The following is a 55,256-nucleotide window of genomic DNA, read 5'->3' on the forward strand; positions in this document are numbered from 1 at the left end:
GTGGTGGAGGTAGCGTTGTGAGCGCTCTTTGAATGCAGCATACTCAAAAGACGCAAGCCATCCGTACCGTTTCAGGCGAGGACCAGGAGAGATGATGAAGCAACAAGCAACGGGTGCCGATGCGTTCGCGCCCTTCCAGCAGGCTCTTTCAGAGGGATGGAGCAAGGCGCTGGAATCGTTCCAGCAGTCCGCCGCGCAAGGGGCTTCGGCCTTCAACGTCGGCGGCACGCCGCTATGGGAGCTGCCGCAGGGCATGAAGATGCCCGAGCTGCCGCGTTTCTCCATCGATCCCGAAAAACTCCAGTCCATCCAGCAGCAATACCTCGCCGAGGCCACCGAACTCTGGCGCCAGGGCTTCGGTGCCAAGCCCGAGGGCGACAAGCGCTTCGCGGGCGACGCCTGGGGCCGCAATCCGCTGTCGGCCTTCTCGGCGGCCGTGTACCTGCTCAACGGCCGCACCATGCTGAGCATGGCCGAGGCCATCGATGCCGACCAGAAGACCAAGGCGCGGCTGCGCTTCGCGGTCGAGCAATGGATGGCCGCCTCGGCGCCCAGCAATTCGCTCGCCTTCAACGCCGAGGCGCAGAAGAAGGCCATCGATACCCAGGGCGAGAGCATCGCCAAGGGCATCCAGAATCTGCTGAACGACGTCAAGCAGGGCCACCTCAGCATGACCGACGAGAGCGCCTTCGAGGTGGGGCGCAACGTGGCCACCACCGAAGGCGCCGTGGTGTTCGAGAACGAGTTCTTCCAGCTGCTCGAATACAAGCCCCTCACGCCCAAGGTGTACGAGCGGCCCTTCCTGCTGGTGCCGCCTTGCATCAACAAGTTCTACATCCTCGACCTGCAGCCCGAGAACTCGCTGATCCGCTATGCGAACGAACAGGGCCACCGCGTGTTCGTGGTGAGCTGGCGCAATCCCGACGAGTCGATGGGCAAGGCCACCTGGGACGACTACATCGAGAACGCCGCCATCAAGGCGATCCACACGGTGCAGGAGATCAGCGCGAGCAAGCAGATCAATGCGCTGGGGTTCTGCGTGGGCGGCACCATCCTGAGCACCGCGCTGGCCGTGCTCGCGGCGCGCGGCGAGAAGCCGGCCGCCTCGGTCACGCTGCTCACCACCTTCCTCGACTTCAGCGACACCGGCATCCTCGACATCTTCGTGGACGAGCAGATGGTGCAGTACCGCGAGATGCAGCTGGGCAACGGCGGCCTGCTGCCCGGTGGCGACCTGGCCTCGACCTTCAGCTTCCTGCGGCCCAACGACCTGGTGTGGAACTACGTCGTCGGCAACTACCTCAAGGGCGAAACCCCGCCGCCTTTCGACCTGCTGTACTGGAACAGCGACGCCACCAACCTGCCGGGGCCGTTCTATGCCTGGTACCTGCGCAACACGTACCACGAGAACAAGCTGGCCAAGCCCGGCGCGCTCACGGTGTGCGGCGAGAAGGTCGACCTGGGCCGCATCGACATCCCGGCCTACATCTACGGCTCGCGCGAGGACCATATCGTGCCCATCGGCGGCGCGTATGCCTCCACGCAGCTGCTGCCGGGCAGGAAGCGCTTCGTGATGGGGGCGTCTGGCCACATCGCGGGAGTGATCAACCCGCCCGCCAAGAAGAAGCGCAGCCACTGGATCCGCGAGGACGGCAAGTTCCCCAAGACGCAGGCCGAATGGCTGGCCGGTGCGCAGGAGCACCCGGGGAGCTGGTGGACCGACTGGGCACAATGGCTCAAGGGGCACGCGGGCAAACAGGTTCCCGCGCCCAAGGCGTACGGCAACGGCAAGGCCTACAAGGCCATCGAGCCGGCACCCGGACGCTACGTCAAGGCCAAGGCCTGACGGAGTTCGGCACGGCAAGGCCGTAGCAGCAGAGTTTCAAATCACTTCAACGGAGAACCTCATGGAAGACATCGTCATCGTTTCGGCAGCCCGCACGGCAGTCGGCAAGTTCGGCGGCTCGCTCGCCGGCATTCCGGCCACCGAGCTCGGCGCAGCCGTCATCAAGGAAGTGATTGCGCGCGCCAACCTCGCGGCCGACCAGATCGGCGAGGCCATCATGGGCCAGGTGCTGGCGGCCGGCGCGGGCCAGAACCCCGCGCGCCAGGCGTGGCTGAAGAGCGGCGGCGCCAAGGAAACGCCGGCTCTCACCATCAACGCCGTGTGCGGCTCGGGCCTGAAGGCCGTGATGCTCGCGGCGCAGGCCGTGGCCACGGGCGACAGCGAGATCGTCATTGCAGGCGGCCAGGAGAACATGAGCGCCGCGCCGCACGTGCTGCCCAACTCGCGCAACGGCCAGCGCATGGGTGACTGGAAGATGGTCGACACCATGATCGTCGACGGCCTGTGGGACGTCTACAACCAGTACCACATGGGCATCACCGCCGAGAACGTGGCCAAGAAGTACGGCATCGACCGCTCGGCTCAAGATGAGCTGGCGCTGGGCAGCCAGACCAAGGCCGCCGCCGCGCAGGACGCCGGCAAGTTCAAGGACGAGATCGTCGGCGTGAGCATTCCGCAGAAGAAGGGCGACCCGGTCGTCTTCGACACCGACGAGTTCATCAACCGCAAGACCAGCGCCGAAGGCCTGGCCGGCCTGCGTCCCGCCTTCGACAAGGCCGGCGGCGTGACGGCGGGCAACGCCTCGGGCCTGAACGACGGCGCGGCAGCCGTGATGGTCATGACGGCCAAGAAGGCCGCGGCCCTGGGCCTGAAGCCGCTGGGCCGCATCGCCAGCTACGCCACCGCCGGCCTCGACCCCGCCATCATGGGCATGGGCCCCGTGCCCGCTTCGACCAAGGCGCTGCAGCGCGCCGGCTGGAAGGCCGCCGACCTCGACCTGCTCGAGATCAACGAAGCCTTCGCTGCCCAGGCCTGTGCCGTGAACAAGGAAATGGGCTGGGACATCAACAAGGTGAACGTCAACGGCGGCGCCATCGCCATCGGCCACCCCATCGGCGCATCGGGCTGCCGCATCCTGGTGACGCTGCTGCACGAAATGCAGCGCCGCAACGCCAAGAAGGGCATCGCCTCGCTGTGCATCGGAGGGGGCATGGGCGTGGCGCTGACGATCGAGCGCTGATCGACAGCCTTTGATCCTGACAGCGACGCCCGGTGCGCCGTTGTCATGGGCTCAGCGCGCCATCGCCATCGACGGCCGCTGCGCCATAGCCGCACGCCAGCGCAGCAGCTCGGGGTGCTGCTCCCCGGGCTTGACGCGCACCACGCGGGCGAAGTCCACCGCCACCACGGCGGTGATGTCGGCAATGCTGAAGCGGTCGGTGGCGATGAAATCGCGGCCGGCCAGCCGTTCGTTCAACGTTTCGAAGAAGTGTTGAATCCGCGCGAGCCCGCGTTGGGCGAGTTCGGGAATCTGCGCGTAGTTCACCGGGCCGGGCAATGCGCGGTCGGCCATGGCGGGCGAGCTGTTGCGCAGCGTCTCGGCGATGGCGAGCAATCCTTCGAACTCGATGCGCCAGTTCCAGCTGGCGATCTCGGCTTTCTCCCGTGGGGTGATGCCCATCAGCGGCGGCTGCGGGTATCGGGCTTCCAACCAGGCCGCAATGGCGGCGTTGTCGGTCAGCAGCAGGCCGTCTTCGTCGTCGGTGCGCAGGGCAGGCACGGTGCACTGCGGATTGATCGCGCGGTAGGCCTCGCCCATCTGCTCACCACGGACAAGATCGACCTGCACGGTCTCGTGCGCAATGCCCTTCTCGGCAAGCAGGATGCGCGCGCGCCGCGGGCTGGGGGCGGTGGCGCAGTCGTAGAGAATGATCATCGTCGGTTCAACTCCAGGAACTCATCGCATGAATGGCACGACAGCCTACACGCCGCCCACCGTCTGGTCATGGAACAAGGAAAGCGGCGGCCGCTTCGCGAACATCAATCGCCCCATCGCGGGCGCGACGCACGAGAAGGAGCTGCCCGTCGGCAAGCATCCGCTGCAACTCTATTCGCTCGCCACGCCCAACGGCGTGAAAGTGACGGTGATGCTCGAGGAACTGCTGGCGCTGGGCCATGCGGGCGCCGAGTACGACGCCTGGCTGATCCGCATCAATGACGGCGACCAGTTCGGCAGCGGCTTCGTGGCGGTGAACCCGAATTCGAAGATTCCCGCGCTCATGGACCGCAGCGGCGACAAGCCGATCCGCGTGTTCGAGTCGGGCGCGATCCTGCTGTACCTGGCCGAGAAGTTCGGCAACGCCTTCCTTCCGACCGAGCGGGCGGCGCGGGCCGAGTGCCTGTCGTGGCTCTTCTGGCAGATGGGCAGCGCGCCGTACCTGGGCGGCGGCTTCGGGCATTTCTATGCCTACGCGCCCACGAAGATCGAATACGCCATCGACCGCTTCGCGATGGAGACCAAGCGCCAGCTCGACGTGCTCGACCGCCGCCTGGCCGAGATCCGCTATCTCGCGGGCGACGAATACACCATCGCCGACATGGCCGTCTGGCCCTGGTACGGCACGCTGGCCAAGGGGCAGCTCTACGAGGCGGGCGAGTTCCTGCAGGTGAGCGAATACAAAAATGTGCTGCGCTGGACCGACGAGATCGCCCAGCGACCGGCGGTGCAGCGCGGCCGCATGGTCAACCGCACCTGGGGCCAGCCGACGAGCCAGCTGCACGAGCGGCACGACGCCACCGACTTCGACACCCGCACGCAGGACAAGCTGCAGGCGCCTACCTGAGCGAGGAGCACAGACGATGAGCGACAAGATCCTGGTGTTCTACGGCTCCTACCGCTCCGACCGCATGGGCGTGCGCCTGGCCGACTTCATCGTCGCCGGCCTGCGCGAGCGCGGCGACGACGCGGAGCTGATCGACGCGAAGGCGGTCGACCTGCCCATGCTCGACCGCATGTACAAGGAATACCCGAAGGGCAGCGCTCCCGCTGCGATGGAGGCGCTGGCCGAGAAGATCCGCACGGCTGACGCCTTCATCTTCGTCACCGGCGAATACAACTGGGGCCCGCAACCGGGCCTGAAGAACCTCACGGACCATTTCCTGGAAGAGTGGTTCTGGCGCCCCGCGGCCATCGCGAGCTATTCGGCGGGGCGCTTCTCCGGCGTGCGCTCGGGCACGGTGTGGCATTCGATCCTTTCGGAGATGGGCATGGTCGTGGTGTCGAGCACCCTCGCCGTAGGGCCGATCTCGCAGACGCTGGACGCAGCCGGCAAGCCGACGGGGCCTGCCGGCGAATCGCTGCAGCGCTCGTTCGGCCGGTTTGCGGACGACCTCGCGTGGTGGACCGAGGCGGCACGCGCGCAGCGGGCACGCAAGGCGCCGCCTTACTGATCGCCGGCAGGGCTCGCGGCGAGTCCGAAGGGCATCTTGTTCACCGCCCAAATTTTGGGCAGATTAACTAATCCCTTTGTAAAACAACAACTTACGTTGCTTTTACAACGCTCCTCATCAGTTATCCCCAAAGTTGTGCACTGAAAGTGGGGAAGAAGCCGGCTTTTCCACATTCCGGCTGCAAGTGGCTGATCCGATAGCGTTTTTCGTTCACGGAAAACCGTGAAAAACAGGAGTCGGAGGTGCTTCGAGGGCTTGGCGACGCGGTTTTGGCGACCAAGGTTGTTCACCGCCCAAAATTTGAGCAAACTAAGGAATACCCTTGTAAAACAACAACTTGCATTCGTTTTACAAGGCTCCTCATGAGTTACCCCCAAAGTTGCCCACAGAAAATGGGGACGGGAGCGAGTTGTTCAGCAATCGCGCGCAAGTTGCTGTTTTTTCGATGCCGTCGTCAGCTTTCAGGCGCTGCCTGCTGTTCTGCGTAATGCTGGCATAGCGTGTCGACCAGCGCCTGCGCGTAGATCGGCAGAGCCGCGCGGTCGCGTACCAGCAGGTAGCGCTCCCGCACGCACCAGGCGTCGTCGAGGTCGATCAGCGCGAGCTGCATGCTTTCCTGGTTGCGCCGGGCGGCCGACTCGGGCACGACGCCGATGCCCACGCCGTTGCCGATCATCCGGCACATGGCGTCGAAGCTGCCGAGCTGGATGCGCAGCTTCTGCCGCTTGCCCAGGTTGTCGGTGATCTGCGAGAGGAAAGTCTGCAGCGTGCTGCCTTGCTGCATGCCGATGGCGTCTTCATCGAGCGTCTCGGCGAAGGAGATCTTCTTGCGCCTGGCGAAGCGGTGCTTGCGCGAGGTGGCGAGCACCAGCCGGTCGGTGCTGAAGTGGATGGCTTCCAGCCCCAACGTGTCGACGCGGCCCGCGACGATGCCGATGTCGGCGCGGCCGTCGAGCACGCCGCGAGGGATCTGAGCATTCGGTTTTTCCTGAAGGTCGACGTTGATGCGCGGGTTGCGCGCCAGAAAGCCCGGCAGGATCTCGGGCAGGAAGTCCGTCACCGCCGTGGTGTTGGCGAACACGCGCAGGTGGCCGCGCAGGCCGCCGCCGTATTCGAGCAAGTCGGCGCGAAGCTGCTCCGTCTGGTGCAGCACGAGGCGGGCGTGATGCAAAAAGGCTTCCCCTGGCGGCAGCAGCCGCACGCAGCGGGCCTCGCGCTGCAGCAGCTGCAGGCCGGCCTGGGTTTCCAGCGCCTTGATGCGCGCGCTGGCCGCCGCCAGCGACAGGTGCTGGCGCTCGGCCGCTCGCGTCAGGTTGCCGAGCTCGGCCGTGGCGACGAAGAGCCGGAGGTCGGTGAGGTCGAAAAGCATGCAGTGATGGTAGGCGCCGGCATGCCACCAGCCTTCGGCATTGCAGAAGGCTGGGTTCCGAAATCGCAGATTGCGCGCGAGGGTGGGGCGGCCGACGATGCGGGCCATGGAGACGACAAGACACACGAAATTCCGCGCATGGGCGCTGCTGTCGCTGGCAGCCGCGTTCGTGCTTCCGGCGGGCCCCGCGCTCGCGCAAAGCTATCCCTCGCGCCCCGTCACGCTGGTCGTGCCGCAGGCCGCCGGCGGCACCAACGACATCGTCGGCCGCCTCGTGGGCCAGAAGCTCGGCGAGGTGATGAACAACGCCAGCGTGGTGGTCGACAACCGCCCCGGCGCGGGCGGCAACATCGGCACACAGCTGGTGGCCAAGGGTCCGAAGGACGGCTACACGCTGCTCATGACCATCAGCAGCAGCCAGGCCATCAACCCGGCGCTGTACAAGAACCCGGGCTTTGACCCAGAGAAAGACTTCAAGCCCGTGGGCCTCGTCGGCGCGGTGCCCAACGTGCTGCTGGTCAACCCCTCGTTTCCGGCGAAGAACCTCGCCGAGTTCCTGAAGCTCGCGCGGGCGAAGGGCGCCAACTACCAGTACGCCTCGGCCGGCAACGGCACGCTCAACCACCTGCTGGGCGAAATGCTCAACAGCATGGCAGGCATCTCGATGCAGCACGTGCCGTACAAGGGCGTGGCGCCGGCGCTCAACGACGTGCTGGGCGGGCAGCTGCCCATTGTGTTCGCGAGCCTGCCTTCGGCGCTGCCGCATATCAAGGCCGGCAAGCTGCGCGCGCTGGCCGTGAGCGGCGAAAAACGCTCGCCCGTGCTGCCCGACGTGCCCACCATCGCCGAGGCCGTGCCCGGCTACAACGGCACGCTGTGGATCGGCCTGTTCGCCCCCGCGGGCGTGCCGGCCGACGTGCTCGCCACGCTGCAGGACGCCACGCGCAAGGCGCTGGCCTCCAAGGACCTGCGCGACAAGCTCGACCAGCAGGGCGTGGAGATCGCCGCGCCGACCACCCCCGAACAGTTCTCGGCGCTGCTGCACGACGACCTCGCCAAGTGGGCGCGGATCGTCAAGGCCTCCGGTGCCGCGGTCGACTGAACGACGCAGGAATCGACGAAGGAATCCATGAGCAACGACACACAGACTTCATCTCCCGCGATCGACAGCGAGGCGCTGGCGAAGCTGCAGGCCTGGCAGGGCCGCAGCGAAACGCTGGCCGACGACATCACCGCCGCGCCAGTGCGCGCGCTCTCCGCCACGCTCGATCGCGACGACCCGCTGCCGCAGGCCGGCACGCGCCTGCCCGAGCTGTGGCACTGGCTCTACTTCCTGCCGCACCACCGCCAGTCCGAGATCGGCGAGGACGGCCACGCGAAGCGCGGCGGCTTCCTTCCGCCCGTGCCGCTGCCGCGCCGCATGTGGGCGGGTGGGCGGCTCGCATGGGAGGCGGGCAATCCGCTGCAGGTGGGCGACAAGGTGGAGCGCACTTCGCGCATCGTCTCAGTCACGCACAAGGCAGGCCGCACCGGCGAGCTGGTGTTCGTGCTGGTGCGCCACGAGGTGCGCAACGAACGCGGCCTCGCGCTCACCGAGGAGCACGACATCGTCTACCGCGCCGCCGCCCAGCCCGGCGAGGCGGGCCCGCCGCCCACGCCCGCGCCGAAGGACGCCGCCTTCAGCCGCGACCTCGTGCCCGACGACGTGCTGCTCTTCCGCTACTCCGCGCTGACCTTCAACGGCCACCGCATCCACTACGACCGCCGCTACGTCACGCAGGTCGAGGGCTATCCGGGCCTGATCGTGCATGGCCCGCTGATCGCGACGCTGCTGGTCGACCTGCTGCGCCGCAACGTGCCGGGCGCACAGCTCGCGCGCTTCGAGTTCCGCGCCGTGCGCCCGACCTTCGACATCGCGCCGTTCCGCGTGCACGGCAAACCCGAGGCCGACGCAAAGACATTCAGCCTGTGGGGCGAGGACGCCGACGGCTGGCTCACGATGCAGGCCACGGCCGTGCTGGCCTGAGCGGAGGAACGAACACATGACAAGACCCCTGGACGGCATCACCGTCATCTCGCTCGAGCACGCGATCGCCGCGCCGTTCTGCACCCGCCAGCTCGCCGACCTCGGCGCACGCGTCATCAAGGTGGAGCGCCCCGGGGCGGGCGACTTCGCCCGCGCCTACGACGCCCGCGTGGGCGGCGAGGCCTCGCACTTCGTGTGGGTCAACCGCTCGAAGGAAAGCCTCACGCTCGACCTCAAGCAGCCCGCTGCGCTCGCGGTGCTGCAGGAGCTGCTGGCCGACGCCGATGTGCTGGTGCAGAACCTCGCGCCCGGCGCGGCCGCGCGCATGGGGCTGGGCGCCCAGGCGCTGCAGGAAAAGCACCCGAGGCTCATCGTCTGCGACATCTCTGGCTACGGCGAGGACGGCCCGTACCGCGACAAGAAGGCCTACGACCTGCTGATCCAGAGCGAGGCCGGCTTTCTTTCGGTGACGGGCACGCCCGACGAGCCCTGCAAGTCGGGCAATTCCATCGCCGACATTGCGGCCGGCATGTATGCCTACACCGGCATCCTCGCGGCGCTCCTCCAGCGCGGCAAGACGGGCAAGGGCTCGCACATCGACGTGTCGATGCTCGAGTCGCTGGCCGAGTGGATGGGCTACCCGATGTACTACGCCTACGACGGGGCACCGCCGCCGCCGCGCAGCGCCGCCTCGCACGCGACCATCTACCCCTACGGCCCGTTCCCCGCCGGCGACGGCGGCACCGTGATGCTGGGCCTGCAGAACGAGCGCGAATGGCGAGTCTTCTGCGAGAAGGTGCTGCTGCAGGCCGGGCTTGCCGCCGACCCCCGTTTCGACAGCAACGCGCGCCGCAACGAGAACCGCGAGGCGCTGCGCTCGATCATCGTGGAGACCTTCGGCGCGCTGAGCACGGCGCAGGTGCTGGAGCGGCTCGACACCGCGCAGATCGCCAACGCCCGCATGAACGACATGGCCGGTCTCTGGGCCCATCCGCAGCTGCAGGCGCGCGAGCGCTGGCGGCAGGTGGGCTCGCCCGCCGGAGACATTCCGGCCCTGCTGCCGGCGGGGCGCCAGAGCGCGTTCGACTACCGCATGGACCCGATCCCTGCGGTCGGCGAGCACACCGACGCCATCCTGCGCAGCCTCGGGCGCGGCGAGGCGGACATCGCCGCGCTGCGCGAGGCGGGGGCGGTGTGAGCGCGCCGCCGCTTTCGCTGGCGCGCGCCTTTCTCTTCGTACCCGCTGACCGGCCGGAGCGCCATGCGCGCGCATTGGCCTGCGGGGCGGGCGGCGTGATCGTCGACCTCGAAGATGCCGTCGCGCCCGAGCGCAAGGTGCAGGCGCGCGAGCAGCTGGCAGCCTCGTTCGCCGCGTTGCCCGCCGCAGACCGGCGACGCCTGCTGGTGCGCATCAACGCCGCCGGCACGCCGTGGCATGACGACGATTGCGCGCAGGTCGCGGCGCTCGCTGCGCAGGGCCTGATCGCCGGCATCGTGCTGCCGAAGGCGGAACGCGCGGCCGACCTCTCTCGGCTGGCCACGGCGGCAGGCCCCTCGGCCGTGCTGGTGCCGCTGGTCGAAACAGCCGCCGGCCTCGCCGCCGCCGACGAACTCGCCGCCGCCCCGCAGGTGCTGCGCCTGGCCTTTGGCAACCTCGATTTCCAGGCCGACCTGGGCTTGGCCTGCGATGCCGACGAGGCCGAGCTGGTGCCGGTACGCCTCGCGCTGCTGCTGGCATCGCGCCGCGCCGGCCTTGCCGCGCCCATCGATGGCGTGACGCCCGACTGGCGTGACGCGGCCCGGCTGGCAGCGGACACCGCGCGCGCCCGGCGCGGCGGCTTCGGCGCCAGGCTGTGCATCCATCCCGACCAGGTCGCGCCGGTGCATGCGGGGCTCGGCCCCACGGCGCAGGAACTGGCGTGGGCCCGTCGCGTGGTCGAGGCCATACGCGCGGCCGGCGGCGGCGTGGTCAGCCTCGACGGGCGCATGGTCGACGCGCCGGTGGTGCGGCTGGCCGAACGCCTGCTCGCGCTCGAAGAACAGCAACCCTGAGACACCCCTGAGCAAACAACCCATAAAGGAGACAAGCAAGTGACGAGAGCAACGAAGAAAGACTGGAAATTCAGGACCCTGATCGCCGCCTCGGCGGGCGCATGCCTGCTGGCCTTCCAGGCGCCGGCATCGGCGCAGGCCGCATGGCCCGACAAGCCGGTGACGATGGTCGTGCCGTACTCGGCCGGCGGCCCCACAGACGTGGTGGCGCGGATGCTGGCCATTCCCATGGGCAAGTCGCTGGGCCAGCCGGTGATCGTCGAGAACACCGTGGGCGCGGGCGGCACCATCGCGCCCACGCGGGTGGCCAAGGCGGCGCCCAACGGCTACACCATCCTCATCCACCACATGGGCATGGCCACCGCGCCCGCGCTCTACAAGAAGCTCAACTACGACCCGCTGAAGGACTTCGAGTACGTAGGCCAGGTGCTGGACGTGCCGATGACGCTGCTGTCGCGCAAGGACTTTCCGGCCAACAACTACCAGGAGCTGCTGGCCTACGTGAAGGCCAACAAGGACAAGGTCACGCTGGCCAACGCGGGTGTGGGCGCGGTGTCGCAGCTGTGCGGGCTGCTTTTCATGAACCAGATCGGCGTGCAGCTCACGACCGTGCCCTACAAGGGTGCGGGCCCGGCGCTCAACGACCTGATGGGCGGGCAGGTCGACCTGCTGTGCGACCAGACCACGCAGACCGGGCCGGTCATCAAGGACGGCAACCGCGTGAAGGTGTTCGGCGTGACCACGCCGCAGCGGCTGTCGAGCATGCCGAACATCCCGACGCTGGACGAGCAGGGTCTCAAGGGCTTCGACGTGCGGGTGTGGCACGGCATCTATGCGCCCAAGGGCACGCCGCAGCCGGTGATCGAGAAGCTCAACGTCGCCCTGCGCGCGGCGCTGCAGGACGACATGGTGAAGCACCGCCTGGCCGAGCTCAGCTCCGAGATCGTGCCGGTGGAGAAGCAGACGCCCGAGAGCCTGCGCACGCACCTCGCGGCGGAGGTGGGCAAGTGGGGCAAGGTGATCCGTGCCGCGGGCGTGCAGGCGGACTGATCTTTTTCAGTCGATGGACTGCGCGCGCAGCGTCTCGTCGAACAGGGCGAGCAGGTGCCGCGCGAACAGGTCCATGTTCGCGGGCCGGTCGGAATTGCCGGTTTCGATGGTGCGGCTCACGGTGACCGGGCCGGCGAGCGCCAGGCACACGCGGCCCGGTACATCGCCGTAGGGGCTGGGCGACGGCCCGGCCGCTCCGCTCTCGGCGATGCCCCAGGTCGAGTGGTGGGTGTCTCGTACCCGGCCGGCGATGAGCCGGGCGTAGGGTTCGGTCTCGCCGCGCATGCCGGTCATGTCTTCGGCGGTCAGGCCCAGCAGCGCGCGGCCGGCGCGTCTCGAATAGACGACCGCGCCGCCCTTGAAGTAGGCCGAGGCGCCCGCGATGGCGAGCAGGGCTGCCGAAACCAGTCCGCCGGCCGAGGACTCGACCACCGCCACCGTCTGGCCCCGCGCGCGCAGCGCTTCGCCGACGCGTGCAGCGAGCACGGGCAAGGATTCGGGCAGGGAGGGCGCGGTCATTTGGCCTGGAAGCGCGGACCGGGCCGCTTCACGTAGGCCGGCGCGCGCTCGTGGCTCGCGGTGTTTCCGTAGACGGTGTCCGCGGGGTAGTACTCGGCCTGCAGCTGCACCCTGGCGGCGGCTTCCTCGCCCGCGCTGTGGGCGATGTAGGCCAGCATCAGGTCGGTACCGGCCGATACCCCGGCCGATGTCCAGACGTTGCCGTCCTGCACGAAGCGCTGCTCCACCACCTTCACGTCGCCCAGCGCGCGAAGGCGGTCGAGCGACCCCCAGTGCGTGGTGGCGGTCTTGCCCGAGAGCAGACCGGCCGCGTGCAGCACGAAGGCGCCGGTGCATACCGACATCAGCGTGGTGCATCCGGGCGCCTGGTCGGCGAGGAAGCGGGTCATGGCGGGGTTGTCGACCTCGCGGCGCGTGCCCATGCCGCCGGGCACGAGAAGGCAGTCGAGCTGGGGGCAGTCGGCGAAGGAAACGTGGGGGTTGATCGAGAGGCCCTTGGCGCAGACCACCGGCTCGCGCTTCTCGGCCACGATCAGGCAGTGCTCGGGACCGCCGGCCAGCTTGCTCCACATGGTGAGCATTTCCCAGGGGCCGACGAAGTCGAGTTCCTCGACGTCGGGGAAGACGATGATCCCGAAATTCATACTTTGGAACTCCTTGGGTTTATGGCTCGCGCGGACACGCGCAGATGCGAGGATAGAGGGTGAGCACGAAGGCCGCCTCATGACAATCTTCGTGACAGCTGGTTGCAAGCTTGGCTCAGTGTTTTCCTGAGAGGGCCCATGGCTTGAAACTCGCTAGAGTGAAGGTGGCCGTTCAGGCTTTTGCCATTACACAAAGGAAATCTCATGAGCAAGAAAGTTGCATATGTCACCGGGGGCATGGGTGGCATCGGAACAGCCATCTGCCAGCGTCTCTACAAGGACGGGTTCACCGTGGTCGCAGGTTGCGGCCCCACGCGCGACTACGCCAAGTGGCTGGCCGAACAGAAAGCCGCAGGCTTCGAGTTCCATGCGTCGGTCGGCAATGTGGGCGACTGGCAATCCACCGTCGAAGCCTTCTCCGCCGCCAAGGCCGCGCATGGCCCCATCGACGTGCTGGTCAACAACGCCGGCATCACGCGGGACCGCATGTTCCTCAAGATGACGCCCGAGGACTGGAGCGCGGTGATCGAGACCAACCTCAACAGCATGTTCAACGTCACCAAGCAGGTGGTGGGCGACATGGTGGAAAAGGGCTGGGGCCGCATCATCAACATCAGCTCGGTCAACGGCGCCAAGGGCCAGGCGGGCCAGACCAACTACTCGGCGGCCAAGGCCGGCATGCACGGCTTCACCATGGCGCTGGCGCAGGAGCTGGCCAACAAGGGCGTGACGGTCAACACCGTGAGCCCGGGCTACATCGGCACCGACATGGTCAAGGCCATCCGCCAGGAAGTGCTCGACAAGATCGTGGCCACCATCCCGGTCAAGCGCCTGGGCGAGCCGAGCGAAATCGCGTCCATCATCTCGTGGCTGGCCACGGACGAAGGCGGCTACAGCACCGGCGCCGACTTCTCGGTCAACGGCGGTCTTCACATGCATTAAGCATGCTGACTTACACCTGATCGACAGACCCGCTTCGGCGGGTCTTTTCATTTCATCGATACGGGTTCCACGGATAGAAAACCGCGAACAGGCGTCCTACAGTTTTCAACCCTCCGGAGGCAAACATGGAAAGCACAACAAGCACTCCCGCCAGAAAGCTCCCGATCTACCGTTCCCTGTACGTGCAGGTGATCACCGCGGTGATCATCGGCGTGCTGCTCGGCCACTTCTACCCGGCGGCCGGCGAGGCGATGAAGCCGCTGGGCGACGGCTTCATCAAGCTGATCAAGATGATCATCGCGCCGATCATCTTCTGCACGGTGGTGGTGGGCATCGCCGGCATGGAAGACATGAAGAAGGTCGGCAAGACCGGCGGCCTCGCGCTGCTGTACTTCGAGGTGGTGAGCAGCATCGCGCTCATCGTGGGCCTCGTGCTGGTGAACGTGCTCAAGCCCGGCGCCGGCATGAACGTCGACCCGGCCACGCTCGACACCAAGGGCATCGCGGCCTACACCGGCCCGGGCAAGATGACCGGCACGGTCGACTTCATCCTGAACATCATCCCCAACACCGTGGTGGACGCCTTCGCGAAGGGCGAGATCCTGCAGGTGCTGCTCATCGCTGTGCTGTTCGGCTTCGCGCTGCACCGTTTCGGGGGGCGCGGCACGCTGGTGTTCGACGTGATCGAGAAGGGCTCGCACGTGCTCTTCGGCATCGTCAACTACATCATGAAGCTGGCGCCCATCGGCGCCTTCGGCGCCATGGCCTTCACCATCGGCAAGTACGGGCTGGGCAGCCTGTTCTCGCTGGGCAAGCTGATGGGCACCTTCTACCTGACCTGCCTGCTGTTCATCTTCGTGGTGCTGGGGCTCATAGCGCGATTCCACGGCTTCAGCATCTGGAAGTTCATCAAGTACATCAAGGAGGAGCTGCTGATCGTGCTGGGCACGTCGTCGAGCGAATCGGTGCTGCCGCGCATGATGGAGAAGATGGAGAACCTGGGCGCCAACAAGACCTGCGTGGGCCTCGTGATCCCGACCGGCTATTCGTTCAACCTCGACGGCACTTCCATCTACCTGACGATGGCGGCGGTGTTCATCGCGCAGGCGACCAACACGCCGATGACGCTCACGCAGGAGATCACGCTGCTCGCCGTGCTGCTGCTGACCTCGAAGGGCGCGGCGGGCGTGACGGGCAGCGGCTTCATCGTGCTGGCGGCCACGCTGTCGGCGGTGGGGCACGTGCCGGTGGCGGGGCTGGCGCTTATCCTGGGCATCGACCGCTTCATGTCGGAAGCCCGCGCGCTGACCAACCTGATCGGCAACGGCGTCGCCACCATCGTGGTCGCCAAGTGGACCAACGAGCTCGACGAGAACCGGCTGCAGGCCGGACTCAACAACGAGAGCTGGGTGGAAGCGCAGGAGCCCGAGGCGCTGGACGCGGCCCGGGCGAGCAAGATGGCTGGCTGAGATTGCCGGCCGGGATGGCCTCCTGAAACAAAAGGCCGGGCATCGTTCCTGCAAAATGCAGCGATGCCCCACAGCGTCTCCCTCATCAACACGATCGCCGCCGGCCTGGGGCTGGCGCTCATCCTCGGCTTCCTGGCGGCCAGGCTGCGTTTGCCGGCGCTGGTGGGCTACCTGCTGGCGGGCGTGATCATCGGGCCCTTCACCCCGGGCTTCGTGGCCGATGCGGGCATCGCGGCCCAGCTCGCCGAGATCGGCGTGATGCTGCTGATGTTCGGCGTGGGCCTTCATTTCTCTCTCGACGACCTGCTGGCGGTGCGCAAGATCGCACTGCCAGGCGCGCTCGCGCAGATCGTGGTGGCCACGCTCCTTGGCGGCGGGCTGGCCATGTGGTGGGGCTGGAGCCCTGGCGCGGCGCTGGTGTTCGGGCTGGCGCTGTCGGTGGCGAGCACGGTCGTGCTGCTTCGCGCGCTCGAGAGCCTGGGCATCCTCGATTCATTCACCGGCCGCATCGCGGTCGGCTGGCTGGTGGTGGAAGACCTCGCCATGGTTCTGGTGCTGGTGCTGCTTCCGCCGCTGGCGGGAACGCTCGGCGACCGGGGCGCGGCGGGTGGCGCAGGCACTGCCGACCCGCTGTGGCAGACCCTGGGCCTCACGCTGCTGCAGGTCGGCGGCTTCGTCGCGCTGATGCTGGTGGTGGGGCGGCGGGTGTTCCCGTGGATCCTCTGGCAGGTCACGCGCACCGGCTCGCGCGAGCTGTTCACGCTGTGCGTGGTGGCGGCGGCCGTGAGCATCGCCTATGCGTCGGCGGCGCTCTTCGGCGTGTCCTTCGCGCTGGGGGCCTTCTTCGCCGGCATGGTGATGCGCGAATCGCAGTTCGCGCACCGGGCGGCGCAGGAGTCGCTGCCGCTGCGCGACGCCTTCGCGGTGCTGTTCTTCGTGTCGGTCGGCATGCTGTTCGACCCCTCGGTGCTGCTCGACCGGCCGCTGCAGGTGCTGGCGGTAGTGCTGGTGATCGTGCTGGGCAAGTCGCTGGCGGCCTGCGCGCTGGTGCTGGTGTTCCGCTACCCGCTGGGCACGGCGCTCACGGTGAGCGCGAGCCTGGCGCAGATCGGCGAGTTCTCGTTCATCCTGGCCGGGCTGGGCGTGTCGCTGGGGCTGCTGCCGGTGGAGGGGCAGAGCCTGGTGCTTGCCGGTGCGCTGATTTCCATCGCCACCAATCCGCTGTGGTTCAGCCTGATCGCGCCGATGCAGAAATGGCTGCATGCCCATTCCTCCTTCGCGCGCGGGCTGGAGATGCGTGAAGACCCGCTGGCCGAGCTGCCCATGACCACCGAGGCCAGGTACCTCTCGCGGCAGGTGGTGCTGGTGGGCTACGGGCGCGTCGGGCGCCGCATCGCGGCCGAACTCGACGCCAACGACATTCCCTACGTGGTGGCCGAGCAGAACCGCGAACTGGTCGAGAAGCTGCGCGAGGCCGGCACCCCCGCCGTTTGGGGCGACGCTGCCGACCCGGCGGTGCTGATCCAGGCGCACATCGCGCGCGCCCGCGTGCTGGTGGTGGCCACGCCCGATGCCATGAACGTGCGCCAGATGATGGAAACCGCGCACACGCTCAATCCGGCGATCCAGACGGTGATCCGCAGCCACAACGAGCAGGAGGCCCGGCTGCTCACGCAGGAAACCTCCGCCACCGTGTTCCTCGGCGAGCACGAACTCGCCCAGGCCATGGCCCGGGACGTGGTCCAGCGCGCGGTGTCGATGGCGGTGCCGGCCTGAAGTCCGGTCAGGCCGGCCCGGCTCAGAGGTCTTCTATCACCAGCGTGCGGTAGCGCTGGGCGATCGAGTAGGGCACGGTGCGCACCAGCTCCATCATCTGCTCGGCCGCCGCGCCGTCCTTGGTCCTGACGAGCAGCCCGGTGTGGCCCTCGCGCGCCAGCTTGGCGTAGGCTCGCACGGTTGCCGCGTCGGTGCCGGCGGACGGCAGCGGATCGTCGGCGATCCTCACCGTGGGCACGATCTCGCTGAGCACGGTCTCGGCGGGGAGCAGGTAGACCTCGTCGCCGCTGACGCCCTTTTCAATCAGCCGGTGGCCGATGCGGTCGGCATCTTCCGCGCTCGGGAACATCACCATCGAGTAGCCGGTGGGGTAGAAGGCGCCACCGATGCTCGAGCGCATGCGGGGTTCAAGGGTGAAGTGCTTCATGCTGCCTCCTGGTTCTTGTGGAAGTCCCTGGATACAACATTAGGTCGCACCCGCAGGGGCCTCTGTAGGAGAACCCCGAAAGCTCTGTCAACCGCCCGCCTTCCTGGCCTGTTCAATTCATTCAGCAGTCAGCAAGCAACGCCATCCTCGCTCCATGCCTTCTCCCAGAAACATCGCACTCACCGTCCATGAGCTGGAGGAGGGGGAGTTCTACTGGGTGCTGATGGAGGCCGTGGAGGGCTCTCCCGGCGACACCACCCATGTCTACGTGCCCCTGGAGGCTGCCCACGAGCCCTACGCCACCTATTCGAACGCGCTGGTGGCGGGCGTGGCCATGATGCGGCGGCTGTTCGGGCCCGACGGCAAGCCGGCCTCCTGAGCCTGGCGGCCGGCTTCGGGGCCGGCCCCCGAGGGGCGCTACCTATAATCCCGCCGTTCCGGTTCGGCAGTTTTCATTGGTTACTCGCCGTTCCGGACCACACGGTTCGAAGGTGCCCCGCACGCCATCCATCTGATCGACGGCGACGGGGTTAAACGGGAAGCAGGTGAGCCGCGCCGTCGTTCTCTCTGGAGATCGATGGACGCGCCGATTCCTGCGCTGCCCCCGCAACGGTCAGCGGATCTGGAACCCCTCGGGCTCGTGCCTCCTCGATTGGCATGGGCAGCCACTGCGCTTGGGCGTGGGAAGGCGAGGGCTTCCGCCACTGCGTGCATCCAACAGCACGCAATGGCACTCCGCAAGCCCGGATACCGGCCTTCGCAACCGCCTTCGGACGCTGCGGGAGTGCGTGTCCGGGCCAGCCGCCTACCGCGCCCGCCGCGGGCCGCCGCAGCCCTTTCGCCTCTTCCGCCACGTCCTTCAACGGTCAGGAGCCTGCGGGGACGCAGGCTGGAGGAGAGGTTTCATGGGTCATGCGTCGCGAGGGAGCGATCGCAGAAGAGCGTCGCCACAACGGCTGCGACGCTGGGCGCGGTTTTCAGGTCTTTCGAGTCTTTCACTGGGTTGGGGGCTCGCCGTGGGCCCCTGTGCGGCGGTCTTCGCGCAGACGCCCGACGGCCAGACGCTCAAGCCCATCCAGGTCGATGCCGAGCGGCACACGCCGCTGGCCATCGACGAGCCCACGCAGACCGGCAGCCGCCTCGGCCTCACGCCGCTGGAGACGCCGGCCAGCGTCGAGGTGCTGACGGGCGACACCATCCGCGCGCGTGGCGACGTCTCGGTGATCGACGCCGTCACCCGCGCCACCGGCATCACCGGCTCGCCCGGTCCGGGCAATGGCGGTACCGCACTGGGAGCGCGCGGCTTCCTGGGCCATGGCTCGGTGATGCAGCTCTTCGACGGGACGCGCCTCTACGCGGGCGCCGGCACCGTCACTTTTCCCTTCGACACCTGGTCGGCCGACCGCATCGAGGTGCTGCGCGGCGCAGCCTCGGTGATGTACGGCGAGGGCGCCATCGGCGGGGCGATCAACGTGGTGCCGAAGAAGCCCGCGCGCGGGCCGATCCGCAATGAAGCGCTGGTCACGCTCGGCTCCGACGCCACGCGGCAGGTGGCCTTCGGCAGCGGCGGGGCGATCAACGACAGGCTCTCCTACCGCTTCGACATCAGCCAGCGCAACACCGACGGCTTCATGCAGCGTGGCGAGGCCGAGAGCCTGGCTGTGAGCGCCGCCGTGCGGCTGGACGTGTCGCCGCAGCTGCAGTTCACGCTCTCGCACGACGAGGGCCGCCAGTCGCCGCAGCGCTACTACGGCGTGCCGCTGATCGATGGCCGCCTCGGCAGCCAGACCCTGCGCCAGAACTACAACGTGGACGACGCCGGGATCAAGTACCGCGACAAGTGGACCCGCCTCGACGCCCAGTGGACGCCCAGCGACGCCGTGACGGTGCGCAACCAGCTCTACCGCCTGGAGAGCAAGCGCCACTGGCGCAACAGCGAAACCTACACCTACAGCGCCACCACCCGGCGCGTGACGCGCGGCGACTACCTGGAGATCGGCCACGACCAGGAGCAGATCGGCAACCGCACCGACGCCACCTTCAGGCATGGCCTCTTCGGCCTCGCCAACCAGGTGCTGGTGGGCTTCGACGTGAACCGCATCGACTTCACGCACATCAACGACTCGCCCTACGGCGGCCGCTCGGTGGTCGACCCCTTCGTCTTCAGCCCCGGCTACTACGCATCGCCGGTGGCCTACACGCCGCGCTACAAGACCAGGACCAGCACCTACGCCTTCTTCGCCGAGGACAAGCTGGCCTTCAACCGGCAGTGGTCGCTGGTGGGCAGCCTGCGCTGGGACCACGCGAAGATCGCGCGCACCGACCTGCAGAACGCCGCCAACAACTTCGGCAAGACCTTCGAGTACGCCACCGGCCGCCTCGGCGTGGTCTACGCGCCCGACGCCTCGCAGTCGTTCTACGCCCAGGTGGCGCGCGCGGCCGATCCGCTGGGTTCGCTGGTGACCACCTCGGCCTCGCAGGCAGCCTTCGATCTCAGCACCGGCAGGCAGGTCGAGGTCGGCTACAAGCGCCAGCTCGCGGACAACCGCGGTGCCTGGACGGTGGCGGCCTACCGCATCGAGAAGAACAAGCTGCTCTCGCGCGACGCCATCGACCCCACTGTCACCCAGCAGGTCGGCAAGCAGTCTTCCGAAGGCATCGAAGCCACGCTCGACCTGGCTCTGACCTCCACGCTGCGGCTGGAGGCCAATGTCGCCAAGCTGCGCGCGCGCTACGACGACTTCAACGAAGTGGTCGGCGGCAAGCTGGTCTCTCGCGCGGGCAACACGCCCACCGGCGTGCCCGAGGAGGCCGCCAACCTCTGGCTCACCTGGCGCTTCCTGCCGCAGTGGGAAGCCGATGTCGGTGTGCGCTACGTGGGCCCGCGCCAGGTCGACGCGGCCAATTCGCGAAAGATCGGCTCCTACACCGTGGCCGACGCGGGCGTGAGCTGGCAGGCGAACCCGTCGCTCAAGCTCGCGCTGCGTGCCTACAACCTGGCCGACCGGCGCTATCCGGTGTCGTTCTCGAACGGCGGCAACCAGTGGCTGCTGGGGCGCCCGCGCTCCTTCGAGCTGTCGGCGCTGGTCAACTTCTGACGAACGCGGGCAGGACGAACGCATGACCTCCGCATGGCGCCGCGCCTGGCCGCGCATCCGGCACGGGCTCTACTGGACGCACCGGTGGCTGGGCATCGGCGGCTGCCTGCTGTTCGTCATGTGGTTCGTCTCGGGCGTGGTGATGATGTACGTGGGGTATCCGAACCTCACGGACGAGGAGCGCCTCGCGGGCCTCTCGCCGCTGCGCTTCGGACAGGCAGCGGTGTCGCCCTCGGCCGCGCTCGAAGCGCTGCCGAAGGAGGCACGCGCCCAGCCGCCGCGCCGCATGGTGCTGGAGATGCAGGGCGGAGCCGGCGCCGGCCCCGTCTGGCGCATCGTCGATGCGCGCGGCGGGCGGCACACGGTTTCGGCGCGCGACGGCCGCGTGCCCGGCCCGGTCGATGCCGCGCAGGCCGAGGCCATCGCGCGCGACTTCTCAGGCCATGCCGGCGCCCGCTGGGCCGAGACGCTGGAGCGTGACCAGTGGACCGTGCCGCAGGGCCTGAACCCGCTGCGTCCGCTGCACCGCATCGAAGTCGGTGATGCGGCGGGCACCGAGCTCTACGTGTCGCAGCGCAACGGCGAGGTGGTGCGCGACACCACGCGCTCCGAGCGCTTCTGGAACTGGCTGGGCTCGGTGCCGCACTGGATCTACTTCACGCCGCTGCGCGCCGATCCGCCGCTGTGGCACGACGTGGTGGTGTGGCTGTCGGCCGCCTGCATCGTCTCGGCGGTGACGGGCATCGTCGTCGGCATCCTGCGGGTGCGCCTGCGGCGGCGCTTCCGCAACGGCTCGGTCACGCCCTACAAGGGCTGGATGGCCTGGCACCACGTCGCCGGGCTGGTCGGCGGCTTCTTCGTGCTGACCTGGATCGTCAGCGGCTGGCTGTCGATGAACCCCAACGGCTGGTTCCAGCGCGGAAGCGCAGATGCTGCGGCAATGGCCCGCTACACGGGCGCCGGTACCTCGCCGTTCCCGTGGCCGCCAGCAACGATGCCGGCGGGCGAGGGCGCCGACGCCCCGCGCGAGGCCGTGCTGCTGTGGTTCGATGGCAAGCCGCTGCTGCAGCTGCGCGATGCGAAGGCACGCGTGCGGGTGGTCGATGCCGCCACCGGCGCGCCGGCCTCCATCGCGAAGGAAGACATCCTGCGCGCCGCCGCCCGCCTGCGCCCCGGCTCGAACATCACCGAAGCCGTGCTGCAGACCCGAGAAGACTTCCACTGGTACGGCCACCACCGCGAGCGCATCGTGCCCGTGTGGCGCCTGCAGTTCGACGACCCGGCGCGCAGCTGGATCTACATCGACCCGGCCAGCGGCCAGGTGGCCGGCAGCAACGACGGCAACTCGCGCCTGCGCCGCTGGCTCTTCAACGCGGCGCACAGCCTCGACTTTCCCTGGCTTATCCAGCACCGGCCGGCCTGGGATCTCGTGATGTGGCTGCTTTCCATCGTCGGCGCGGTGGCTTCGGCCAGCGGCGCCGTGATCGGCTGGCGCCGGCTGCGGCGAAAGCCGAAGCCGGCGGCCGTACCGGGCGCGCGGCATGCGCTGCGGCGTTCATGAACGGGGCTTGCGTGAGCCAGCCCATCCACCAACAATCAACTTTCGCACTGCGGTGCATTTCAGGAGGTGCTCGATGCACATCGAACCAGGTCTAGTCGACGGATCCAAGATATTCCTCAGCTACGCGACGGCAGCCGCCGCGCTTGCCTACACCGGCAAGGTCGCGTTCCAGACGCTCATGAAGGACGGGCCCGCCGCACTGGTGCTGCGCTCTGCCATCGCCGTGGCGCTGGTGTTCTGCTTCTTCGAGGTGTTCCCGCACCACCCGGTGGGCGTGTCGGAGGTGCACCTGATCCTGGGCACCACGCTGCTGCTGGTGTTCGGGCTCGCGCCCGCCGCCATCGGGCTGGCTGGCGGCCTGCTGATCCAGGGCCTCTTCTTCGAGCCGCAGGACATTCCGCAGTACGGCATGAACGTCACCACGCTGCTGGTGCCGCTGTTCGCCACTTCTGCGCTGGCGCGCCGCATCATTCCCGAGAACCTGGCCTATGTGGACATCGGCTACCGCGAGGCTTTCAAGCTCTCGGTGGCGTACCAGGGCGGCATCGTGGTGTGGGTCGGCTTCTGGGCGCTGTACGGACGCGGCACCGGCATCGAGAACATGAGCCAGATCGCCAGCTTCGGCGCTGCCTACATGACCGTCGTGCTGGTCGAGCCACTGGTCGACCTGGGCGTGCTGGCTGCTGCCAAGGCATGGCGCCGGCTGCAGGGCACCGCCCTCGTCGAGCGTCGCCTGTACGGCGGCGCCTGATCCGCGCTTCTCGCGCGCTTCCTTTCCCCGCGGGCGCCGCGGTGCCTGCCCGGGCGCCTGTGTGCCGCCCACCCATCGCGCCGCCGCCATCGCCGGCGGCGCCTGAAAGACCTTCTCCCATGACACAAGCAAGCAACGCCAAGATCCCCGTCACCATCGTCACGGGCTTCCTCGGCAGCGGCAAGACCACGCTGCTGCGCCACATCCTCGGCAACGCCGAGGGCCGCCGCATCGCGGTGATCGTCAACGAGTTCGGCGAGCTGGGCATCGACGGCGAGATCCTGCGCGGCTGCGGCATCGGCTGCGACGACGAAGGCAACGAGCGCGAGGGCGCGCTGTACGAGCTGGCCAACGGCTGCGTCTGCTGCACCGTGCAGGAAGAGTTCCTGCCGGTGATGCTGCAGCTGGCCGAGCGGCGCGGCGAGCTCGACGCGGTGCTCATCGAAACCTCGGGCCTCGCGCTGCCCAAGCCGCTGGTGCAGGCCTTCCAGTGGCCGGACATCGCCAACATCTTCACCGTGGATTCGGTCGTCACCGTGGTCGACGGCCCGGCCGCCGCCTCGGGCCAGTTCGCCGAGAACCCGCAGGCCGTCGACGAGGCCCGCCGCGCCGATCCCAACCTCGACCACGAATCGCCGCTGCACGAACTGTTCGAAGACCAGCTCTCGGCCGCCGACCTCGTGGTGCTCAACAAGACCGACCTGATGGACGACGCGGCGCGCGCCAAGGTCGAGGCGATGGTGCGCGAAGAGCTTCCGCCCGAGGTGAAGATCGTCGCCGCCAGCGAAGGCCGGCTGCCGCTCGCGCTGCTGCTGGGCCAGGGCCGCGCGGCCGAGGCCACCATCCACCTGCGCGAGAGCCACCACGACCACGAGGAAGACCACGATCACGACGAATTCGATTCGCTCGTCATCGAGCTGCCGCCCGTGGACCGTGACAGCCTGCTGGCCGTGCTCGCCAGGCTGGTCGAGCAGCACACCATCTACCGCGTGAAGGGCTTCGTCGCCGTGCCGGGCAAGCCGATGCGCCTGCTGGTGCAGGGCGTGGGCCGGCGCTTCGACCACCACTTCGACCGCCGCTGGCGCGACGGCGAGGCGCAGCGCACGCGGCTGGTGTTCATCGGCGAAGACCTGGACGAAGGCGCACTGCGCAAGGCGCTCGAAGAGGCGGGCGCCGTCGCCACCGCCTGACGCCCCGAGCGCATGCACCTGCTGAGCACCCAGCCCGGACGCTTCGTCGAGGACGACAGCGTCGTCACCCGTCTCGACCAGACACCGGGCGACATCGTGGTGCTCAGCTCGGCCGACACCACGCTCGCGCTGCTCGCCGCCGCGCGCACTGCGCTCGCGGCCACCGACCCAGGCTATCCGTCGCTGCGGCTGGCCAACCTCATGTACCTGCGCCAGCCGGCATCGCTCGACCTCTACGTCGACGAAGTGCTGCAGCATGCGCGCGTGGTGGTGGTCGACCACCTGGGCGCCGAATCGGCCTGGGCCTACGGGCTGCAGCAGCTCGAGAAGCTGGCCAGGCGCAAGGGCCAGCAGCTCGCGATGTTCTCCGGCGACCTGCAGGAAGACGAAGACCTGCTCGCGCGCGGCACCCTGTCGCGCGACGTGAGCCGCCAGCTCTGGCAGTACATGCGCAGCGGCGGGGCGGGCAACGCGATGCAGTTCCTGCGCGCGGTCGCCTTCCACGGCCTGGGCCATGGCGAGGCCCCGCTGCCGCCGCGCAGCCTGCCGCAGGTGGCGCTGCATGTGCCGGGCGGCGCGGGTGCTTCGCACACGGTGGCCGGCATCGACGACCTGCGCAACCGCTGGCACGCCGGCGCGCCGGTGGTGGCGCTGGTGTTCTACCGGTCGCATCTGCTGTCGGGCAATACGGCCGCCTTCGATGCGTTGGCAGCGGCGTTGACCGCGCAAAGTTTGAACCCGCTGCCCGTCGCGCTCGATTCGCTCAAAGACTCGCTGTGCCTGTCCACGCTGCGCGAGCTGTGCGCGGAGCACGACGTGCAACTCGTGCTCAACACGACCGCATTCGCGGCGCTGGGGCAGGGCGGCCAGGGCGAGGGCGAGGGCGTGGAGCTCGCCGGCGACGCGCCCGTGCTCCAGGTCATCGTGAGCGGCGGCAACCGGGAGGACTGGCTGGCCGACAGCCAGGGCCTGCGCCCGCGCGACATCGCGATGCAGATCGCGCTGCCCGAGATGGACGGCCGCATCGTCACGCGGGCCGTGAGCTTCAAGGGCCTGTCGCACCGCTGCGAGCTCACGCAGACCGAGGTGGTCAACTACCAGCCCGAGCCCGACCGCATCGCCTTCGTGGCCGAACTGGCGCGGCGCTGGTGCCGGCTGCGCAGCCTGCGCGCCGAGGAGAAGCGCATCGCGCTGATCCTTGCCAACTATCCCGGCAGTGAAGGCCGCATCGGCAGCGGCGTGGGGCTGGACACGCCGGCCTCCGTGATGGCGATCCTGCACACGATGGCGGCCGAAGGCTATGCGCTCGGCGACCCCGGCGTGATGCCCCCAGACGGCGACGCGCTGATGCGCAGGCTGCAGGAAGGCATCGCCAACGACCCGGCGCAGTGGGCTTCGCGGCCGGCGTGGCAGAGCTTCGCGCTGGCCGACTACCGGGCGTGCCTGGCCCGGCTGCCCGATGGCATGGCGGCCGCCATCGACGAACGCTGGGGCACCGCCGAACAAGACCCGATGCTGCGCAACGGCCGTTTCATGATCGCGGGCCTGCGGCTGGGCCGCGTGTTCGTCGGCATCCAGCCCGCGCGGGCGCTCGGCAGCCTGGGCGCCGCCGACTACGCGAGCTACCACGACGCCGAACTGGTGCCGCCGCACAGCTACCTGGCCTTCTATTTCTGGCTGCGCGAGGCCTTCGCCATCGACGCGGTGGTGCACGTGGGCAAGCACGGCAACCTCGAATGGCTGCCCGGCAAGAGCATCGCGCTGTCGCAGTCCTGCTGGCCCGACGCGATCCTCGGGCCGTTGCCTAACGTGTACCCGTTCATCGTCAACGACCCGGGCGAGGGCGCGCAGGCCAAGCGGCGCACGCAGGCGGTCATCGTCGACCACCTCATGCCGCCGCTCACGCGCGCCGAGAACCACGGGCCGATGCAGGACCTGGAGCGCCAGGTCGACGAGTACTACGACGCGCTGCTGGTCGACGCGCGCCGCGCGAAGGTGCTGCGCGCGCAGATCCTCGCGGCCGTTCGCGCCCAGCATCTGGTCGAGGAACTGGGCATGCCCGGCGCGGAGGAAGACGACGCCGTGCTCGCGCGCGTGGACGCCTATCTCTGCGAGCTGAAGGACACGCAGATCCGCGACGGACTGCACGTGTTCGGCGCTTCGCCGAGCGGTCGGCTGCGGCGCGACACGCTGCTGGCGCTGGCGCGCTATCCGGCCGCCGACGGCGCCGGCGCGAATGCCGGGCTGCTCGGCGCGCTCTCGCAAGACCTTCTGCCGGACGACGCCTTCGACCCGCTCGACATCGACGCGGCCCGGCCTTGGCAGGGCGCGCGCCCCGCGCTGCTGCAATCGGTGAGCACCGAGGCATGGCGGCACCAGGGCGACACGCGCGAGCGGCTGGAGCTGCTGGCGCAGCGGTCGCTCGAAGCGGGCGAGTGTCCGCCCGGGTTGCCGAAGACAACAGCCGTGATGAGCCGCATCGCACAAAGCCTGGCCCCCGCGCTCGACGCCTCCGGCGCGCAGGAGTTGCGCCAGTTGTCCCGCGCCCTGCAGGGCCGCTTCGTGCCGCCGGGGCCGAGCGGTTCTCCTTCGCGGGGCCGTCCCGACGTGCTGCCCACCGGCCGCAACTTCTACGCTGTCGACACCCGTGCTATCCCGACGCCCACGGCCTGGATGCTGGGCCTCAAGTCGGCCGCGCAGTTGGTCGAGCGGCACATGCAGGAGCACGGCGACTACCCGTCGGCGATGGGCCTGTCGGTCTGGGGCACAGCCACCATGCGCACCGGCGGCGACGACCTGGCGCAGGCCTTCGCGCTGATCGGCGTGCGGCCGAAGTGGGCGCCGGGCAGCCAGCGGGTGGTCGATTTCGAGGTGCTGCCCACGGTAGGGCTCGGGCGTCCGCGCATCGACGTCACGCTGCGCATCTCGGGCTTCTTCCGCGACGCCTTTCCCAGTGCCGTACAGATGTTCGATGCAGCGGTGCAGGCCGTGGCAGCGCAGGAAGACGAGGACGAGGAGCGCAATCCGATCCGCGCACGCATCCTGCGCGAGACCGCCGCGCTGCAGGCGCAGGGCATGGCGCCCGAAGCGGCCCGCACGCAGGCCGGCTGGCGAGTGTTCGGCTCGGCGCCGGGCAGCTACGGCAGCGGCTTGCAGCCGCTCTTCGACCGTGGCGACTGGCAAAGTGACGACGATCTGTCGAAGGCCTACGTCGGCGGCAGCGCCCATGCCTACGGACAGGGCAGCGACGGCGTGCCGGCGGCCGACGCGCTCAGGCGCCGGCTGCGCGCGATGACCGTCGTCATGCAGAACCAGGACAGCCGCGAGCACGACCTGCTCGACTCCAACGACTACTACCAGTTCCAGGGCGGCATGGCGGCCGCCGTGCGCCACCTGAGCGGCCGCCAGCCGGCCATGTACCACGGCGACCACGGCAACCCGCAGGCGCCGCGCGTGCGCACGCTGAAGGAAGAAATCGGCCGCGTCGTGCGCTCGCGCGTCGTCAACCCGAAGTGGATAGCCGGCGTGAAGCGCCACGGCTACAAGGGCGCCTTCGAGATGGCCGCGACGGTCGACTATCTGTTCGGCTTCGATGCCACCGCGCGCGTGGTCGGCGACCACCAGTACGCCATGGTGGCCGACGCCTACGTGCTCGACGACGCCACCCGCGACTTCGTGAATGAACACAACCCGCGCGCGCTGCACGACATGCTCAGCCGCCTGCTCGAAGCCATGCAGCGCGGCCTCTGGCAATCGCCCGGCGACTACCGCGCCCGGCTCGAGAACCTGCTGCTCGACCACGAGCAGCGGATGGAAGGAAGCCTCCGATGACGATCACCGCCGCCGCCATGCCGGCGCCTTTTCCTTTTTCCGCGATAGCGGGGCAGCCACACCTGCGGCAGGCGCTGCTGCTGGCCGCCGTCGATCCCGGCCTGGGTGGCGTGCTGATCGAAGGACCGCGCGGCACCGCCAAGACCACCGCGGCGCGCGCGCTTGCCGAATTGCTGCCCGACGCGCCCTTCGTCACGCTGCCATTGGGTGCGAGCCTCGAGAGCCTGGTCGGCACGCTGGACCTCGGCCGCGCGATGGCGGGCCACGAACTCCAGTTCGCGCCCGGCCTGCTCGCGCGCGCGCACGGCGGCGTGCTCTACGTGGACGAGATCAACCTGCTGCCCGACGCGCTCATCGATTCGCTGCTCGACGCCGCTGCCAGCGGCGTCAACGTGGTGGAGCGCGACGGCATCTCGCACCGTCACGCCGCGCGCTTCGTGCTCGTGGGCACCATGAACCCGGAGGAGGGCACGCTGCGCCCGCAGCTGCTCGACCGCTTCGGCCTGTGCGTCCAGCTGCGCAACATCGACGACCCGTCCGAGCGGCAGGCCATCGTGCGTGCGCGGCTGGCCTTCGATGCCGATCCGCAGGGCTTTCGCGACAGGCATTCGCAGGCGCAGGACGAGCTGTCGGCGGCGCTGGTGCGTGCACGCGCGCTCGTGGCCGACGCGGCGGCGCTGCCGTATACCGATGCGGTGCACGAGGCGGTGAGCGCGATGTGCATCGCCGCAGCCGTCGATGGGCTGCGTGCCGACCTCGTGATGCTGCGCTCGGCCCGTGCTCTTGCGGCGTGGGAAGGTGCAGCGGCCGTCACGTCGGACCATGTGCAACGAGTGACCGAGGCCGTGCTGCTGCACCGGCGCAAGCCGGAGGCCGAAGCTCCCGCTCCTCGGACTGCGCCGCCCGAAGCGGGCGGCAAGGCCAGCAGCGATGCGGTCGGAAAGCACAGCACAGGCAGCCCGGACGACGGTGACTGGGGCGCCATGCCCCCCGAGCCCGTCGGCATCGAGCGCGTGAAGCCGCTGCGCCCGCTGATCGACTCGCGCCAGCGGCAGCCAACCCCAAAAAAAGCCTGAGCCTCCGGCACGCCGCACCGCCCGCTGGCGCACGCCAGGGCGACCGGAGGCAGGGCCCGCAAAGGGACGCATGGCATGGCCCCGCGAAGCAGGGCTCGGCTTTCGACTGGCCACGCACTTTCGCGGCACGCGGCGCTGACCGGCTGCGCGCCGAACATCTGCGCCATCGCCCACAAGAAGCGCGCAGCGGCGTGCTCCATTGCTTCCTGCTCGACTGCTCGGCCTCGATGCGCAACGACGGCAACCTGGCCCGCGCCAAGGGCCTGCTGCTGGCGCTGATGCAGGAGGCCTACCAGCGCCGCGACCATGTCGCGCTGCTGTGCTTCGCCGGCGAGATCGTCGAGCTGCGCCTGCCGCCACGCCGTGCCAGCGTCTGGAACGACGACTGGATCGCGCCGATCGCGGCCGGCGGCGGCACGCCGCTGGCATTGGGCGTGCGGCGCGCCGATCAGCTGCTCGCCAAAAGCGGAACCCGGCAGAACTGGCTGTGGTTGCTGACCGATGGCCGCAGCAGCGAAAGCCCCGAGCGGCCCGAGTCGGCCGATGTGGTGTGCGTGGTCGACTTCGAGGCGGCGCGCTTGCCGCTGCACCGCGCGAGGCAACTGGCCGAAAACTGGGACGCGCGCTATCTGGCGGCGGATGGCGCCTAGGCGGGCTGCACGTCAGCCGATGCCGCTTCGGACGGCGTTTCGTCTGGCGGCGCCAGCATCGTCCCCCTGCAGTTCGGCGAGCCGCAATGGCAGGGGTACTTCGATGGTGGCGAGCCGTCGTCCGCGGTGAGCGAGTAGTCGATGAAAAGCTCGTCGCCCGCGTCCACCGCCACCAGCGTCTGGAACTTCAGCACCAGTTCGCCGCCCTCGTCGTATTCCTCCACTGCCTCGCAGTTCGGCTCGCAGGAGTGGTTCAGGTGGCGGGTGGCGTTGCCGCCCTTGGCTCCGTCGATGGTTTCGTTGTTCGACAGGGTGAACAGGTAGGTGAGCTGGTCGTCCCAGACCTTGGTGGCGATCTCTGCCTTGGTGTAGCGGCGGCCTTCGTAGAGGCCGAGAAAAGCTTCGGCCGGCAGGTCGCGGGTGGCGAAGGCGCCGAGGCCGTGCACGCCGCTGGGGCCGACCCGGACGAAGGGAGTGGACGAGGTTCGCTTGTGGTGCTTCATGGGGGAGAAGGAGCCGTCTGGCGCGTTGTTGTTGGCGTTGTCTTGCCGCTGGAGTGTCGACGCTGTTTCGATCGGGCGGATGACAGTCATCTGCTCAGGGCCTGGGCTCGCCCAGAGATGCCAGGCAGCCCACGATCGCGTCGGCCGCCTCGTCGAGACGGGGGCCGGGGCGCATCATGAGGTCGAAGCGCGCCGAGGCGAAGCTGCACACCCGCCCGCGCTGGATGGCCGACATGGCCGACCAGCCGGGCCGCGAGGCCATGGCGGAGATCTCGCCGAGGGCCGAGACCATCAGCACGTCGGGGTTGGCGCGCACCACGAACTCGGGGCTCATCTTCGGGAAGGGGCCGAGCGTGCCCGGCACGGCATTGCCGAGGCCGAGGCGGGCCAGCGTCTCGCCGATGAAGGAGCTCTCGCTGGCCGCGGCCATGCCGCCATGCACCTCGAAATACACGCGCCGGCCCTGCCAGCCGGCCGGCACGCGGGCCCTGGCTGCGTCCAGCCCGGCGTCGAGCTTGCGCCAGTAGGCCTCGCCCGCGCCGGGGCGGCCGGTGGCGCGGGCCACGGTTTCCATCACCCGGCGCATGTCGGCGTGGGTCTTGGCGTCGAGCGCCAGCACCTTCAGACCCAGCCGCTCCAGCGGCTCGGCGGCGCGGCTGCGAGGGCGCAGCAGCACCAGCTCGGGCTTGAGCGCGAGGATGCGTTCGACGTTCGCGTCGTCGATGCCGCCCACCTGCGGCAGCCCCTTCACCGAGGCCGGCCAGTTGGCATGGCGGTCGATGCCCACCAGCCGGTCGCAGGCGTCGAGCGCGCAGACGGTCTCGGTCAGCGAGGGCATCAGCGACACGATGCGCTTGGCCGGCGCCTGCAGCTCGACCGTGGTGCCCCGGTCGTCCTCCAGGCGGATGCCGGCGCCGTGGGATGCCGCGGCGCCCAGGCCCAGGGCCACGAAGGCGGCGGCCTTCGCGACCTGCCGGGCGGCGATGGAGGGGGAGAACGGGAAGGGCTGCAGGGTGGAGGAGTTCATCGGAACGGGCATCGTCGGCGCGCCGGCTATTGTCGTCGCGGCGTGCGCATGCGAAAGCGACGGGCCGCTTCTTCCTCGGCGCGCGCGTCGTGCACCTCGCGCATCAGCCCGCGCAGGTCGACCGGGCCGCTCGCCTGCGCGAAGCGGCCGGTCAGCTCCGTCTCGGGGCGCAGCTGGCCGCGCTCGTAGAGGTGCCAGATCTCCTCGCCGTAGTTCGTCTCCAGCAGCGCGGGAGCGAAGCGGCCGAAGAAACCGCGCAGGTTGGCCACGTCGCGCAGCAGCATGCGCTGCGCGTGGTTGTTGCCCGCAGCGTCGACGGCCTGCGGCAGATCGATGATCACGGGCCCGTCTTCTGCCAGCAGCACGTTGAACTCCGAGAGGTCGCCATGCACGATGCCGGCGCACAGCATGCGCACCACCTCCCTCAGCAGGCTGGCGTGGTGGCGCAGCGCGTCGCGGGGCGGGAAGGCCACGTCGCCGATGCGCGGGGCGGCGTCGCCGTGGGCGTCGGTCACCAGGTCCATCAGCAGCACGCCTTCGAGGAAGTTGTGCGGCGCGGGCACGCGAACGCCGGCGGCGGCCAGCCTGTAGAGCGCGTCTACTTCGGCACTCTGCCAGATGGCCTCGGTCACGCGCCGGCCGAAGCGCGTGCCCTTGGCCATGGCGCGCGTCTCGCGGCTGTTCTTCACGCGCCGGTTCTCGGTGTAGTCCACGGCCTGGCGGAAGCTGCGCCTGTCGGCTTCCTTGTAGACCTTGGCGCAGCGCGTTTCCTCGCCGCAGCGCACGACGTAGACCATGGCTTCCTTGCCGCTCATGAGCTGGCGCACCACGGAGTTGATCAGGCCTTCTTCGACCAGCGCCTGGAGCCGTTCGGGTACCTTCATGAGCGCACCTCCCGGGCGCGGAAATAGGCCCGCAATGTTTCGGTGCCCAACTGGTAGAAGCCGTCGCGCCTGTATTCCGTGTAGCCGAGCCGGTGGTTGATGGAAAGCATCGGCGCGTTGACTTCGGCGTTGTGGGTGTAGGCCAGCGTCACTTCGGGGTGGCGCTCGTGCACGAGCTGCAGCATCGCGGCCTTCACGCCCTTGGCCAGGCCCTTGCCGCGCCATCGCCTGTCGACGGCGGTGAGCCGCTGGTGCATGCGGTCGGGGAATTGCCGGTTCCAGGAGGCCTCGCACACCGCGACCACTTCGTCGCCGTCGAGCAGCAGCACCAGGAAGTGTTCGCCGCCGCGCCGGTCCATGTCGGCGTACCAGTGCGGGAAGTCTTCCAGCTCGTAGCGCAGCGGAGGGCGATCGAGCAGCGTGGTGGGCGCATCGCTCAGCAGCACGGAGAGCGGCGCCATCAGCGTCGCCAGGCGCTCCATCGGCACACGGCCCGCATGCACTTCGGCGCGCAGGCCGTGAGCGGGTGCGAAGCCATCGGCCTGCCAGCGTGCGAGCTCGCGCCAGTCGAGATCCGCGAGATACATGCGGTTCTCGATGCTGCGGTGCTTCTGCGTGGCGCCGACGGCCTGCAGGAATGCGTGGCCCTCGGGCAGGTGGGTCTTGATGGTCGCGACGGTCTTGCCGCGCGCTTCCATCAGCTCCAGCAGCGCGCGAAGCAGGGCGCTCGCCACGCCCTGGCGCCGGTGCGGGCGCAGCACGCCGCCCCAGGTTTCGAGGAAGGGCGCGAAGGCCTCGTGCTCGGGCGTGCCTTCGCGGCGGAAGCTCGCGCTCAGGCTGCCGATGAATTCGCCATGCGCTCCGACGGCCAGCACGCGGTGGAACTCGTACAGCGGATTGAAGCGCAGCACGTTGTGCCGGGTATCGGCATCGGGGGCGATGGGGTCGCCGGGAAAGTCTTCCGTGGCGCGCACTCGCCAGTAGGTCAGGAAATTGGCCCAGTCGGCTTCGCTCGCGCGCTGGGGATCGAATACCGTTGTCACGGTATGCCGCGCGTTCGCGGCACTGTTTTCAAGCATGGTTGCTGCCTTGATTCGACAAATGAACGGGGCACCACAGGCACGGGCGTGCCTGCGGCGGCGTCTTGTTTGAATCGGGGCGGTTCGGTGGGCGCTGCGGCCGGTGAGGGTGGCCGCGACGGCTGACCGGCTAGGCGGTCGGCGCTTGCTGTTGAACGATCAGTTCAGATGAGGCCCGACAAACCGCACGATATGGGGGGCATGAATTACGGCGTTTTCCATCTCGTACCTCCTTTGCTGCGTGGTTGTCGAAGCGGTGAATGTAGCGGGCTTGCCGCGCGCTGTGAAGTGCCGCGTGGTTCTGGCGCACGCGCCGGATCATTGCGTGGTGCCGGGCCGATCGATTCGATAGACGAAATGCGCGGTTCCGTCGATCGGGTTGTCGGGCGTGAGCGGCCCCTCGGCCACGCGATGGAAACCGGCGCGCTCCAGCACGCGAGAAGAGGCCGCGTTGGCGGCCGACACCGGCACCACGATGCATGGTGCAGCGGGGTAGTCGCGCCATGTGGCATCGACCAGCGTGCGGATCATCGCCGCGCCCAGGCCGCGTCGCAGCGCATCGGGCTCGCCGACGAAGTAGTCGATGCTCAGTGCCGGGCCCGGCACCTCCACCAGCGGCGAGAGTTCGTCGATGTAGCCGGGGTTGTCCTCGAAGGTGTAGCGCTGCACGAGGCCGAAGTCGCGGCCTTCGGTGGAGGCGATGTAAATCTCGGCCGTGTCGCTTCCGTCCACCGACGGGCCGAAGTCGTGCTCGATGGCTTGCTGCGATGTCTCGTGGTTCCACCAGCGCGCCACATGCGGCTCACTGAGCCAGCGCGACAGCATCGCGAAGTCGGCACGCGAGAGCCGGCGCAGCGTGATCGGTGCGTCGGCCCTGAACATGCCTTCAGTTCTTCATGCTGTGGACCAGGGAGGCCAGCGCCGACGATATGAAGATCGCCACGATGAAGCGCAGCCAGCCCGACTTGCGCTGCACGAAGTTGCCGATGGCGACGCCGCCCGTCATCAGCCAGATCAGCGGACTGGTTCCCGAGAGGAAGACGCTGACGACGTACAGGGCCTGCAGCATCATGCTGGCGACCCAGCCGATCTGAGAGAGGGCGCCCGGTGCTTGCTTTGCAGCCGGCGCGGCAGCGGGCTGTGCCGTGGCGGGCGCGCGCGCCGGCGCCGGGCTGGCCGCGACCGGTTGCGGGCGTGCCGCTTCCCGCTGCGCCTTCTTCTCTTCCGCTATCTGCTCGGCGGTTTTCTCCAGCACCGGTGCAGCCGCTTCCGCCGGCTGCCACCACGCCGGCCATGGCGCCTTGCCCGCAGCGGACTGCTTGCGGAACTCGTCCGCACCAAGCTTGCGCGCCGATGCCTGCGTCTTCGGTGCAGCACCGCCTTCGTGCTTCGCCGCCAGCGCGCGAACGCGCTGCAGATACGGCTCGCCACGCGCCGCATCGGTCATCGCGATGAAGTTGGCATAGCCGCGCAGCGCGCCGATCACGTCGTTGTTGCCGTTCCATTGCAGGCCCTGCGGGCCGTTGCGCTCGGCCTGGTGCAGCACGGCGCGGAAGCGCCGCAGCGTGTCGCGGTCGACCGAGAGCTTGTCGTTGACGACGATGCCCGTCACATGCTGCTGGCGGTGCTTTCGCATCACCTGCTGCTTGTCGGGGTGCAGCGTGAGGCCCTCGCTGGCCACGATCTGCTTTGCGCGCCACAGCAGCTTGGCGGTGTCGCGGCTGTGCTCGGGGCCTGCCGAGAACGTCAGGTCGTCGGCGTAGCGCGTGTAGCGAAAGCCCAGCTTCGCCGCACTCGCCGACAGACGGGCGTCGAGTCGGCGGCACAGCAGGTTGGTGATCATCGGGCTGGTGGGCGCGCCCTGCGGCAGCACGCGGTCACCGCGCGCGACGAAATAGCGGTTGCCGTCGAGCTGCACTTCGTCGGTCGGCGCCTCGGTGCACACCAGTGCCAGCAGGCTCGCCACCTGCGACGAGTAGCCGAGCTGGCGGAACACGCCGCGCACGCGGCGCATGCCGATGGAGGGGAAGAAGTCCTTCAGGTCGAGGTTGATGACCACGTCGCGGCCCACGTGCGGTGCGGCGTTGGTGAGGATCGAGCGGCCCGGCATGAAGCCGTGCGCGGCCTCGTGCACCGGCATCTTCGCGAGGATGTTGTCGAGCACCCAGTACTGCGCGCGCTTCAGCCGCGGCATGGGCGCGGAGATGTGGCGCTCGCCGCCGCTCTTCTTGAGCATGGTGAAGCGCTGGTAGTGGCTCACGCTCGACACCTCCCGATGCCATGCGAGAAAACGCAGCTCGCCCAGGCCGATGCCCATGGCCCGCGCGAGATCGCTCGCGTGGTCCAGCGCGGGCAGGGCGTTGCGGGCCAGCGCCTGGCTGTCGCTGTGCGCGTCGTTGAGGCCGCCGGAGACGCCGTCGCCCACGTAGAGCAGCTCGCGCTGGCGCCGCTCGTGCCATGCAACGGCGCGCGCGTGGCGGCCCTGTGCTGCGCGCTGGCGGGTTTCCTCGCGGCGCTCGCGGGCGCGGGCCATGCGCTCCTTGCGCATGATCTTCAGGGCCCGGTCGCGGTCCTCGATGCCGCGCAGTTCGCTGCCGAGCTTCGAGAGCGCCGTCTGCAGCTCGCCCTCTCGGCGGATCAACTGCTCCTCGACCGTCGGCTGCGCTGCGTCGCGCGGCCAGAAGCCCAGGCGCTGCATTTCCTCGAGGACGACTTCCTGCTTGGAACTCTTGCGGATGCGCTCGTACAGCTCCTCGCGGGTGAGCGCGGAGTCGGGAATGGAAGATGAAGAAGAGGAGGCGGGAGACTGCATGGTCATGGCGCTGCGCCACCGGCCGATGCACTGCTGGAAGAGAAAGGTTGCGAACGAAGCGGGAATCTCGTCGAAGAGCCTCGGGACTGGAGGGCTCCACTCGACGCCGGATGGCCATGGTGACGCCGATGAGCTTCGAGGAAGCCGCACTGTTGTCGCGTCACCATGGCCATCCGGCACAGTGAAGAGACGTCCAGTGACGCTTGGGAAGTGCTGTATGCGAGGGCGGCGATACGCCGACCGGATTGCAAGAGCCTTCCCGCTCCGTTCGCAAAAGCAGTGTATCAGCCGATGTGGGCGGTGGTCCTTTCCTGGTCTGTCGTTGTTGTTGTCGTCGTGTTCGCGGTGATCGAAGGCGCGGCCGACAGGCGCAGCGCGAGCATGTGCTCGCACGGCCCCTTGGTCATGCGGTGGCGCACGAAGTGGCTGCACTGGCATTCGCCCGAGGCGACGCGCTGGTCGGCGTCGAGCTGCAGGCTCATGAAGTACTCGCGCTGCCCGGACGCGCCCTTGCACTTGCCGCTGATGGAAACGCCGCCGTCGGCGCGCGCCTGCGTCTTCACGCCCGCGATGCGGCGCGCGCGCACCAGTTCGGCCGCGGCTTCCTCCTCGGGGCTGGCGTAGCGCAGCTTGTCCATGGGCAGCGGCTCGCGGCTGAGCTCGCGCAGCCGCCACACGCCGTGCGCGATGTCGTACACCACGCGCCCTGCCTGCACGTAGCCGCCGAGCGCGGCATCGACCGTGAGCGTCGAAAGACCCGTGGCCGCCGCCAGCTCGGCGGTGGTGGCGCGCCAGCGTTCGCCCAGCGCCGCGAACACGCGCAGCAGGCTGTCCTGGTCGACCGTCTGGCGCGGCTGCAGCAGTTCGAAGTGGCCGTTGCGCGACCAGTCGTTGGCGGTCCAGCCCGAGAGGCCGAGGGTGAATTCCATGTCGGGCATCTGCGCGACCCAGAAGCTGGGCATGCCCGTGCCCAGCAGGTGCACGGTGAAGCCCTGCGCCACCGGCACCAGCCGTTCGAGCTGCAGCAGGCGTCGCCGGCCCCACACGCGGATGTCGATGTCGGAAGTGGCGCTGTGCGTGGAGCGCGGGCACACCAGCTCGTGGCCCCAGGGCTCGAACACGATGCGCACCGGCTGCCCCGGCCGAAGCACGAAGCGCAGCGAACGCGGGCCCACGCGCTCCTTGCGGCGGCGCAGCACCAGGCAGATGTTGTGGATGTCCATCGGGTGCAGCTGCAGCCGGTGCGCGGGCAGCAGCATCGCGCTGTTCACCTGCAGGAAGCCGCGCACCCAGCTGTCGGGCACGTCGATCTTTGGCTCGTGGAAGGCCGGATCGTTGTCGCTCTGAACCTGGAAGCCGCCGGGGTCGATGGCCAGCCGCGTCGTCTTGTAGTCGCGGATCTTCTGGAACTCGTCGTACAGCGACTCCGAATAGTCGACGTTGGTGGTGCCGTACGCATGGTCGCTCACCCGGTCGAAGATGTCGTGGCTGCACGAGAACGTGCCGTAGCTCGACTCGTCCTGGCTGAAGCATTCGAAGAACACGCGGTCGGGGTGCACCGTGATGACCGGGTCGAGCACGAACCACGCCTCGCGGTTGACCTTGTAGAGGTGGTCGAAGTAGCGCTTCTGCGCGCTCATGAAGGGCTGCAGCACCGACTGCTTGCGCTTGCGCAGCTCGGCCAGCTCCTTGCTGATGGGCTCCATCTGCGCCTTAAGCTCGTCGCTGCGCGCCATGAACTGCGCGAGCAACTGGCCCTCTTGCCCGGCCAGCCATTCGAGGTACGCGCTCTTGTCGCGCGGCTTGAAGCGCAGGTCGCCCACCACCACGTCGTGCAGCGCCGACATGCCTTCGCGGAACGGCAGGTGGCGGTTGATGTCGGCGACGAAGTGCACCGGCGCGCGCAGCGTATCGGGCGCGAACTGCAGCGCGGTGCTGTTGGCCGTGTGCTGTGCGCCTGAATGGCCGAAGTAGCGGTACTGGAATCTCATGCCGCGGGCCCTCCGGTCAGGGCGGAGGAAGAGGGCGGAGGCGCGCGGCGCGGCGCGATGCTGCGCACCGGCGCGGTCTGCAAGGGGTTGTCCAGCCCGGGGAAGGCGGCCTGGATGCTGCGCAGCCCGGCCACGTATTGCGCGCGCTCGGTGATCGCGCCTGTCACGGCCTGCCGTGCGAACACGCGGGCGACGATGCGCGCGATGTCTTCCGAGTGCATCGCCTGCGCGGCCAGGAACTCCATGACGCGCGCCTTGGCCAGCCGGCCCCGGTTGGCCTGCGAGAGCACGCTGAGGAAGTAGGGCTCCAGCCGCGCGAGCACGTCGGCATTGCGGCTCGCGGCCGAGGCCAGCCAGTTGGTCACGAAGAGCTGCATGCCCGGCGAGGGATGCTGGCTCAGCTGCAGCATGTAGGTGGTGACGTCGGTCACGTCGAAATGCGTGGTGAGCAACTCGCGGCCCAGGCGCTGGGCGCCGGCGTCCTTGTGGTCGCACAGGCGCACGAGCAGCGCAGGCGTCCACAGGCTGGATTCGCCCTGGGCGCCGAACCACTGGCGCGCCCAGTCGCGCGCGTCGTCCCAGCGGCTGTCGAAGATGCGCAGCGCGTCGCCGAGTTCGGCGAGGGTGCGTTCCGGCCTGGCGGCCAGTTGTTCGGTGGCCCACTGGCGCGCGGCAGCGGTGTCGACAAGGCCGAAGCTCGCGGTCTGCAGCACGCTGAAGCTCGATGCATCCTGTTGCGGCAGCAGCCATGCGCCCAGGCGCTGCGCGCCCTTGCTGCGCGCTTCGAGCAGGCGCAGCGTCACGGCGGGCTCGCCGCGGCGCGTGTGCTCGGCCAGCGGGCCGCACAGCCATTGCAGCAGCGAATCGAACACGCCCTCGGCGGCTTCGGCGCGGAACAGCTCGTCGCGCAGCAGCGGCATCAGCGCGGCGGCGAAGGCCGGGTGCGCGGGCAGCAACTGCGCAAGGCGCGGTGCGACGGCGGCACGCACGACCGGCATCGGGCTGCTGCAGAAGGCGGCAAAGAGTTCGGGCTGGGTGACCAGCGACTCGTCGGGCAGCGATGTGAAGAGCCTCACGCCGGCGCCGCGCAGCCGCTCGTCGCCGGACTGCAGCAGCCGCGTGAGCACGCTCACCGGCAGGCCCTGCACCGAGGCCGGATGCAGCAGCAGCCACTCTGCGGCGGTGCGCACGACGTCGGGGCTCGCATGATCGAAGAGCGCCAGCAGCCTGTCGAGCGGCGCCTTGGCGGCAGCCGTGCGCAGCAGGCCCTGCAGCGCCCATTGCACGTTCTCGCAGATGGCGTCGAGCTGCGGCTGCGCGGCATCGCAGGCCGACAGCCACGAGAGCAGTTCGGAGGCGAGCACATCGAGCGTCGAAGGGTTCGGCGCGGCGGCCTGCAGCAGCAGGCGCGAGGCGCGGCGCACTTCGGCGTCGGCCGAGGTCAGCAGCATCAGCAGCAGGCCGACGTGCTGGCTGTAGAGGCCCGGGTCCTGCCCGATGTATTCGAGCGCGAGCGTGCGCGCCTCGGCCAGCGGGGAGCCCAGCAGCGCTGGCAGCCAGGGCAGGGGGGCATCGCCCGCCGCGATGCGCTGGCGCGCGATGCCGAGCGCGAAGCGCGCCGTGTCTTCCCAGGTGCTGGCCAGCAGGCGCCAGACGGTGGGCGCTTCGAGCGCTTCGCAGAAGGGCTTGTTGTCCTGCAGCGCGCGCGCGGCGAAGGCGTGCACGGCAGCGCAGCGGCCCTGCTGCATCAGCTGCAGCAGTGCCTGCGGATGGCGATCCCAGCGTTCGGGCCAGGCTTCGGTGCGGTTCAGGCGCTGCGCGGGCAGCGGCGTGCCGCGGCGCCACTGCAGGCCGCCGCGCTGTGCTTCCCATTCGGGGTCGTGGCGATGCAGCAGCTGCATCAGCACCAGCCAGCGGCTGTAGGGGCCGGTGTGCCAGCTGCGCGGCTCGGGCGTCCAGCGCGACTCGCGCTGCTGGCCGGCGGTGCCGGCTTCGGCGTCGTCGGCCGCGAGCAGCACGCCCATGGCGAGCCGCAGCCAGTCGGTTTCATCGGCCGCGCCGGCCAGGGCAAGCCTGCGCAGGTTGCGCCAGGTGCGGCGGCGCAGGTAGTCGCGCGTGCGCTGGCTGTAGGCGAGACGGCTGTCGGGCCGCACGACTTCCTTGGCGATCTCCACGTAGCGGCCGTTGACCTGCGCCCAGCGCCCGCCGGTGCGGTAGGCCGCGCGCTGCGTCTCGAGGCGCTGGTGCAGCACGCCGAGCAGGTCATAGTCGCCCGCGAACTCCGCGCCCTTGTACAGGCGCCGCCATGCGCGGAAGCTGCCGGCCGCGAGCTGCAGCGTCGGCGCGATCTGGAGCAGCGCGGCATGCGCGAGCCCGTCGGCGCGGCGGCCTTCGAGCAGCGACAGGTCGAAGAGCTGTTCGACCCAGACGGCGTACTTCAGTCCGTTCCAGAGCGCCGGGTCGGCCAGGTGTTGCTGGAGCAGCGGCATGGCCTGTGCGGCAGGTACTTCGCCCATCGCGGCCCAGGCGCGTCGCAGCGGGGCGGGCCAGTCGTCAATGATGCGCGCCGCCTCGGCTGCGCGCTGCTCCTCGGGCCAGAGTGCGAGCGCTGCCCATCGCGCGGCGCGCGTGACCACCGGCGTGCGTCCGCGCTTCGACAGCTCGCGCATCGCCTCGAAGGCGCCGGCGTCGCCGCATCGGCCGACGGCCCAGGCGATGCAGTAGTCGAGCATCGGCTCGCCGGTCTCGATGTGATCGATGAGCTGCGGCACGGCGGCAGCGAGCCGGCGTTCGCCGATGCGCCACACAACTCGGGTGCGGCGCACCGGGGGCAGCAGCCGCCATGCGTCGGGGCGGATGGCTGCCAGCAGCACGGCGTCGCCGGGGTGCGCGACGGCGGCAGCGGTGGGCGGGGTTGCCGCCGGAGCCGGTGCGGCGGAGCCTTCGGGCACATAGCCCTGCGCGATCTGCGCGGCAACGGCATGCTCGAATGCTGTGCTGGCTGCCTCGAAGGGCAGCGGCGACGGGGTGAAGACCGTTTCCTTCCATTGCAGCCCGTCGCGGCTGGTGCTCACGTGCACCACATGGCCGGGAGCTTCCGGCAGGGCGAACAGTTCCACTGTGCTGAAGCCGGCGGCGCCTGCCACGCCGGGCTTCGTGCGGATCAATTTCTCTGAGCGAATGCGCTTCACGCGGAGGCCTCCCCTGCCTTCGGTTGGTGCTTGTGCTGCTTTCTTGTGTCGCCGCGCATCTTAGCGGGCGTTTGCGGAGTTCACGGCGATCACTTCGCTCTTGCCTGTGTAGCATGCGCGCTCCGGCAACCACGCAGCGATTCTCCAGATGTCGAACACCGCGCAGACTCCGCAGTCGAGCTTTCTCTACTTCACGGGCGCAGGCTCGGACAAGGTCTACCAGGTGCACCTGCGTCCCAAGGACGACGGATGGGTGGTCGACTACGGCAACGGCCGGCGCGGCGGCACGCTTTCCACCGGCACCAAGACCAGCAGTCCGGTCGCCTACGAGGCCGCGCTGAAGATCTACGACAAGGTCGTCAAGGAGAAGACTTCCAAGGGCTACACGACCGACCAGTCCGGCGCGCTCTACACCTCCACCGACCTCGCCGGCCGCGTGAGCGGCGAGCTGCCGCAGCTGCCCACGCTGATCATCGAGGAGCAGGCCGCGCGCTACTTCGACGACCCCGGCTGGGGCCTGCAGGAAAAGGCCGATGGAGAAAACCGCATCCTGCTGATCGAGGGCGAGACTGTGCGCGGCACCAACCGGCGCGGGCTGTTCGTCGACATTCCGCAGGCATGGGTCGCAGCGGCTGCAGCACAGCCTGGGCGCACCGTGATCGCGGGCGAGCACGTGGGCGATGCCTTCATGGCCTTCGACCTCCTGGAGTTGCACGGCGAGGACCTGCGCGGCGCGCCCTTCATCGAGCGATTCGGCCATCTGCGCACGGTCGCGCCGTCGATGCCGTGGATCAGCCTGCTCGAACTCGAGCTCACGGCCGAGGGCAAGCGCCGCCGTGCTGCCGAGCTGCTGGCCGCGCACGGCGAAGGCTATGTGCTCAAGTCGCTCGACGCACCCTTCGCCGCGGGCCGCAGCACCAGCAGCCTGAAGTTCAAGTTCAACCAGAGCGCGACCTGCGAAGTGATCCGTGTGAACGCCCAGCGCTCGGTGGCCGTGGGACTGCGCGACGATGGCGGCGAGATGGTCGATCTGGGCAACGTGACGGTGCCACCCAACGAGGCGCTGCCGGCCGTGGGCGCGCTGGTGGAGGTGCGCTATCTCTACCGCTATGCCGGTGGCAAGTTCGAGCAGCCGGTCTACAAGGGGCAGCGGCCGGACATGACGGCGGAAGACGCTGTGTTGTCGCAGGTCACGCGCATCAAGGACCGAAGCGCGGCGGCCGGCGACGACGACGCCTGACGCCGGCCATTCAGCCCAGCGCCGCGCGCAGCCTGGCAGCGAGCCGGTTGGCCTCGGCGGCGGTCGCGATGTTGGTGAAGCCCATCAGCAGCCCCTGCGCGCCGGGCCCCGAGACGCCGCGTGCCGACAGCGGCTGGCAGTTGAGCCCCGCCTGCTGCGCGCGGCGGGCCAGCGCGACGTCGTCTTCCTCGCGGCCGTCGAAGCGCGCGATGAGGTGCATGCCGCCGCTGCGCAGGTCGAGGTGCACTGCATCGCCAAAAGCCTTCTGCAGCGCGGCAACGAGCATCGCGCGGCGGCGCGCGTAGAGCAGGCGCATCTTCTTCAGGTGGCGCGGGAAGTGGCCCTCGCGCATGAAGTCGGCCACCACTGCCTGCGTGCTCTGCGGGCTGCCGTTCGACCATGTGCGCGCCGCTTCCTCGAAGCGCGGGCACAGCGATTCGGGAACGACGAGGTAGCCCAGCGCCAGCCCGGGGAAGAGCACCTTCGAGAAGCTGCCGGCGTACAGCACGCGGTCGTGGCCATCCAGGCTCTTGAGCGCGGGCAGCGGTGCGCCGGCGTAGCGGTACTCGCTGTCGTAGTCGTCCTCGACGATCCAGGCGTTCGCCTTCGAAGCCCATTCCAGCAGCTGGAGCCGCCGCGCGAGCGTCATCGACACGCCCAGCGGTGCCTGGTGTGAAGGCGTCACGACAGCCATCCGGGCTTCGGGCGCCTTGCGCAGGCCGCGCGCGACGACGAGGCCGTCTTCGTCCACGGGCACCGGCACCGTGCGATGGCCGGCGGCGCGCAACACCTCCTGCGTCGGCGGGAAGCCGGGGTCCTCGATCCACACGCGCTCGTCCTTCTTCAGCAGCGTGCGCGCGACGAGCGCGAGCGAGGCGCGGTAGCCGCCCGTCACCAGCACCTGCGAGGCATGGCACGAGACGCCGCGCGACACCTGCAGGTAGGCCGCGATGGCTTCGCGCAGCGGCGGGTAGCCGCCGGGGTCGCCGTAGAACATGTCGGCCGCGTTCACGGCCCGCGCGCGGCGGGCGGCGAGGCGCGACCACAGCTTGCGCGGAAACGCATCGAGCGCCGGGATGCCCAGCTGCATGAGCGGTGGCTCGCCCGGGTGCTTGAGCGCATCGGGCGCCGGCTTGTCGATGCCGCGGGGCGGCTCCCGCCTTGCCGGCCGATGCTGCGGCAGCGATGGCGACACCACCGTGCCTGCCTGTCCGCGAGAAGAGAAATAGCCTTCGCCGGTCAGCTGGTTATAGGCGGCCTCGATGGTGCCGCGCGCCACGCCGAGCTCGGCCGCGAGGCTGCGCGCCGAGGCGACGCGGTCGCCGGGGCGCAGCGTGCCTTGCTCGATGGCGCTGCGGTAGCGCTCGTAGATCTGCCGGAACAGCGGCGTCTTCCTGGCCCGGTCGATTCCCGGTACGTCCTTCGGTGCTTGGGGCTGGGTCATCATGGCCTGGTCGTTTTGGCGATTCTTGGCTCTTTTGGATGGGGCATCGTAGACCTAAGCTCGTCCTCATGGACAGCCTGGAAGGAAGAATGCAATGAGCGAGAAGGTATTTCTGGCGGGAGCGACCGGCGCGGTGGGCGTCGCGCTGGTGCCGATGCTGATCGAGGCGGGCTACACCGTTCACGGCAGCACCCGGCGCGCGGACCGGGTGGGCGCATTGGAGGCGATGGGCGTGCACCCGGTCGTCGTCGACGTGTTCGACGCGGCGGCCCTGCGCGAGGCGCTGGTGCGCATCGCGCCCTGGGGCGTGATCCACCAGCTCACCGACCTGCCCAAGGACCTGGACCCGGCACGCATGGCCGATGCCGCCGTGCTCAATGCGCGAGTGCGCACCGAGGGCACGCGCAACCTCGTGGCCGCGGCGCAGGCGGCGGGCGCGAAGCGGCTGGTGGCGCAGAGCATCGCCTGGGCCTACGCGCCGGGGCCGAAGCCCTTCACCGAAGCGCAGCCGCTGGACATCGGGGCCGAAGGCGCGCGCCGCGTCAGCGTGGGCGGCGTGGCCGCCCTGGAGCAGAGCGTGATGGGCGCACATGGCATGACCGCCACGGTGCTGCGCTACGGCCAGCTGTACGGGCCGAACACTTCGACCGAGACATCCAAGGGCCCGAGCCCGCTGCATGTGGAAGCCGCCGCGCGAGCCGCCTTGCTGGCGCTGCAGCGCTCCATGGGCGGCATCTTCAACATCGCGGAGGACGGCAACGAAGTCAGCAGCGAGAAGGCGAAGCAGGCGCTGGGCTGGCGGGCCGAGGCGCGGTCGGGAGCCACGCCGTGAATGCGCTGCCGCTGTTGATGCGGCGCCGCGCGGGCATCGGCTTTGCCGCGCTGGCGTTCGTGGCGGCGGGCTGGGCCTTGCTGCCGCATGCGAGCAGGCAGTCGACGGCGCGGCTCATCGACGACATCTGCAGCACCGTGAGCCGCCCGATGTTCTCGTCGGCGCCCGCGCCCGAAGGCTCCGCCGCCGCCGCGCGGCCGCGCACCTCGGTGAAGGTGATCTCCTGCGAGGCGCTGCCCCATGTGCCCGGCAAGTCGGTGACCACCGCCATCGTCGACTTTCCGCCCATGGCCTATTCACCGGCGCACCGGCACCCAGGCTCGGTGACCGCGATCATTCTCGAAGGCACGGTGCGTTCGCAGCTCGCTGGCGGACCGGCGGGCGACTACAGGCCGGGAGAAACCTTCTTCGAGCCGCCCGGCACGCTGCACCTGTTCGCGGAGAACCCCGATCCGGTGAAGCACGCCAGGCTGGTGTCGGTGTTCGTGACCGAGGAGAACTGCGGCCCGCTGGTGCTGCCGCCCTGATCAGGCGGTCGCTTCGAAGGCCGCGTGATACGCGACTGTGCCCGATGGCATCGTGCCGTTCAGGAGCAGCGCCTGGAAATACTGCGGCGGTACGCCGGGGTAGACCAGCGCGGGCGTTGCCGCGAAGCCGAAGCGGCCGTAATAGGCCGGCTCGCCCAGTACCACGCAGCCGGCCGCGCCCAAATCGCGCAATGCAGCCAGCGCCTTGTTCACGAGCTGCGTGCCGATGCCTTGCCCTTGATGTTCGGGCGCAACCGAAACCGGCCCGAGCCCGTACCAGCCGGGCGAGTCGTCCGAGATGCGCACCGGCGATATGGCGACATGGCCGACGACTTGCCCGCCGGCATTCTCGGCAACGAGCGAGACGGAAAGCTGGCCGGCACCGCGCAACGCGTTGACGATGAATTGTTCGGTGCGGCTCGAATGCCCGGCATCGAGAAATGCCGCGGCCGTCACTACCTCGATGGCCGGCGCGTCCGTTGCCGCTTCGTTCCTGATCGTGATGTTCATCGTGGTCATGCGGGTGCTGGCTACCGCATCTTCTCGCCATCGCGCACCGATTCGACAGCGCCGTTGTAGAACCGGACGATGCCGAGGAAGTTGCCCTGGCCCCGGTGGTACACCCAGTCTTCCATCGGCACGCACTGCTGCGTCACCACCTGCTGCGCCGGGCCGCCCGGGTAGGGCGAGAGCACCCACGCCACCTGCGGCCGGGGCACGCAGACGAACTCCTTCGACATCGGCTCGCCGCATTTCTGCACCACCGAGAACTTGGAATCGCCCACGCCGGAAAGCGTGCCGCCGCAGCTCAGCGACTGGGCCGATGCGCCGCCGGCATGCATGAGGGCGGCAAGACAGAAGAGGGCGCTTGCGGCGAATGTGCGCATGGTGCGAATGGACTCCTTGTGCGGGCTGGGACCGTGGCCGGCTCCGATAGTTTCCCCGGGCTTCATCAGGACCTCGGCCCGCGCAGTCTGGCGACTCCGAAGCCCAGTGCGATGGCCGCGCAAAGAAAGACAAGCAGCGTCAGCCAGATCGAGCGCGTGAACGCATAGGTTCCCAGCGCCGCGCCCGATGACAGCGCGACAGCCAGCCATTCGAGCGCCGGGTCGATCCAGCTCCTGGGTTTGCTCTTGCGTTCCTCCGCCTGCCGGGCGTTTCCTTGTTTGCGAGGCGCTCGCTGCCTCGGGTCGGGAAAGATGGCTCTCACCGCCGGCGTGGGCCAGGGGCCGTCCGGCGAGGCGCCGATGCCCGCGAGCTGCCAGACCGGGTCGGTGTCATGGCGCGAGAGGTTGGACATGAGCGCGGCGAGCGCGCCGCTGTCGCTCAGCTTGTCGACGAGGGCCAATTCGGAGCGAAGCCACGGCTCGGCATCGGCGGCATCGGGCAGGCCTTCGGTCCGCAGCAGGATGTGGTCCGCGAAGCCTTGCGCGGTCCAGGCCTCGAAGCCTTCGTAGAGAGGCCTGTATCGCTCGCCGATGGCCGCGACGATGGCTTCGCGCCGCGCAGCGAGCCGCGACAGCGCCGTGGCCTTGTCGGTGACGAGATAGGGATAGGCGGCTTCGGGGCCGTAGTCCTGCAGGCACTCCTCGCGTTCGATGGCGCTGTCTTCGTCATCGATGTCGTAGGCCTCGACGAAGCGTGCGTGGCGGATGTCGCCTTCGCTGAAGAGCGCCCGCCAGAACAGCGGGAAGAAGGCGTTGGCCTCCAGTTCCCCGCCGTGGCCGAAGAAGCCGCGCCACTCGTTGCGGCTGCCTTCGGGCATGCGTGGCAGCTTCGAGCTGGAAAGGTAGACGGGGTGGGACATCTTTTTCTTCTTCGCTCCAGGATGGCCCCGGGAGGGGGCGGGCGCCATCTTACGGGCGGGTGCGCGGATTACGCCCTTGTAATCCGCGCGAAAGGCGCTGGCCGGATGGGCTTTCCAGAATTCGATGCGTCGGTCTGACTTCTTTCTTATTCATTCGCCAATCGTCCATCGCGTCCATCGCCACTTCAAGGAGCATCGAATCATGAAACACGCATTCCTCGCCACCTCCGCCTTCGCAACGCTGCTGGCTTTGTCTGCCACCGGCGCGTCGGCCTCGGGCTCGCACAGCGACGCCATCGGCAAACCCGGCGTGGCCGCCAAGGCGACCCGCACGGTCGAGGTCGACATGACGGACAGCATGCGCTTCACGCCCGCCGACATCACGGTCAAGAAAGGCGAGACCGTGCGCTTCGTCGTGAAGAACTCGGGCAAGCTGAAGCACGAGCTGGTGCTCGGCACCGCGCAGGAACTGAAGTCGCACTACGCCGCGATGATGAAGAACCCCGAGATGGAGCACGCCGAGCCGAACATGGTGACGCTGGCGCCGGGCAAGACGGGCGAAGTCGTCTGGCAGTTCACGAAGGCAGGGAAGGTCGATTTCGGCTGCCTGCAGCCGGGGCACTACGACGCGGGCATGAAGGGTGTGGTGAACGTGGCGCAAGCCGGCCAGTAGTTGGCGGGATAGGGGAATTGGGCGCGTGGCCGGCGGAACTGGATAGGCTCCTTCGCATGAGTCTGCCCACATCGGCCCTTCCTGATCCCCGTCTCCTTCTTCCCGCATTGCCAGTCGGTATGGAGTGGCTCTGCGTGAATCATGGAGAGTCGGGCGACAGCGTCTATCGCCGCAGCGATGCCTCGGTGTTCGCCAAGGTCTCCGTCGGCGGTGTGGAGTCGCTGGCCGGGGAGCGGCTTCGCACCGAGTGGCTCGCGCCTTTCGATCTCGGGTCCGCGAAAGTGCTCGACTGGCATGCGTCGCACGAGGGCGCTTGCCTCGTCATGAGCGCGGTGCCGGGCATACCGGCCAGCGAGCTGCCGGCCGACAAGCTGCTGCGGGCGTGGCCCTCCATGGCGCGGCGGCTCAGGCTGCTGCACGAAGTTCCCGTAGCGGATTGCCCCTTCGCGCGCCCCCTCTCGGCGATGTTCGATCGCGCTGTCGACGTGGTCGGGCGCAATGCGGTCAACAAGGAGTTCCTGGATCCGGACCAGCAGGACATTCCGCCGCCGCAACTTCTGGAAGTCGTGCGCATGCAGATGCCGCAGCGCCTTGCGCAGGAGGCGCGCGATCGTGTCGTGTGCCACGGCGATGCATGCATGCCGAACTTCATGGTCGATCCGCGGACGCTGCGCTGCACGGGGCTCATCGACCTCGGCCGGCTCGGCACCGCCGACCGGTATGTGGATCTCTCGCTCTTTCTTGCGAACGCCCGCGACAGCTGGCGCGGACCCGACGACGAACTTGCCGCGCGCAGGAGCCTGTTCGACACCCTGGAGATCGGCGAGCCCGACGACGCGCGCCTCGACTTCTATCTGCGCCTGGACCCATTGACCTGGGGCTGATGAAACGCGCCTTCGGGTGCGGCGATTGTTTCCACCGCATGAACACCGCGGTTCTTTTTGCTTCGGGTTTTTACCTATCTGCAGGCTCACAATTCATCTCACAGACCAGCCCACGACAAACGAGCAAGCCAGTCTGGATGAACAGGCCCCGAGCGAGGTGGCTGCCCCCGAGAGGGACGGCGCCCCACCCAAGACCGGTTCGAAACCATCCCGTATGCAAAGAACTGAATTGAAGGAATCCAAATGACCGCCTCGAAGCTCCTCTCCGCCATCTCCCTCGCCCTGCTGGCCGCTGCCGGTGCCGCCCATGCCGAAAGCTATGACGGCGTGCATCAGCTGACCTCGGCCGCGAGCCGTGCCGACGTTGCCAGCCAGGCTGTGGTCGCCGCGCGCAGCGGCAACCCGTATGCAGACGGCGCCAACCAAGGTCCCGTGCAACTGATCGCGTCGACCACCAGCCGCGCCGCCGTCCGTGCCGAAGCAGTGGCCGCTGCCCACAGCGAGAACCCGTATGCCGAAGGCGTGACCTCGCGCGTCGCGCCGGTATTGGCCAGCGGCCTCGATCGCTCCACCGTGCGTGCCGCTGCCCGTGCGGCGGCCCGCGGTGACGCACTGCCGCTGTAATCGACCCCAGCGCTGGAAGAAGCGCAAAACAAAAAGCCGGGCCCTGCGAAAGCGGGGCCCGGCTTTTGATTGCTTTGCTGAAAGATGCGTGCTCGCGTGCAATGGTCAGTAGACGCGCTCTTCGATCGGGCCGACGCGATCGGGGTAGAAGGCCACGTAGTCCTTGAGCTGCGAGACCGAGTCGTACGGCGACTCGTAGGTCCACACCGCATTCACCGAACGCTCGCCGCCGGCCGGGATGCTGTAGTAGTTGCACTCGCCCTTGTACGGGCAGTAGGTTGCGTGAGAGGTGCGTTCCAGCAGCGACATCTTCACGTCCTTGCGAGGGAAGTAATGCACGGTGCCGAAATGGGCTTCACGCACTGTCAGCGCCTCGCGGGTATCGGCGACGATGCAGCCATCGACCGACACCACCACGCGCAGCGGGTTCGGTGTGATGGTGATGGGATGGTCGGGGCCGGGGGTCTTGATGGTGCGCTCTGCTGTAGCGAACATGGAAAGCTCCTTAGTCCTCAGGTCAGATCGGGTGACACAAGAATCGGGGGATGCGCATATTGCCGCGACCGGATGTCGATTTGAAGTCCCCCGAAAATCAGCCCATTCCCGACGTGGTTAAAGGCCGAATGCCCGTCAGAAGCGCTCTGCAAGCCTTTCGGCTTCATTTCGCGCCCGGGCCAGAGAGGCCGCGACAGCCTGCGGCGATGCGAGCGTCGGTGCCGCCGCTATCTCGGCAACGTCGTGGATTCCGAGGAAGCCGAGCCAGGCGCGCATATACGGTTTCTGGAAATCCTTATCGTGCGACGGCATGCCTACCGGATAGTCGCCCGCGCTCGAATAAACGAGGGCTGCACGCTTGCCGTGCAGCAGTCCGCTATAGCCTTCCTGGGGCGTCCAAAGCCAGTTCTCGCCGGGCAAGGTAACGATATCGATGTAGTGCTTCAGTATGTAAGGAATGCCGAAGTTCCACATCGGAAGGCTGAAGACGTATTTGTCCGCGGCATTGAAGGCGCGCGCGAACTGCACGGCGCTCTGCCAGCGGCGCCTCTGGTCCTCGGTGGCACTGGTGGAGCGCAGCACCGCGAACTTGGCTTCGATCGTCGTGGCGTCGAAGGCGGGCAGGTCCAGGTCCCAGAGGCGCAATGTCTCGACTTCCACCTCGGGATGCAGCGCCCGATGTTGCTGAAGGAAGTAACGCGCCGTATCCGCGGAGCGCGATCTCTCGCCGGAAGGTGATGCCTCGATGTGCAGGATGCGTGTAGTCACGATTGTGTTTCCTTTCCGCATCACCCATTGACCAGGCGCAGGCCCACGGTGCCGCCGATCACCATTGAGATGCATGCAAGCCGCGCGGCGGAGAGCGCTTCGCCGAAGAAGAGCACGCCCATGAGCACGACGCCCACCGAGCCGATGCCGGTCCAGATCGCGTAGGCCGGCCCCAGCGGCAGGTAGCGCAGCGCCCGTGCCAGCAGGTAGATGCTGAGCAGCGCGGTCAGCACGCCGACCACCGAGGGCACGAGCCGCGACCAGTCTTCCGATTGCTTGAGCGCGGCGGCCATCGCGATCTCGAGCAGGCCCGCTGCCAGCAGAAACATCCAACCCATGAAAAAACTCCTTCGTTGTCGTTGGTTGCTGAAAAGAGGAACCGGATAATTCCGGCCCGGGCACCGAGCTACAAGTACGCACCTTCTGGTAACCTGGGAAATTCAAAGATGCCGTCGAAGAAGAACCTGGATGTGGCAGAGGCGGAGGCAGAAACCGAGGCAGCCTCCGCCGACGTGTGGAGCGCGGACTGCCCCTCGCGCCGCGTCCTGGAACTCATCGCCAACAAGTGGGCGCTGCTGCTGATTCCGCTGCTGCGCGGCAAGCCGCAGCGCAACAACGAACTGCTGCGCAAGGTGGGCGGCATCTCGCAGAAGATGCTCACGCAGACCCTGCGCGACCTGGAGCTCAACGGGCTGGTGCTGCGCGAGGACCACCAGACCGTGCCGCCGCACGTCGATTACAGGCTGAGCCCTCTGGGCCTGTCGCTGAGCAGGACGCTGATCGCGGTCGACCGATGGGCCGAGGCCAATCATGCGCAGATCGATGCCGCGCGGCAGGAGGCGAGAAAGTGAAGATGAAGAACCCGCTCCCCGCCCTTGCCGTCTTTCTGTTCGCCGCCGCTCTCTCGGCGGGCGCATGGGCGCAGCAGCAACAGGCATGGCCCTCGAAGCCGGTGCGCGTGATCGTGCCCGCGCCGGCCGGCAGCTCGCTCGACCTGATCGCCCGCACGCTCGCCGACCGCCTGCGCGTGACGTGGAAGCAGCCCGTGGTGATCGAGACCAAGGCCGGCGCCGGCGGCCTGATCGGCATGGACACCGTGGCCAAGGCGCCGCACGACGGCTACACGCTGGGCATCGGCTTCAACGGGCCGATCGCCTTCGGACCCTACATGTACGCCCGCATGCCCTATGCGCCGGCGCGCGATCTCATCCCGATCGTGCTCACCACCTCGCAGCCCAATGTGCTCGCGGTGCAGGCCGACAACCCCGCGAACACGCTGCCCGAGTTCGTCGAATGGGCGAAGAAGCGCGGCAACAGGTTCAGCTACGCGTCGGTGGGCGCGGGCAGTTCGTCGCACCTCACCATGGAGCTGTTTCGCAGCGCGACGCACATCGAGGCGGTGCACGTGCCGTACTCTGGCTCGCCGCCGGCCGGTCTCTCGCTCGCGGCCGGCGACACGCAGGCGCTGTTCACGGTGGCGCCCGCGCTGCTGCCGCTGATCCAGGGGCAGCGCGTGAAGCTCATCGCCATCACGAGCGCGAAGCGCTCCGAGCTCATGAAAGACCTGCCGACCGTGGCCGAGTCGGGCTACCCCGGATTCGAATCGCTGGCCTGGAACGGCCTTTTCACCGCTGCCGGCACGCCGCCCGAAGTGGTGCAGCGCATCAACGCCGACGTCAATGCCGTGCTGCAGGAGCCCGCGGTGCGCGAACTTCTGGCCAACCAGGGGCTGGTGGCGGGCGGCGGTTCGCCCGAGGAGTTCAGGGCCTTCATCGATGCCGAGGGGCGCAAGTGGGGCGCGATCATCGCGAAGGTCGGCATCCGGCTCGACCAGTGAGCGGCAGGCGAGTCAGGGAAGCCGAAGGTTGATGAGCGACACTCCTGCCCCATACAGCAAGCCCCTTCGAGGAGAGAAGAACATGGAACAGCAGCAACCCGCGACGCAATTCCCGCGCGACATTTACACAGAGCCGGAACCCGATCCGAACACGCTCGCCAACCTGGGCCCGCTCACCGCGCTGGCCGGCATCTGGACCGGCTCGGCCGGCCACGACGTGAGCCCGAAGGAGGACGGCCCCGAGGCCGAGGCCTACATCGAGCACGCGGAGTTCCAGCCCATCGATGCGCAGACCAACGGCCCGCAGATCTTCTACGGCCTGCGCTATCACCTGCGCATCGTCAAGCCCGACGACGTGGAGACCTTCCATGACCAGGTCGGCTACTGGCTCTGGGAGCCCTCCACCGGCGCGCTGATCCAGACGCTCACCATTCCGCGTGGCCTCACCGCCATGGCCACCGGCCGTGCGAAGGCCGATGACCGCAGCTTCAGGCTCGAAGCCGTGCGCGGCAGCGAGAACAACGGCATCGTGGACAACCCCTTTCTGCAGCATGCGTTCAAGACGCTGCGCTACGGCATCGAGGTGACGGTGCACGACGACGGCAGCTGGTCGTACGAGCTCGAAACGGTGCTCGAGGTGCTCGGCAAGCCCGAGCCCTTCAGCCACACCGACCGCAACACGATGCGCAAGATCGGCGAGCCCACGCCGAACCCGACCGCGCTCGCCGCGATGAAGGCGCAGGCGGAGGCCGCGGTGGAGTCGGTGGTGGAAGCCGCAGTGGAGGCGGTGGCGGCGACCGGGAAGGCAACGGACAAGGCGACAGGAACGGGCACCGAGGCTGGCACCGAACCAGCCTGAACCGTTTTCGATTTCTCCTGAGGCGGCGAGCAGCGCTCGCCCGCCTTCAGTCCAGCCGCAGCGACCCGAGCCGCTCCACGATGAGGTCGTGCAGCGTCTGCGCCGCCACCGACAGGCTGCCCTCGCGCCGCTGCACCAGGTAGAGCGTGCGTGTGAGCGAAGGCAGCGGCAGCGGCCGCGTCACCAGCGTTTCGCGCTGGAAGTGGAAGAGCGTGAGCGCGGGCACCACGCTGATGCCCAGGCCGGCTTCGATGAGCCCCATCACCGTGGCGAGGTGTTCCACCTCGAACACCGAGTTCAGCCGCTGCGGATGCAGCGCCGCGTCGAGCGCCTGGCGCACGCTGCTGTTGCGCGTCATCTGGATGAACGGGTGCGGCGCGATCTTCTTCAGCGTCAGGCGCGGTTCGTGCGCGAGCGGGTGGTCGGCGCGGCACACGAGATGGAAGCGGTCGGTGCACAGCCTGCTCGCGCGCAGGTCGCTGTCGGCCGTGCCGCCCGCGCCCGAGGCGGCGAGCGCGAAGTCGGCCTGGCCGCTGCGCACGAGCGCGATGCAGGCGTCCGACAGCGCATCGTCCAGGTCGACGCGGATGCCGGGCCACGCCTGCATGAACTCGGCGAAGACGGCGGGCAGCCAGCCGGCCGCGAGCGAGGGCAGGGCGGCCACGCGCACACGGCCCTTGCGGCGCTCCACGTGATCGGCAAGGTCGTCCATGGCGCTGCCCATGTCGTCGAGCAGCCGGCGAGCCGAGCTTTCGAACAGCCGGCCTTCGGGCGTGAGCTGCACGCTGCGCGTGTCGCGATCGAACAGGCGCGTGCCGACGGCGTCTTCGAGCGTGCGGATCAGCGCGCTGAAGGCGGGCTGCGAGAGATGGCTGCCCTGCGCCGCGCGCGTGAAGTTGCGGTGCTCGGCCAGCGCGAGAAAGGCGCGCAACTGGCGCGTGGAGAGGTCGGGCGTCTTTCGCATGTCTGTCCTGTCTCTGGTGCCGGTAGCTGGCTTCTTATTTGAAAAGCAGATCAATCGATCCGTATTTTCGATTTTACGGATGAGAACACGCTGCCTACAGTGCACGGCGATGAATCCCATAGACACGCCAACGCTGCTGATCGGCTGCGCCGCAGGCTTCTCGGGCGACCGCACCGACGCCGCCGGACCGGTGGTCGACACGCTGATCGCGCGGCTGGCCGCAGGGCCCGAAGGCCGGCGCGCCTTCCTGATCTTCGAGACGCTGGCCGAACGCACGCTCGCGCTGGCCCAGCTGCGCCGGCGCGACAACCCCGAGGCGGGCTACGAGCCGCTGCTCGACCCCATGCTGCGGCCCGTGCTGGCGCGCTGCCTGGCGCACGGCATCCGCATCGTGAGCAACTTCGGCGCAGCGAATCCGCGCGCCGCTGCCCGGCATATCGCACGCATGGCGCGCGAGTTGGGCGCGAGCGCGCCGCGCATCGCGGTGGTGGAGGGCGACGACCTGTCGGGGCCCGAGCATCGCGCGATGTTCCAGGAAGCTTTGGGCGCACGGATGGAAGGCCTGCGCGTGGTCAGCGCCAATGCGTACATCGGTGCCGAGCCCATCGCCGCCGCGCTCGACGCGGGCGCGCAGATCGTGGTGTGCGGCCGCGTGGCCGATCCGTCGCTCACGGTCGGCCCGGCCATGTCGCACTTCGGCTGGCGCGCCGACGACTGGAACAGGCTCGCCCGCGCGACCATGGCGGGCCATCTGCTCGAATGCGGCGCGCAGGTGTGCGGCGGCTACTTCGCCGATCCGGGCTACAAGGACGTGCCCGGCCTGGAGTCCGTCGGGTTCCCCATCGCCGAGATCGACGCCGAAGGCCGCTGCACCATCGGCAAGGCCGACGGCACCGGCGGCCTCGTGAGCGAGGCGACGGTGAAGGAGCAACTGCTCTACGAGGTGCACGACCCGGCCGCCTACCTGACCCCCGACGTGGTCGCCGACATCTCGGAGGCCGAGGTGCACGCGTTCGACGGCATCGAGCGAGTGGCGCTCTCGGGCGTGCGCGGCCATGCGCGGCCTGAGCGCTACAAGGTCAACGTGT

At 68.7% G+C, this 55,256-nt stretch carries 52 protein-coding genes and 1 riboswitch (2 of these 53 cut by a window edge); of the genes, 30 read left to right on the top strand and 22 right to left on the bottom strand.

Annotation, left to right across the window (positions count from 1 at the left end; all coding sequences use genetic code 11):
* Positions 1 to 41, bottom strand: the 5' portion of a protein-coding gene (locus tag ABL843_RS12440; protein WP_418120065.1) for a hypothetical protein. The gene continues 331 nt to the left of window position 1, outside the view; 41 of the gene's 372 nt are visible here — the first part of the coding sequence; the start codon lies at positions 39 to 41; its stop codon lies beyond the left edge, outside the window.
* A gap of 53 nt (positions 42 to 94) precedes the next feature.
* Here ABL843_RS12440 and phaC point away from each other — a divergent pair, with 53 nt between their 5' ends.
* Positions 95 to 1,846, top strand: a complete 1,752-nt coding sequence (phaC, locus tag ABL843_RS12445) for a class I poly(R)-hydroxyalkanoic acid synthase (protein WP_418120066.1) — start codon at positions 95 to 97, stop codon at positions 1,844 to 1,846.
* Positions 1,847 to 1,907: 61 nt separating this feature from the next.
* Complete coding sequence (locus tag ABL843_RS12450) at positions 1,908 to 3,086, top strand: acetyl-CoA C-acetyltransferase (protein ID WP_418120067.1); 1,179 nt, start codon at positions 1,908 to 1,910, stop codon at positions 3,084 to 3,086.
* Between the two features lie 51 nt (positions 3,087 to 3,137).
* On the opposite strand, the gene ABL843_RS12455 is transcribed toward ABL843_RS12450, so the two are convergent.
* Entirely contained in the window at positions 3,138 to 3,782 is a 645-nt protein-coding gene (locus ABL843_RS12455) for a glutathione S-transferase family protein (RefSeq protein ID WP_418120068.1), read from the bottom strand.
* A gap of 28 nt (positions 3,783 to 3,810) precedes the next feature.
* On the opposite strand from ABL843_RS12455, the gene yghU reads away from it, so the two are divergent.
* Together yghU and ABL843_RS12465 are read left to right on the top strand one after the other, a co-directional pair.
* Positions 3,811 to 4,689, top strand: coding sequence for a glutathione-dependent disulfide-bond oxidoreductase (yghU, locus tag ABL843_RS12460; RefSeq protein WP_418120069.1), 879 nt, complete (start codon positions 3,811 to 3,813; stop codon positions 4,687 to 4,689).
* A gap of 16 nt (positions 4,690 to 4,705) precedes the next feature.
* Positions 4,706 to 5,296 (top strand): NADPH-dependent FMN reductase, encoded by a 591-nt coding sequence (locus tag ABL843_RS12465; protein WP_418120070.1) that lies wholly within the window; start codon positions 4,706 to 4,708, stop codon positions 5,294 to 5,296.
* A 454-nt stretch (positions 5,297 to 5,750) separates the two neighbouring features.
* Here ABL843_RS12465 and ABL843_RS12470 read toward each other — a convergent pair whose 3' ends face one another.
* Positions 5,751 to 6,665: a LysR family transcriptional regulator gene (locus tag ABL843_RS12470; protein WP_418120071.1), complete on the bottom strand. Its 915-nt coding sequence runs from the start codon at positions 6,663 to 6,665 to the stop codon at positions 5,751 to 5,753.
* Positions 6,666 to 6,771: 106 nt separating this feature from the next.
* Here ABL843_RS12470 and ABL843_RS12475 point away from each other — a divergent pair, with 106 nt between their 5' ends.
* From ABL843_RS12475 to ABL843_RS12495, 5 genes are read left to right on the top strand one after another with little or no spacing between them, the layout of a single operon-like run.
* Entirely contained in the window at positions 6,772 to 7,767 is a 996-nt protein-coding gene (locus ABL843_RS12475) for a tripartite tricarboxylate transporter substrate binding protein (protein WP_418120072.1), read from the top strand.
* A gap of 27 nt (positions 7,768 to 7,794) precedes the next feature.
* Positions 7,795 to 8,691, top strand: a complete 897-nt coding sequence (locus ABL843_RS12480; protein WP_418120073.1) for an FAS1-like dehydratase domain-containing protein — start codon at positions 7,795 to 7,797, stop codon at positions 8,689 to 8,691.
* Between the two features lie 16 nt (positions 8,692 to 8,707).
* Entirely contained in the window at positions 8,708 to 9,889 is a 1,182-nt protein-coding gene (locus ABL843_RS12485; RefSeq protein WP_418120074.1) for a CaiB/BaiF CoA transferase family protein, read from the top strand.
* Entirely contained in the window at positions 9,886 to 10,743 is an 858-nt protein-coding gene (locus ABL843_RS12490; protein ID WP_418120075.1) for an HpcH/HpaI aldolase/citrate lyase family protein, read from the top strand. The genes ABL843_RS12485 and ABL843_RS12490 overlap by 4 nt, the downstream gene beginning before the upstream one ends.
* 39 nt (positions 10,744 to 10,782) lie before the next feature.
* Complete coding sequence (locus ABL843_RS12495; protein ID WP_418120076.1) at positions 10,783 to 11,793, top strand: tripartite tricarboxylate transporter substrate binding protein BugD; 1,011 nt, start codon at positions 10,783 to 10,785, stop codon at positions 11,791 to 11,793.
* Between the two features lie 6 nt (positions 11,794 to 11,799).
* Here the strand turns inward: ABL843_RS12495 and ABL843_RS12500 are convergent, their stop codons facing one another.
* Positions 11,800 to 12,312 carry a CinA family protein gene (locus ABL843_RS12500; protein WP_418120077.1) on the bottom strand — a complete coding sequence of 171 codons (513 nt, stop codon included), beginning with the start codon at positions 12,310 to 12,312 and terminating at the stop codon, positions 11,800 to 11,802.
* Complete coding sequence (locus tag ABL843_RS12505) at positions 12,309 to 12,956, bottom strand: DJ-1/PfpI family protein (protein ID WP_418120078.1); 648 nt, start codon at positions 12,954 to 12,956, stop codon at positions 12,309 to 12,311. Before ABL843_RS12505 ends, ABL843_RS12500 begins: the two co-directional genes overlap by 4 nt.
* 204 nt (positions 12,957 to 13,160) lie before the next feature.
* Between ABL843_RS12505 and phbB the strand changes: the two genes are divergently transcribed.
* The 3 genes from phbB to ybaL all read left to right on the top strand — a co-directional run bounded on the left by phbB (position 13,161) and on the right by ybaL (position 17,143).
* Positions 13,161 to 13,898: an acetoacetyl-CoA reductase gene (phbB, locus tag ABL843_RS12510; protein ID WP_093201910.1), complete on the top strand. Its 738-nt coding sequence runs from the start codon at positions 13,161 to 13,163 to the stop codon at positions 13,896 to 13,898.
* A 125-nt stretch (positions 13,899 to 14,023) separates the two neighbouring features.
* The gene (locus tag ABL843_RS12515) at positions 14,024 to 15,367 is read left to right on the top strand and encodes a dicarboxylate/amino acid:cation symporter (protein WP_418120079.1); all 1,344 of its coding nucleotides are present in this window, start codon (positions 14,024 to 14,026) and stop codon (positions 15,365 to 15,367) included.
* A gap of 63 nt (positions 15,368 to 15,430) precedes the next feature.
* Positions 15,431 to 17,143 carry a YbaL family putative K(+) efflux transporter gene (gene ybaL / locus ABL843_RS12520; protein ID WP_126018570.1) on the top strand — a complete coding sequence of 571 codons (1,713 nt, stop codon included), beginning with the start codon at positions 15,431 to 15,433 and terminating at the stop codon, positions 17,141 to 17,143.
* A 22-nt stretch (positions 17,144 to 17,165) separates the two neighbouring features.
* Here ybaL and ABL843_RS12525 read toward each other — a convergent pair whose 3' ends face one another.
* The gene (locus tag ABL843_RS12525; RefSeq protein ID WP_126018572.1) at positions 17,166 to 17,570 is read right to left on the bottom strand and encodes a hypothetical protein; all 405 of its coding nucleotides are present in this window, start codon (positions 17,568 to 17,570) and stop codon (positions 17,166 to 17,168) included.
* Positions 17,571 to 17,724: 154 nt separating this feature from the next.
* On the opposite strand from ABL843_RS12525, the gene ABL843_RS12530 reads away from it, so the two are divergent.
* The 8 genes from ABL843_RS12530 to ABL843_RS12565 all read left to right on the top strand — a co-directional run bounded on the left by ABL843_RS12530 (position 17,725) and on the right by ABL843_RS12565 (position 29,727).
* Positions 17,725 to 17,949: a hypothetical protein gene (locus tag ABL843_RS12530; RefSeq protein WP_126018574.1), complete on the top strand. Its 225-nt coding sequence runs from the start codon at positions 17,725 to 17,727 to the stop codon at positions 17,947 to 17,949.
* A gap of 93 nt (positions 17,950 to 18,042) precedes the next feature.
* A riboswitch (cobalamin riboswitch) is annotated at positions 18,043 to 18,344 on the top strand.
* Positions 18,345 to 18,586: 242 nt separating this feature from the next.
* Positions 18,587 to 20,668, top strand: coding sequence for a TonB-dependent receptor (locus ABL843_RS12535; protein WP_418120080.1), 2,082 nt, complete (start codon positions 18,587 to 18,589; stop codon positions 20,666 to 20,668).
* A 22-nt stretch (positions 20,669 to 20,690) separates the two neighbouring features.
* Positions 20,691 to 22,229 carry a PepSY domain-containing protein gene (locus ABL843_RS12540; RefSeq protein ID WP_418120081.1) on the top strand — a complete coding sequence of 513 codons (1,539 nt, stop codon included), beginning with the start codon at positions 20,691 to 20,693 and terminating at the stop codon, positions 22,227 to 22,229.
* Between the two features lie 73 nt (positions 22,230 to 22,302).
* Positions 22,303 to 22,980: an energy-coupling factor ABC transporter permease gene (locus ABL843_RS12545; protein ID WP_369658539.1), complete on the top strand. Its 678-nt coding sequence runs from the start codon at positions 22,303 to 22,305 to the stop codon at positions 22,978 to 22,980.
* Positions 22,981 to 23,099: 119 nt separating this feature from the next.
* Positions 23,100 to 24,170, top strand: a complete 1,071-nt coding sequence (cobW, locus tag ABL843_RS12550; RefSeq protein ID WP_418120082.1) for a cobalamin biosynthesis protein CobW — start codon at positions 23,100 to 23,102, stop codon at positions 24,168 to 24,170.
* 12 nt (positions 24,171 to 24,182) lie between these two features.
* Complete coding sequence (gene cobN, locus ABL843_RS12555; RefSeq protein WP_418120083.1) at positions 24,183 to 28,001, top strand: cobaltochelatase subunit CobN; 3,819 nt, start codon at positions 24,183 to 24,185, stop codon at positions 27,999 to 28,001.
* On the top strand, positions 27,998 to 29,077 hold the full coding sequence (locus ABL843_RS12560) for an ATP-binding protein (protein ID WP_418120084.1): 1,080 nt from the start codon (positions 27,998 to 28,000) through the stop codon (positions 29,075 to 29,077). Before cobN ends, ABL843_RS12560 begins: the two co-directional genes overlap by 4 nt.
* Before the next feature lie 191 nt (positions 29,078 to 29,268).
* Positions 29,269 to 29,727: a vWA domain-containing protein gene (locus ABL843_RS12565; protein ID WP_369658535.1), complete on the top strand. Its 459-nt coding sequence runs from the start codon at positions 29,269 to 29,271 to the stop codon at positions 29,725 to 29,727.
* On the opposite strand, the gene ABL843_RS12570 is transcribed toward ABL843_RS12565, so the two are convergent.
* The 8 genes from ABL843_RS12570 to ABL843_RS12605 all read right to left on the bottom strand — a co-directional run bounded on the left by ABL843_RS12570 (position 29,724) and on the right by ABL843_RS12605 (position 41,214).
* On the bottom strand, positions 29,724 to 30,230 hold the full coding sequence (locus ABL843_RS12570; RefSeq protein WP_418120462.1) for an SET domain-containing protein: 507 nt from the start codon (positions 30,228 to 30,230) through the stop codon (positions 29,724 to 29,726). The two genes, ABL843_RS12565 and ABL843_RS12570, sit on opposite strands and share 4 nt — an antisense overlap.
* A gap of 94 nt (positions 30,231 to 30,324) precedes the next feature.
* Positions 30,325 to 31,257, bottom strand: a complete 933-nt coding sequence (locus ABL843_RS12575; protein WP_418120085.1) for an ABC transporter substrate-binding protein — start codon at positions 31,255 to 31,257, stop codon at positions 30,325 to 30,327.
* A 26-nt stretch (positions 31,258 to 31,283) separates the two neighbouring features.
* Positions 31,284 to 32,141 (bottom strand): PA4780 family RIO1-like protein kinase, encoded by an 858-nt coding sequence (locus ABL843_RS12580; protein ID WP_418120086.1) that lies wholly within the window; start codon positions 32,139 to 32,141, stop codon positions 31,284 to 31,286.
* On the bottom strand, positions 32,138 to 33,220 hold the full coding sequence (locus tag ABL843_RS12585; RefSeq protein ID WP_418120087.1) for a GNAT family N-acetyltransferase: 1,083 nt from the start codon (positions 33,218 to 33,220) through the stop codon (positions 32,138 to 32,140). The genes ABL843_RS12580 and ABL843_RS12585 overlap by 4 nt, the downstream gene beginning before the upstream one ends.
* Positions 33,221 to 33,538: 318 nt before the next feature.
* Positions 33,539 to 34,102: a GNAT family N-acetyltransferase gene (locus tag ABL843_RS12590; RefSeq protein WP_418120088.1), complete on the bottom strand. Its 564-nt coding sequence runs from the start codon at positions 34,100 to 34,102 to the stop codon at positions 33,539 to 33,541.
* Between the two features lie 4 nt (positions 34,103 to 34,106).
* Positions 34,107 to 36,038, bottom strand: a complete 1,932-nt coding sequence (locus tag ABL843_RS12595) for a reverse transcriptase family protein (protein ID WP_418120089.1) — start codon at positions 36,036 to 36,038, stop codon at positions 34,107 to 34,109.
* 278 nt (positions 36,039 to 36,316) lie between these two features.
* On the bottom strand, positions 36,317 to 38,023 hold the full coding sequence (locus ABL843_RS12600; protein WP_418120090.1) for an SWIM zinc finger family protein: 1,707 nt from the start codon (positions 38,021 to 38,023) through the stop codon (positions 36,317 to 36,319).
* Entirely contained in the window at positions 38,020 to 41,214 is a 3,195-nt protein-coding gene (locus tag ABL843_RS12605; RefSeq protein WP_418120091.1) for a hypothetical protein, read from the bottom strand. The genes ABL843_RS12600 and ABL843_RS12605 overlap by 4 nt, the downstream gene beginning before the upstream one ends.
* Positions 41,215 to 41,362: 148 nt before the next feature.
* Here ABL843_RS12605 and ABL843_RS12610 point away from each other — a divergent pair, with 148 nt between their 5' ends.
* Positions 41,363 to 42,454 (top strand): ATP-dependent DNA ligase, encoded by a 1,092-nt coding sequence (locus ABL843_RS12610; RefSeq protein ID WP_418120092.1) that lies wholly within the window; start codon positions 41,363 to 41,365, stop codon positions 42,452 to 42,454.
* Between the two features lie 10 nt (positions 42,455 to 42,464).
* Here the strand turns inward: ABL843_RS12610 and ABL843_RS12615 are convergent, their stop codons facing one another.
* The gene (locus ABL843_RS12615; RefSeq protein ID WP_418120093.1) at positions 42,465 to 43,901 is read right to left on the bottom strand and encodes a PLP-dependent aminotransferase family protein; all 1,437 of its coding nucleotides are present in this window, start codon (positions 43,899 to 43,901) and stop codon (positions 42,465 to 42,467) included.
* A 91-nt stretch (positions 43,902 to 43,992) separates the two neighbouring features.
* Here ABL843_RS12615 and ABL843_RS12620 point away from each other — a divergent pair, with 91 nt between their 5' ends.
* Both ABL843_RS12620 and ABL843_RS12625 read left to right on the top strand, forming a co-directional pair.
* On the top strand, positions 43,993 to 44,730 hold the full coding sequence (locus ABL843_RS12620; protein WP_418120094.1) for an NAD-dependent epimerase/dehydratase family protein: 738 nt from the start codon (positions 43,993 to 43,995) through the stop codon (positions 44,728 to 44,730).
* 17 nt (positions 44,731 to 44,747) lie between these two features.
* Positions 44,748 to 45,257 carry a cupin domain-containing protein gene (locus ABL843_RS12625; protein ID WP_369662456.1) on the top strand — a complete coding sequence of 170 codons (510 nt, stop codon included), beginning with the start codon at positions 44,748 to 44,750 and terminating at the stop codon, positions 45,255 to 45,257.
* Here ABL843_RS12625 and ABL843_RS12630 read toward each other — a convergent pair whose 3' ends face one another.
* The 3 genes from ABL843_RS12630 to ABL843_RS12640 form a co-directional block, all read right to left on the bottom strand.
* Entirely contained in the window at positions 45,258 to 45,767 is a 510-nt protein-coding gene (locus ABL843_RS12630) for a GNAT family N-acetyltransferase (protein WP_418120095.1), read from the bottom strand.
* Between the two features lie 20 nt (positions 45,768 to 45,787).
* Entirely contained in the window at positions 45,788 to 46,144 is a 357-nt protein-coding gene (locus ABL843_RS12635; RefSeq protein WP_418120096.1) for a DUF2845 domain-containing protein, read from the bottom strand.
* Between the two features lie 65 nt (positions 46,145 to 46,209).
* Positions 46,210 to 47,064 (bottom strand): hypothetical protein, encoded by an 855-nt coding sequence (locus tag ABL843_RS12640; RefSeq protein ID WP_418120097.1) that lies wholly within the window; start codon positions 47,062 to 47,064, stop codon positions 46,210 to 46,212.
* Positions 47,065 to 47,266: 202 nt separating this feature from the next.
* Here ABL843_RS12640 and ABL843_RS12645 point away from each other — a divergent pair, with 202 nt between their 5' ends.
* From ABL843_RS12645 to ABL843_RS12655, 3 genes are all read left to right on the top strand, one after another.
* Positions 47,267 to 47,737 carry a cupredoxin domain-containing protein gene (locus tag ABL843_RS12645; protein ID WP_418120098.1) on the top strand — a complete coding sequence of 157 codons (471 nt, stop codon included), beginning with the start codon at positions 47,267 to 47,269 and terminating at the stop codon, positions 47,735 to 47,737.
* A gap of 119 nt (positions 47,738 to 47,856) precedes the next feature.
* Positions 47,857 to 48,621: a phosphotransferase gene (locus ABL843_RS12650; RefSeq protein WP_418120099.1), complete on the top strand. Its 765-nt coding sequence runs from the start codon at positions 47,857 to 47,859 to the stop codon at positions 48,619 to 48,621.
* A gap of 243 nt (positions 48,622 to 48,864) precedes the next feature.
* Positions 48,865 to 49,245, top strand: coding sequence for a helicase SNF2 (locus ABL843_RS12655; protein WP_126020343.1), 381 nt, complete (start codon positions 48,865 to 48,867; stop codon positions 49,243 to 49,245).
* A gap of 105 nt (positions 49,246 to 49,350) precedes the next feature.
* Here ABL843_RS12655 and ABL843_RS12660 read toward each other — a convergent pair whose 3' ends face one another.
* The 3 genes from ABL843_RS12660 to ABL843_RS12670 all read right to left on the bottom strand — a co-directional run bounded on the left by ABL843_RS12660 (position 49,351) and on the right by ABL843_RS12670 (position 50,846).
* Positions 49,351 to 49,740, bottom strand: coding sequence for a DUF427 domain-containing protein (locus ABL843_RS12660; RefSeq protein WP_126018631.1), 390 nt, complete (start codon positions 49,738 to 49,740; stop codon positions 49,351 to 49,353).
* 135 nt (positions 49,741 to 49,875) lie between these two features.
* Positions 49,876 to 50,508, bottom strand: coding sequence for an FMN-dependent NADH-azoreductase (locus ABL843_RS12665; protein ID WP_418120100.1), 633 nt, complete (start codon positions 50,506 to 50,508; stop codon positions 49,876 to 49,878).
* 20 nt (positions 50,509 to 50,528) lie between these two features.
* The gene (locus ABL843_RS12670) at positions 50,529 to 50,846 is read right to left on the bottom strand and encodes a DMT family transporter (protein WP_418120101.1); all 318 of its coding nucleotides are present in this window, start codon (positions 50,844 to 50,846) and stop codon (positions 50,529 to 50,531) included.
* 108 nt (positions 50,847 to 50,954) lie between these two features.
* Between ABL843_RS12670 and ABL843_RS12675 the strand changes: the two genes are divergently transcribed.
* The 3 genes from ABL843_RS12675 (at position 50,955) to ABL843_RS12685 (ending at position 53,204) form a co-directional block, all read left to right on the top strand.
* Positions 50,955 to 51,359 carry a winged helix-turn-helix transcriptional regulator gene (locus tag ABL843_RS12675; RefSeq protein WP_418120102.1) on the top strand — a complete coding sequence of 135 codons (405 nt, stop codon included), beginning with the start codon at positions 50,955 to 50,957 and terminating at the stop codon, positions 51,357 to 51,359.
* A gap of 2 nt (positions 51,360 to 51,361) precedes the next feature.
* Positions 51,362 to 52,345 (top strand): Bug family tripartite tricarboxylate transporter substrate binding protein, encoded by a 984-nt coding sequence (locus tag ABL843_RS12680; protein ID WP_418120103.1) that lies wholly within the window; start codon positions 51,362 to 51,364, stop codon positions 52,343 to 52,345.
* Positions 52,346 to 52,427: 82 nt separating this feature from the next.
* Positions 52,428 to 53,204 carry an FABP family protein gene (locus ABL843_RS12685; RefSeq protein ID WP_418120104.1) on the top strand — a complete coding sequence of 259 codons (777 nt, stop codon included), beginning with the start codon at positions 52,428 to 52,430 and terminating at the stop codon, positions 53,202 to 53,204.
* A gap of 46 nt (positions 53,205 to 53,250) precedes the next feature.
* Here ABL843_RS12685 and ABL843_RS12690 read toward each other — a convergent pair whose 3' ends face one another.
* On the bottom strand, positions 53,251 to 54,168 hold the full coding sequence (locus ABL843_RS12690) for a LysR family transcriptional regulator (protein WP_369658516.1): 918 nt from the start codon (positions 54,166 to 54,168) through the stop codon (positions 53,251 to 53,253).
* Between the two features lie 109 nt (positions 54,169 to 54,277).
* Here ABL843_RS12690 and ABL843_RS12695 point away from each other — a divergent pair, with 109 nt between their 5' ends.
* Positions 54,278 to 55,256, top strand: the 5' portion of a protein-coding gene (locus ABL843_RS12695) for an acyclic terpene utilization AtuA family protein (protein WP_184641975.1). Its footprint extends 413 nt past the window's final position; 979 of the gene's 1,392 nt are visible here — the first part of the coding sequence; it begins with the start codon at positions 54,278 to 54,280; the stop codon falls past the right edge of the window.

The organism is Variovorax sp. 350MFTsu5.1 (assembly GCF_048302515.1).
Taxonomy (GTDB): Bacteria; Pseudomonadota; Gammaproteobacteria; order Burkholderiales; family Burkholderiaceae_C; genus Variovorax; species Variovorax guangxiensis.

Excerpts from the sequence above, each read along its gene's own strand:
- phaC (WP_418120066.1), top strand. The coding sequence starts at position 95 with ATGAAGCAACAAGCAACGGGTGCCGATGCGTTCGCGCCCTTCCAGCAG.
- ABL843_RS12450 (WP_418120067.1), top strand. The coding sequence starts at position 1,908 with ATGGAAGACATCGTCATCGTTTCGGCAGCCCGCACGGCAGTCGGCAAG.
- ABL843_RS12455 (WP_418120068.1), bottom strand. The coding sequence starts at position 3,782 with ATGATCATTCTCTACGACTGCGCCACCGCCCCCAGCCCGCGGCGCGCG.
- yghU (WP_418120069.1), top strand. The coding sequence starts at position 3,811 with ATGAATGGCACGACAGCCTACACGCCGCCCACCGTCTGGTCATGGAAC.
- ABL843_RS12465 (WP_418120070.1), top strand. The coding sequence starts at position 4,706 with ATGAGCGACAAGATCCTGGTGTTCTACGGCTCCTACCGCTCCGACCGC.
- ABL843_RS12470 (WP_418120071.1), bottom strand. The coding sequence starts at position 6,665 with ATGCTTTTCGACCTCACCGACCTCCGGCTCTTCGTCGCCACGGCCGAG.
- ABL843_RS12475 (WP_418120072.1), top strand. The coding sequence starts at position 6,772 with ATGGAGACGACAAGACACACGAAATTCCGCGCATGGGCGCTGCTGTCG.
- ABL843_RS12480 (WP_418120073.1), top strand. The coding sequence starts at position 7,795 with ATGAGCAACGACACACAGACTTCATCTCCCGCGATCGACAGCGAGGCG.
- ABL843_RS12485 (WP_418120074.1), top strand. The coding sequence starts at position 8,708 with ATGACAAGACCCCTGGACGGCATCACCGTCATCTCGCTCGAGCACGCG.
- ABL843_RS12500 (WP_418120077.1), bottom strand. The coding sequence starts at position 12,312 with ATGACCGCGCCCTCCCTGCCCGAATCCTTGCCCGTGCTCGCTGCACGC.
- ABL843_RS12505 (WP_418120078.1), bottom strand. The coding sequence starts at position 12,956 with ATGAATTTCGGGATCATCGTCTTCCCCGACGTCGAGGAACTCGACTTC.
- phbB (WP_093201910.1), top strand. The coding sequence starts at position 13,161 with ATGAGCAAGAAAGTTGCATATGTCACCGGGGGCATGGGTGGCATCGGA.
- ABL843_RS12515 (WP_418120079.1), top strand. The coding sequence starts at position 14,024 with ATGGAAAGCACAACAAGCACTCCCGCCAGAAAGCTCCCGATCTACCGT.
- ybaL (WP_126018570.1), top strand. The coding sequence starts at position 15,431 with ATGCCCCACAGCGTCTCCCTCATCAACACGATCGCCGCCGGCCTGGGG.
- ABL843_RS12525 (WP_126018572.1), bottom strand. The coding sequence starts at position 17,570 with ATGAAGCACTTCACCCTTGAACCCCGCATGCGCTCGAGCATCGGTGGC.
- ABL843_RS12530 (WP_126018574.1), top strand. The coding sequence starts at position 17,725 with ATGCCTTCTCCCAGAAACATCGCACTCACCGTCCATGAGCTGGAGGAG.
- ABL843_RS12540 (WP_418120081.1), top strand. The coding sequence starts at position 20,691 with ATGACCTCCGCATGGCGCCGCGCCTGGCCGCGCATCCGGCACGGGCTC.
- ABL843_RS12545 (WP_369658539.1), top strand. The coding sequence starts at position 22,303 with ATGCACATCGAACCAGGTCTAGTCGACGGATCCAAGATATTCCTCAGC.
- cobW (WP_418120082.1), top strand. The coding sequence starts at position 23,100 with ATGACACAAGCAAGCAACGCCAAGATCCCCGTCACCATCGTCACGGGC.
- cobN (WP_418120083.1), top strand. The coding sequence starts at position 24,183 with ATGCACCTGCTGAGCACCCAGCCCGGACGCTTCGTCGAGGACGACAGC.
- ABL843_RS12560 (WP_418120084.1), top strand. The coding sequence starts at position 27,998 with ATGACGATCACCGCCGCCGCCATGCCGGCGCCTTTTCCTTTTTCCGCG.
- ABL843_RS12570 (WP_418120462.1), bottom strand. The coding sequence starts at position 30,230 with ATGAAGCACCACAAGCGAACCTCGTCCACTCCCTTCGTCCGGGTCGGC.
- ABL843_RS12575 (WP_418120085.1), bottom strand. The coding sequence starts at position 31,257 with ATGAACTCCTCCACCCTGCAGCCCTTCCCGTTCTCCCCCTCCATCGCC.
- ABL843_RS12580 (WP_418120086.1), bottom strand. The coding sequence starts at position 32,141 with ATGAAGGTACCCGAACGGCTCCAGGCGCTGGTCGAAGAAGGCCTGATC.
- ABL843_RS12585 (WP_418120087.1), bottom strand. The coding sequence starts at position 33,220 with ATGCTTGAAAACAGTGCCGCGAACGCGCGGCATACCGTGACAACGGTA.
- ABL843_RS12590 (WP_418120088.1), bottom strand. The coding sequence starts at position 34,102 with ATGTTCAGGGCCGACGCACCGATCACGCTGCGCCGGCTCTCGCGTGCC.
- ABL843_RS12595 (WP_418120089.1), bottom strand. The coding sequence starts at position 36,038 with ATGACCATGCAGTCTCCCGCCTCCTCTTCTTCATCTTCCATTCCCGAC.
- ABL843_RS12600 (WP_418120090.1), bottom strand. The coding sequence starts at position 38,023 with ATGAGATTCCAGTACCGCTACTTCGGCCATTCAGGCGCACAGCACACG.
- ABL843_RS12610 (WP_418120092.1), top strand. The coding sequence starts at position 41,363 with ATGTCGAACACCGCGCAGACTCCGCAGTCGAGCTTTCTCTACTTCACG.
- ABL843_RS12615 (WP_418120093.1), bottom strand. The coding sequence starts at position 43,901 with ATGATGACCCAGCCCCAAGCACCGAAGGACGTACCGGGAATCGACCGG.
- ABL843_RS12620 (WP_418120094.1), top strand. The coding sequence starts at position 43,993 with ATGAGCGAGAAGGTATTTCTGGCGGGAGCGACCGGCGCGGTGGGCGTC.
- ABL843_RS12625 (WP_369662456.1), top strand. The coding sequence starts at position 44,748 with ATGCGGCGCCGCGCGGGCATCGGCTTTGCCGCGCTGGCGTTCGTGGCG.
- ABL843_RS12630 (WP_418120095.1), bottom strand. The coding sequence starts at position 45,767 with ATGAACATCACGATCAGGAACGAAGCGGCAACGGACGCGCCGGCCATC.
- ABL843_RS12635 (WP_418120096.1), bottom strand. The coding sequence starts at position 46,144 with ATGCGCACATTCGCCGCAAGCGCCCTCTTCTGTCTTGCCGCCCTCATG.
- ABL843_RS12640 (WP_418120097.1), bottom strand. The coding sequence starts at position 47,064 with ATGTCCCACCCCGTCTACCTTTCCAGCTCGAAGCTGCCACGCATGCCC.
- ABL843_RS12645 (WP_418120098.1), top strand. The coding sequence starts at position 47,267 with ATGAAACACGCATTCCTCGCCACCTCCGCCTTCGCAACGCTGCTGGCT.
- ABL843_RS12650 (WP_418120099.1), top strand. The coding sequence starts at position 47,857 with ATGGAGTGGCTCTGCGTGAATCATGGAGAGTCGGGCGACAGCGTCTAT.
- ABL843_RS12655 (WP_126020343.1), top strand. The coding sequence starts at position 48,865 with ATGACCGCCTCGAAGCTCCTCTCCGCCATCTCCCTCGCCCTGCTGGCC.
- ABL843_RS12660 (WP_126018631.1), bottom strand. The coding sequence starts at position 49,740 with ATGTTCGCTACAGCAGAGCGCACCATCAAGACCCCCGGCCCCGACCAT.
- ABL843_RS12670 (WP_418120101.1), bottom strand. The coding sequence starts at position 50,846 with ATGGGTTGGATGTTTCTGCTGGCAGCGGGCCTGCTCGAGATCGCGATG.
- ABL843_RS12675 (WP_418120102.1), top strand. The coding sequence starts at position 50,955 with ATGCCGTCGAAGAAGAACCTGGATGTGGCAGAGGCGGAGGCAGAAACC.
- ABL843_RS12680 (WP_418120103.1), top strand. The coding sequence starts at position 51,362 with ATGAAGAACCCGCTCCCCGCCCTTGCCGTCTTTCTGTTCGCCGCCGCT.
- ABL843_RS12685 (WP_418120104.1), top strand. The coding sequence starts at position 52,428 with ATGGAACAGCAGCAACCCGCGACGCAATTCCCGCGCGACATTTACACA.
- ABL843_RS12690 (WP_369658516.1), bottom strand. The coding sequence starts at position 54,168 with ATGCGAAAGACGCCCGACCTCTCCACGCGCCAGTTGCGCGCCTTTCTC.